Source organism: Amycolatopsis thermalba (assembly GCF_003385215.1).
In the GTDB taxonomy this organism is placed as follows: domain Bacteria; phylum Actinomycetota; class Actinomycetes; order Mycobacteriales; family Pseudonocardiaceae; genus Amycolatopsis_E; species Amycolatopsis_E thermalba.
Genome location: NZ_PQHW01000002.1, coordinates 112718 through 170388, shown reverse-complemented (window position 1 = coordinate 170388; position 57671 = coordinate 112718). Strand labels below are relative to the sequence as shown.

Below are 57671 nucleotides of genomic sequence, written 5' to 3'. Positions count from 1 at the left end.
CCCTCGACCGCAAGGGTGTGCGCGAGGGCGAGCATGAGCGCGGTGTCGGTCGCGGGGCGGATGGGATACCACCGCACGTCGAGCCGCGCCGGCAGGTCGGCGCGCAGCGGACTGATCAGGGCGACCTCGACGTCCCGGTCGGCGAGCTGAGCCAGGAAACCGGGGGTGTGGTGCCGGGTGACTCCGCCGGGCGTGACGAAGACGTTCTTCTCGGGCACTCCGCCGAAAGCCACGAGGAGTTCGGTGTTCGCCACGATCGTCGGCCAGCTCGAACCGTTGCGCAGGACGTCGGTGGCGGTGCCGACGATGTGCGGGAGCACCACCGCGCTGGTGCCGTAGCTGTAGGTGTTGCGAGAGGAGGTGAAACCACCGAAAGCGTTGAGGAACCGGTGCAACTGGCTCTGGGCGTGATGGAACCGGCCGGCGCTCGCCCAGCCGTAGGAGCCGCCGTAGATCGCCTCGTTGCCGTGTTCGGACCGCACCCGGAGGAGTTCCGCCGAGAGCAAATCGAGAGCCTCGTCCCAGCCGACTTCGACGAAGTCCTCGTGGCCGCGCTTCGGATCCGGGCCAGGCCCGCGCTCCAGCCACCCTCGTCGGATCGCCGGCGCCGCGATCCGGGTGGGGTCGGTCAAGGCGCTGGGCAGATTGCCGAGCAGAGGCGACGGCGCCGGATCCTCGGGGTGTGCGGAGACCTGGAGGTGACCGTTCTCATCGAGTCCGGCTGAGAAGGCGCCCCAGTGCGAGGTGCTCGGCCGCAAGCGCATACGTCTACAACTACCAGGAAGGATGGTGATCGATCGTACTGTGAGACGGTGAAGTCCGTGGGCAAGACGGGCTGACCACCGGGGCTCGGTGGCGATGGCAGGCAAGCAGCGGGGTTGCTCACGTCGTGCATGGCCGCCTCGCCGTGACGTTCGTGAACGGCAATCAAAGGGTGGCGATACGTGCTGCCCGGGCCGGCTCAGTTGCGTGAGACAGCCGACCCGAGCAGCGCGTCGGTGCTCCGGCTACGGGTTCGGGCCCGTTGCCGCGGGACGGTCGGGCTGGTTCGACCACTGCGACCACGAGCCGGGGTAGAGGGCCGCGTCGATCCCGGCGATGGCCAGCGCTGCGATCTCGTGCGCCGCGGTCACACCCGAACCGCAGTACACCCCCACCGGGCCTGCGGTGACGCCCAGGCCGCGGAAGCGGGCCGCGAGTTCGGCGGCCGGCCGGAACCGGCCGTCGGTGGCGAGGTTGTCACCGGTCGGCGCGCTGACAGCACCGGGAATGTGCCCGGCGCGCGGGTCGACGGGCTCCTGCTCGCCGCGGTAGCGCTCGCCGGCCCTGGCGTCGAGCAGCGTGCCCTCGGCCGGCAGGGCCGCAGTCTCGTCGATCGAGAGAACGGGCAGGTGACCGGGCTTGAGCACGACGTCGCCCGGCTCGGGCGTGCGGCCGAAACCGGTCTCCAGGGGCCTGTCGCCCCACGCGGCGAGTCCGCCGTCGAGGAGCCGGACGTCCGCGACACCCGCCCAGCGGAGCAGCCACCAGGCGCGGGCGGCGGCGAGGTTGCCGCTGTTGTCGTAGGCCACGACGGACGAGCCTTCGCGGACGCCCCAGCGACGTGCGGCCGCCTGGAAAGCTTCGATGTCCGGTAGCGGGTGGCGTCCCTCGGCGGGGGACGGCGGTGTGGCCAGCTCGGTGTCGAGGTCCACGTACACCGCGCCCGGCAGGTGCCCGTCGAGGTAGTGACGATGTCCGTTTGGATCGCCCAGCGCCCACCGCACGTCCAGCAGAACAGGTGGGGCAGACGAGTCGAGCTGCCGTTGCAGTTCATCGGCGCTGATGAGAACCGGCGGCCGGGGCAGGTCGATCTCGGATGGGTCAGCCGAACCCGGCGACTCACCACGCGCGGCGGCGAGCGCGAGGCGGCGCTGCATCGCGGCGTTGAGCGGGGCCGGAACTCCGTGCAACCGTCCGAGCAGGACGATTTCGCCGTTGAGGAAATCGCCCTCCACCGATCCGGCACCGCGGGCGAGGCTTTGCCGGGTCGAGCTGCCGGCGCGCGGACGCCCCGGGATCTCGGCGGGGTCCGCGGCCGAAGTGTCTATTTCGGATGCTTCGCGCAAATTGACCGGATCGATGCCTGCCGCGGCCAGCACCCGACGGCCCTCGGCGCGCAGCTCGCGGCCGAGCGATGCCGTGCGGTCGTCGGGACCGAAGAGAGCGTCGACGGCGTTGCCGAGGTTGGCGAGGAGTTTCCCCGCCTTCCAACGCAGCAGGTCCGGCACGAGCTGGGCGCCGAAGCCGGCGGTGCGCAGGTCGGCGGCGATGGTGTCGAGGCGCGGGTCGTCACCGGACGGGAACTGGCCGAGCCACAGGATGCCCGGCAGTTGGGCGCCCTGGGCGCTGACCTCGCCGGGTTCCAGATAGGTCGTCGGCATCCACAGGGACGCCCCGAACACCGTGGCGAAGCGGCGCAATGCCGCGCGTTCGTTCTCCAGGCCGTTCTGCAGCATCAGCACCGGCAGGTCGGCGGCCAGACCGGCGCCGGCCGGGAGCCACGACCACTCCTGGAGGACCTCCTCGGTGTTCTGGGTCTTGGTGGCCACGACCAGGACGTCATCCGGAGCGAGTTCGACCTCCTCAGCGTTGCCGGCGACCGGCACCGGGACGAGCTGCTCGCCCGTGGGCCGGAAGTACCGCAACCCGCGCTCGCGGATCTTGGCGCCGTGCTCGCCGCGCGCGATGAGCACGGCCGGAATGCCGGCGAGGTGGAGCTGAGCGGCGACGGTCGAGCCGACCGCGCCCGCTCCGATGATGACGTAGCGCATGGGCCCATGGTGCCGGACCGATGGTGGGTGGGGGGTGACGGTGCTGCGGCAGGGACGGTGCGGGGGCGACGGTCCGGGCGGATCGGGACGGCACTCGCCAGAGGGACGGCACTCGCCAGAGGGACGGCACTCGCCAGAGGGACGGCACTCGCCAGAGGGACGGCACTCGCCAGAGGGACGGCACTCGCCAGAGGGACGGCACTCGCCAGAGGGACGGCACTCGCCAGAGGGACGGCACTCGCCGGAGGGACGGCGCTCGTGGGAGGGAACGGTCCTGGTTAGAGGGGCCGGTGCTGGCCGGAAGGCAGTGCTGTCCGCAGGGGACGGTGTCGCAGGTGGGATGCCCCGTGCGGGCGCGGGTGCCAGCCACAGGTGCGGCACCCGGCTGCGGGTAGGGTGCCGGCCTCGGGTGGGTGCGGCCCGGGGGTGGGATGCCCAGTGCGAGTGCCAGGCGCAGGCGCAGGTGTCCGGCGCGGGCAGGGTCCAACCGCAGGCGCGGCCGCAGGCCGCGGGCGGGATCCAACCACGGGCGCGGCCGCAGGCCGCGCGCGGATCCAACCACAGGCGCGGCCGCAGGCCGCGGGCACGCATGCCGGGGGCGCCGGCCGCAGGTCCGGGTGCCGATCGAGTGCGGATGCGGCGTAACTAACCGTGACAATGCGGTACCAGCAGCACCACGCTCACCCGCCCGGGCGAAATCCTCGCCCTCAAACCCGGTGCAACAAGATCGTGACCTCTTGCGCTCAACCACGGCTCCCCGTGGGGCGTCTTTGCGCTTGTAGGGATCATCCGAACGCTGGGGGAACGTACAAGTGACCGTCAAGAAGCTGGTGCTGGCCGTCGCCGCCGTGGGCGCTGCTCTCGTGCTCACCGCCTGTGGGGGTGGTGCCCAGCAGGCCGCGGACGTGCAGCAGGTCGCCGTGACCACCGGCGCGCCCACCACAGCGCCCACCACCACCAGCACCGCCGCTCCCAGCACCACCACGCCGTCGACCAGCTCGGCCGCGCCCTCGACGACCAGCACCACCACGAAGCCCTCGACCAGTTCGAAGACCACCACCAAGAAGACCACCACCACCAAGGCTCAGGCCCCGGCGGGTGTGCCGTGCGCGGCCACCGTCGACGCCTGTGTCGACCTCTCCGCGAAGAAGGCCTGGCTCCTCAAGGACGGCGAGGTCGTCTACGGCCCCGTCCAGATCATGCCCGGCTCGGCCAGCGACCCGACGCCGGTCGGGACCTTCCGCGTCTCACACAAGGTCAAGGACTACCACAGCCGCGAGTTCGACGCCCCCATGCCGAACTCGGTCTTCTTCCAGCCCGGCATCGCCTTCCACCAGGGCAGCCTGTCCAAGTACTCGCACGGCTGCATCCACCTGTCGACCAGCGCCTCGCAGAAGTTCTTCAGCACCCTGGCGGCCGGGGACACCGTGCAGGTCGTCCGCTAGGACGCCACCTGCACGATCTCCCGCAGCTCAGCCAGCAGCTCACCGCGGCTGCCCGCCCCCAGGCGCTGCCGCATCCGCGCCATGTGGTGCTCGACCGTCTTCGCCGAGATGAACAAGCGATCACCGATCTGCTTGTACGTCAACCCGGCGACCACGAGCTCCGCGACCTGCCGCTCCCGCTCGCTCAGCCGCACCCCGCCCGTGTGCTCCACCGCTTCCCGGCCCGGCCGGCCCTGGAGCACACGGGCGCAGTCCAGCAGGGTCACCATCGCCTTGCGGTCGGACGTCCGGATCGCCGCCTGCTCGGCCAGCCGCGCGCCGTCCCAGCACAGGCCGACCCCGTGCAGGTCACGCGCCGCCGACTCGACCTCCGGCGCGTCGACCTCGCCGCCCAGCACCTTCAGCCAGCACCCCGCCGCCCGCGCGATCGTCGCGAAGTACGGGCCCTCCGACGCCGCCTCCGCCAAAGCCTCGGCGTGCGCGGCCGCCTCCTCCGGCTGCTCCGCGATCACCGCCGCGTGCAGACCGCTCCAGTGCAACGCGCTCGCCCACAACGGCGGGTCGCCCAGCCCGGCCAGCAGCTCCCGCGCCTGCCGCAGGTGCGGCGCCAGCCGGTCCCGCTCCCCGAGTCGCGCCGCCGCCACCTCGAACTCGCCGAACGGCAGGAACGTGAACAGGTCGACCGGGTGCCGGACCACCGCCTCGCGCGCCTGGATCCAGATCCGCCGCAACCCGGCCAGGTCGCTCGCCCGGCGCGCCAGCCCGACCCGCAACCCGACCGCGAACAACCAGTCCCGCGGCGACAACTGCTCCCCCGCCGACCGCAGCTGCGCGTTCGCGCCCTCCTCGTCGCCGCGCAGCATCGCGATCCACGCCAGCAGCAACCGGTGCCGCGGCACCAGCACGCCCGACGACACCGCCCGCTCCAGCAACGGCTCGGCGATCGCCGCCTCACCCGAGTGCAGCGCCACCAGCGCGCCCAGCGCCGCCGGGCTGTCCGGCAGCAGCACCCGGTCCGACACCGGCTCCAGCATCTCCGCCGAACGGATCAAAGTGGACAGTGCCACCGTCGGCTGATCCGTCACCGACTCCAGCACACCACGAGCCGCCGACGACACGGCACCGGCGAGCAGCGTCGGCGGACCGTCCACTGAGGACTTGTCCAGCAGCTTCTCCGCCTCCGCGAGCCGCCCGGACCCGGTCAGGCCGATCACCGCGAAACAGCGCGCGGCCGCGGTGTCCGACCACTGGAACAGCTCCGCGCTGCGGGCCAGCTGGCCCCGGTGCGCCAGTGCCGCGCCCGCGACCTGCGCCCCCTCCGCCCGGTCCGCCGCGTCGTCCGAGCCGATCACCTGGTCGGCCAGCTGCAGCGCCGTGTCGAAGTCCCCGGCTCGCGCGACCGCCTCGGCCCACCGGGTTCCCACCGCCGCGGTCGGCCGCCCGGCCCGCACCGCCGCCTCGTACAACCGCGCGGCCAGCGCCGGCTCCCCGGTCGCCTCACCGGCGGCCACCTCGAACGCCGTCGCCACGTCCGCCCCGGTCACACCGGCCCCGATCAGCGGCCGGACCAGGCTCAGCACCGGCCCGCTGCGGTCGAGCTGCCGCCGGATGAGCCGCAGCCGCAGGGCGATCCGCCGGTCGGCGGGCACCAGCTCCCGCAGGGCCCGCGCGGCGACCGGCAGCAGCCGCCCGTCCGGCCCCAGGTAGCCGGTCGCCCGCACCGCTTCGACCGTCGACGCGGGCAGCTTCAGCGCGGCGAGCAGGTCCGGATCGGCCCCGGCCTCGACCGCGAGCAGGTAGCACAGCGAATCCTCGCCGGCCTGGTCCAGCTCGTGCCGGAACGCCGCGACCAGCTCACCGTCGCCGCCGGCGAGCAGGCGCACGAACCCCGGCACGCCGCCGGTCTGCGCCAGCACGGAGTCGACGGCCAGCGGCCGCCCGGCCCTGGACAGGAACGTCTCCGTGCGCGGCCGGTCGAACGGCCGCAGCACCAGCTGCCCGGTCAGCCGGCCGAGCACCTGGTTCAGCGCGGCCGGCCGCGGGTGCGGGCGGGCCGCGATGACCAGCCCGGCCGACTCGTCGTCGAGCTGACGGGCCACTTCGGACAGTTCGGCGTCGGTCAGCAGGTGGGCGTCGTCGACCAGCCGCACGCCGGGCGCGCCGGCGAGGTGGTCGAGCACGGCGGTCTTGCCGTAGCCGCCGGGGGCCACGATCGCGAGGCGGACCGGCGCGAGCCGACCGGATTTGATCGCCGCGCAGACCCGCTCGGTGGGTTCGTCCAGCAGGATCACTCGTCGTCCTCGCTTCGGGAGCCGCCGCGGCGGGAGGGCGCGAACCGGCGGCGGGGCGGTTCGAGCGGGGTCAGTACGACGGGCGGCCGCGGCGGAACGGGTTCGTCGTCGTACACGTCTTCGGGTTCCAGGTCGGGAAAGCCGGTCACCTTCGGCACGAGCGCGGTCGACTCGACCGCTGCGCCTTCCCGCAGCCGCGCGACCAGCGCCGCTCCGCGCGCGACCGCGAAGGCCGGTTCCGGCTCGGCGACCACCCGGCAGCCGGTCAGCTCGCCGGCCAGCTCGGCCAGGAGCGGCACCGCCGCCGTGCCACCGACCAGCAGCACCGCGCTCAGCCGCTCGTACCGGCGCAGCGGGTCCAGCGTCGCGAGCAGGCCGGGCCGCGCCAGCCGGTCGAACTCGGCGCGCGTCACCCGCACCGGCCCGATCTCGGTCTCGGGCAGCGTCGAGAGCCGCTCCTTGGCCTCGGCGCACACCAGCCGCAACGCCGAGGGCGCCACGTCGCCGCACCGCTCGTGGACGTGGGCGAACAGCAGGTCGTCGAGCGCCTTCCCAGCCGCCGGCTCGGCCGGCTCGGCGTGCGTGACCAGGTCGAACGTCGCGGGTCCGCGCCGCAGCACGGCGAGGTCGGCGTGCTCGCCGCCGATCCGGCACACCGCGACGAGGGTCTGCGGGTCGATCCGCTCCCGCGCGAGGTGCCCCTCCGCGGCGGCGACCGGCGTCGGCAGCAGGATCGCGGGCGGTAGCCCGGCCGCGCCCAGCGCGTCGAGCAGCAGCTTGCGCCGGTAGGTGCCCCAGGACGGCGGGTGCGTGACCGCGATGCGCTCGGCCGGCTCGCCTTCGTCGGCGGCGACCTGGTCGACGACCCAGCCCGCGACGGCCGCGGTCAGCGCCTCTGACGTGTACAATTCGTCACCAAGCAGGAACGGAACGTCATCGCCGATGCGGCGCAGGAATCCCCGCGCCACCCGGTCCGGTTCCACGACCGAGCGCCGCAACGCCTCCGCGCCGACCGACACGGTCGCGTCCGGAGCGACGTGCACGACGGACTCCACCGGGGGCCCGGACACCGGCTCCGACCAGCGTTCGCCCACGTCACGGCACACGGCAGCGGCGATGCCGGTGCTGCCGATGTCGATGCCGAGAACGTGACGCATAGGGGTTGAATCCTCACTCACGGGGTCGCCCCTTCGTACCAAAGTCGCCCGTTGGGGTCACATCCCCTAATCCCCTAACCGCTGGCCCCGATGACCTCACCCAAGGTTGCGGACCTATCCCCGATGCCTCGGTAACGGAACGGTCACTAGGTTCGGCCGAGGCGTCCTGCGGTGCACCCTGGACGCCTTGTCCGGTTTCAAACCCCCCGAGATCCGCGGAGATATTCCTTGTCTCTCCCCGCCCAGAACCTGCACGAGTTCGTGCTCAACCTCCTGAACGACGAGGCTGCCCGGTCGGCGTTCGCCGCCGACCCGACCAGCGCGCTCGCCGCCGCCGGCTTGAGCGACGTCACGCCGCAGGACATCCAGGAAGTCGCCCCGCTGGTCGCCGACTACGCCCCCGCGCCGCTGGCCGACGCGCTGTCCGCGCTGCCGCTGGACGCCGACGTGACCGACCTGCAGGGCGCCATCGCCCAGCTGCAGGCCGTCGCGGACGCCGCTGACGCGCTGCCCGTCGCGACCCCCGAGCTGCCCCTGGACGTCCCGGCCCGCGCCGACCTGCCCGTCGAGACCCCGGCCCTGCCGGTCGACACCTCGGCCCTGCCGCTCGGCGAGGAGCTGCTCGGCGGCCCGACCGCCGACCTGGGCGACCTGCCGGTCGAGCTGCCCGAGCTGGGCGACCTGCCGCTGGGCGACCTGCCGCTGAACGTCCCCGCCCTCGACGGCCTCCCGCTGGACGCGCGCAACGACCTGCCCGTCGGCGACCTCCCCGTCGGCGACCTGCCGGTCAACACGCTGCCCGTCGAGGCGCCCGATCTGAGCAGCTCCGCGGTGTCGCTGCCCGAGGTCGAGGGCCTGCAGAACGCGGTGCCCGGCCTCCCGGTCGAGCTGCCCGCCCTGGGCGAGCTGCCGTCCCTGCCGACGGTGAGCACCGAGCGCGCCGACGTGCCGAGCGAGCTGACCGGCCTGCCGGTCGACGCGAGCGCTCTGCCGGTCGACGCGAGCGCTCTGCCGGTCGACGCGAGCGCTCTGCCGCTGGACGCGGGCGCCCTGCCGGTCGGCACCGAGGACGTCACCGGACTCGCCGCGGCCGTCGGCCTGACCGAGCTGCCGGAGACCGGCGGCCTGCCCGTCGACTTCGACACGCTGGGCTCGCTGCCGGTGGACGCGCCGTCGCTGGGCGACGAGCCGTTCACCGCGCCCGACCTGGACGTCCCGGGCGTGGGCCGCTTCGACACCACGAGCGCCGGCTCCGCCGACGGCTACGCCACCACCGTCTCCTACGAGGGTGACCTGGCCGAAGGCGCCGCCGCGGCCGCCGCCGCCGCGGAGGGCGCGGGCGTCGCCGGCACCGCCGGTACCCCGGCCGGTGCCTTCATCGGCAGCGCCGCGGGCAGCACCGAGGGCTTCACCGGCGGCTTCGCCGTCGAGAACAACGAGGGTGAGCTGCAGGGCGGTCTGACCGCCACCGAGGACGCCGTCCTCGCGGGCGCCCGCACCGACTCGGCCCTCGGCACCTACACCCTCGGCGTGGACGGCACCCCCGCCGACGCCCCGAGCCTCGACGGCCTGCCGAGCTTCGACGAGGCCGGTGACCTGGCCGGTTCGCTCGACTCGGACGTCCTCGGCCGCGCCGAGCCGGCCGCCGGCACGATCGCCGACTACATCTCGATCGGTGGTGACCTGGTCGGCGGCGGCGTCGCCCAGCACTCGGCCACCCTCGGCGAGTACCTGACCCTCGGCGGCGCGCAGGCCGGTGAGCTGGTCACCAACGGTGGCGCCCAGGCCGGCACGGCGATCTCCGACGCCGGCCACCAGGCCGCGGACCTCGCCAGCGACCTGCCTGCCGCCCCCGGCGTGCCGTCCGTGCTGCCCGCCGCCGTCCCGACCACGATCCCGGCCGAGGCGCCCGGTGATCTGCCGGTCCACTTCGGCGCCGAGCTGCCGCAGGGCCTGCCGCAGCTGCCGGTCGCGAACCCGCTGCCCGAGGTGACCAACCACGTCGAGCACGCGCTGACCACCGACCCGGTCAAGGAGATCGTGTCCGTGACCGACAGCCCGCTGGCCGACGCGATCGGCCCGCTGAACCACGCGCCGCTGCCCGAGGCCGCTGACCTCGACAACCTGCACGGCGATCTGCCCCTGGGTCACTGACCGGTAGCCGCAACGGCGCGGCTACCACTCACCGACGGAGCGGCGGGGTTCGTCTCAGAACGGACCCCGCCGCTTCACGTTTTGGTCACGACACGGCACACTCCTCCGCGTGCTTGCACCGCCCTGGCTCGACGTACTGGACGACACCGCCCACGTCTGCGCCACCCAACGGCGTCCGGATCTGGTCGATCGCATCCGCAGACGCAGAGCCCAGCTGCTCGACGAGCAGCTGCGGGTGGTCGTGATCGGCGAGTCCGGCCAGGGCAAGAGCCAGCTGGTGAACGCCCTGGTCAACGCGCCGGTGTGCGCGGTCGGCGAGGACGCGACGACCACCGTCCCGGCCGTCGTCACGCACGCCGAGACCCCCACCGCGGCCGTCGTCACGGCCGGTCCGCGGGCCATCGAAGGTCCCGCCCGGCAGCCGGTCCCGGTCGAGTCGGTCACCGGGCAGGCCAATCGGGAAGCGGTCGCCGTGAGCGGTCCACCGGTCGTGCGGGCCGAGGTCGGCCTGCCCCGCGCGCTGCTGTCCGGCGGCCTGGCGCTGGTCGACACACCGGCGCGGGCGGCCATGGAGACCGTCGACTCGGCGGACGCCGTGCTGATGGCCACCGACGCCACGAGCGAGCTGTCGGCGTCGGAGATCCAGCTGCTCGAACAGGTCGTCCGGCTGTGCCCGACCGTGCTCGTGGTGCTCACCAAGATCGATCTGGTCCCGGGCTGGCGGGCGGTGGCGCAGCGCAACCGCAACCGCCTCGACCAGCGCGGGCTGATGGCGTCGCTGGTCCCGGTTTCGGCGGCGCTGCGGCTGGCCGCGGCGAAAACCGGCGACCAGGCGCTCAACGCCGAGTCCGGGTTCGGCGAGCTGGTCAAGTGCCTGCACCAGGACCTCCCCGGCCAGGCGGACCTGCTGGCGCGCCGCTCGGTCGCCGCGCTGAGCACCACCACCGTCGAGGCCCTGCAGAACTCCCTGACCGAGGAGTACGCCGCGACGCAGCAGCCGGACAACGGCGACGCGGTCGCCCGCTGGCACGCCGCGGGACGACGTCTGGAGAGGCTGCAGCGGGACGCGAACCGGTGGCAGACGCTGCTGTCCGACGAGGTGTCCGACCTGATCTCGGACGTCGAGTTCGACCTGCGCGACCGGACCCGCAAGATCCTGGTCGAGGTCGACGAGTACTTCGAGACCGCGGACCCGGCGAAGACGTGGCCCGAGTTCGAGGAGTGGCTGCGGGATAACCTCACCACGGTCGCCGAGACGAACTCCGAATGGCTGCTCGACCGGTTCGAGTGGATCGCGCGCAAGATCGCGCGGCAGGTCGCTCCGCACCGCGAAGACGCGCTGCCCGACTCGCTGCCGCGCGAGGTGCCCGGTGACGCGGTCGGGGACCTGCGGATGCCGCGGGTCGAGCGGTTCAGCGTCGGGCAGAAGCTCTTCGTCGGCATGCGCGGGTCCTACAGCGGCCTGCTGATGTTCGGTCTCGCGACCACCATCGCCGGCCTGCCGCTGATCAACCCGATCTCGCTCGGCGCGGGCGCGGCCTTCGGCGCGAAGAGCGTGTTCGAGGAGCGCGGCAACCGGCTCAAGCGGCGCCAGCACGCCGCGAAGACCGCCGCGCACCGGTACGTGGACGACTTCTTCCTGCGCTACGGCAAGCACAGCAAGGACACCGCGCGGCAGATCCACCGCGCGCTGCGCGACCGGCTCAACGGGGTCGCCGACGAGCTGCGTGGCGAGATCACCGAAACCGCGAAGACGTTCAAGCAGGCCATCGACGACGACACCACCCGTCGCACGGTCCGGGCGAACGAGATCCGGCGGATGATGGACGAGCTGAACGTGCTGCGCCGCCGGGCCCAGGCGCTGGCCACGCCCGCGCAGCTGCCGACCCAGCGGGGGATCAGCGCGTGAGCCTGGCCGCGAGGACGCGCGGGGTCCTGCAGGAGGCGCTGGAGGTCTACCAGGACAGCCCGCGGGCGACGAGCTGGTTGCAGCGCCAGCTGACCCGGTTCGACGACCCGCTCCGGCTGGCGGTGGTGGGGCCGCGCGGCTCGGGCCGGTCGACGCTGGTCGCCGCGCTGGCCGGTGAGCCACCGCAGGGTGAGATGACGTGGTTCCGGACCTCGCCGGGCCGCTCACCGGACGAGCTGATGCTGATGGACACGCCGGCGATCGACGGCGGTGCGGCGCCGAGCACGATCGAGGGGATCTGCATGGACGCCGACGCGGTCCTCTACCTCGTGCGGCGCCCGTCCGAGGCCGATTTGTCGTTCCTGCACACGCTGCAGGACCACCCGGTCGCGCGAGCGGCGGCCGTGAACGCGCTGGTCGTGCTGTCGCGGGCGGACGAGCTGGGTGGCGGCCGGGTGGACGCCGTGATCTCGGCCCGGCAGGTCGCGCGCCGCTACCGGGTGGCGCCCGAGGTGGCCGGGCTGTGCCAGGACGTCGTGCCGGTGGCCGGGCTGCTGGCCGCGGCGGCGCGCACGCTGACCGAGCCGGAGTTCGCCGTGCTGCGCGCGCTCGCGGCCGTGCCACGGGAGGAGCTGGAGCCGCGGTTGCTGTCGGCGGACCGGTTCGCGGCGGCGGAGTTCCCGGCGCCGGTGGCCGCGTCCGACCGCGCCGCGTTGCTCGCCCGGTTCGGGATCTTCGGCGTGCGGCTGGCGTTGACGTTGATCCGCCGCGGCGCGGACACGTTGCCGGCGCTGGCCGGTCAGCTCGGGCCGCGCAGCGGCCTGGCCGACCTGCGCGAGGCGATCGACGGGTACTTCGTGGCGCGGCGGGACGCGCTCAAGGCGCGGTCGGCGTTGATCGGGCTGGAAGTGGTGCTGCGCATGGAACCGCGCCCGGCCGCGGCCGGGTTGGCGACCGAACTGGAACGGTTGCTGGCCGGTGCCCACGATTTCCGGGAGCTGCGGCTGGTGGCCGCGCTGCAAACCGGACGGACGTCTTTTTCGGCGGACCTGAAGGCGGAAGCCCTGCGGTTGATCGGTGCCGCGGGAACGTCGCGGACCGAGCGGCTGGGGGCGGAGCCGGTGCTGCTCGCCGTGCGGCGGTGGCGGGACCAGGCGGAGAACCCGGAGCTGAGCGCCGGGGAGCGTCGCGCCGCGGCAGTCGTGTTGCGCAGCTGCGAAGCGATGGCGAACGGGACGATTTGACGCCGTTCGTCACATGGCCGTGGGCTCGCCCGGGTCGACGAGCCCGGCCGGTTCAGTCCTCGGTGGAGTCGGCGGGCTTGAGGTAGGCGGTGCCGCCGGTCGGCATGCGACGGAAGAAATCCACCCGGGTGATCGGCTGACCGTAAGGCTGACGGCCGAGGCCGGGATTCGGGGAAACGATCCCGTTCTCCGGTCGGGGCACCATCGTTTCGCCGGGCCGGTTTTCGTGTCTCCGGCGAGGGTCCCACTGCACTGACATCAGTTTCCTTCCGACGCGTGTGTTCCGTCCGAAGAGGACAGTACTCCCCCGCGCGGGGTGGCACGAACCAAGGTCGCCTCCACCAGCGCGCCGAGTACAGCCGCACGTTCGGCACCGATTTCCGGCAGGGACTTCCCCGCCGGAGCCTGCGCAATCTCGACGACCAGATCGGCCGCTTCCCCGTCGAGCCAGTGCAATTCCGGTGGGTTGCCGGGACGCCCGGCGAGCACCCGGCCGGTGGCCTCCATCCGGGCGAGCCGCAGCAGCGGATCCAGCGCGTAGTGGCCGGCGGGCACCGGACGGGTGACCGGAGGCAGTTGTTCGGGTCCGGTCCCATCACACATCAAGGTGTGCAGGAGCCACTTGGCGTCGAATTCCAGCGCGTCCTCTTCGCCGAGCAGCCAGCGACCGATTTCGGTGGCGCGCTCACGGGCGCGGGACAGCAGGGAATCCGGGCCGAGTTCCGTGGTTTCCCCGCGCCGGGCGACGTCCTCGGCGAACTGGGCGAGACAGGTGTAGGCGTGGAACGCGGCCATGACCTGCTCCACCGGCCACCCGGCCGACGACCAGGACGGCCGGAAGACCCGCCCCTCCGCCACATCGGCGCCGAGGAAGTTCCGCGTGATCGCGAAGTCGAAGAGCTTGACGTGCGCGCCCTCGTGGATGATCGCCTCGGCCACCTCGTACACCGACGACGGCCGGTCGATCAGGATGAGCCCCGGGAACAGCCGCGACGACGCGGAGATCAGCCCGCCGGAGGTCGCGGGATCGAGGATCACGAGCAGGCCGACGTGCGCCAGCAGGTCGTCGGCCAGCGCCGGGCTGACCTCGCGGACCTTGCGCAGGCCGGCCACGACCGTGGCCAGGGCTTCGCCGTCGCCGGTCAGCAGCCGCGGCGGGCGGCAGCCGGGCAGGCTCTGCGTCTGGATCACCCGCATGGCTTCAGCCAGGCGCTCGTTGGCGTCGGCTCCGGTGGCGACCCGGATCGCGATCGGCCCCGCGGGTAGTTCGGTCGTGATGGGGCCGAGGTCGTCGTCGGTGTCGGTGTCGGTGAAGGGCAGCCGTCCGGCCAGCGCCTCACCGATCCGGAACCGGAACAGCGGGTTGTCCAGCTGCGCCACCGAGACCGGTGGGTGGCCCGGCGACAGAAGTTCGAGGCCCATTCGGTAGAGCGCGCGACGTTCCTCGATCACCGCGTGCGCGGGCGCCAGTGCCGCATGAACGGCCGTGGCATCCGGCCAGGCAGATCTGGAATGCATCCGTGCGTGCGGCTTCCACTAGGAGGGAACAGCCTTGGACCGCGCGAGAGTACAACTCGGGCGACCGGCCCCCACGCCGGGGGCGGCTGTCAGACAACAGACGGGCGCCGCCCCCTGGTTCCGCTCCTACACGCCGGAGCCGAGGAACGAAACGATCTGCACGAACCCCAGAACCGCCAGGACGAAGCCCGCCGTCAGGGTCATCACGATGACGGTCCGCCACCCGATGATGGTCACCCCGAGAGCCACCAAGAAAATCACAGCGAACAGAGATTCCGAGTTCATTGCGAACACCTCCTCACTGGCCGAGGTGGCAACCCGGCTGGTGGCCGGCCGCTCACCTGCTGTCGGCAGTTGTATGATCTCGTTGCTGTCGGTTGTCTGTCAAGTGACGACACTTGACAGACAACTTGCGTCTGGCATCAGTTTGGAGTTATGGTTCTCCGAGGCTCGGGGAACCCAAGAGCGCGAAGAGGTTGACGATGGATGACGAGAGCTGGGCTCTCTCACCGAACACGCGCAAGCCGCTGCCCGAACTGATCGAGGACAAGATCAGGTCGCTGATCAGGAGTGGCAAGTTCAAGGCGGGTGACCGGCTGCCCACCGAACCGGAACTGGCCCAGCGGATGGCGGTGGCGCGCAGTTCGCTCCGCACCGCCCTGCAACGGCTCCAGCTCCAGGGCGTGGTCGAGGTGATGCGGGGCCGCGGCTGGTACGTCCGGTCGACCGACGTGTCCGACCACGACGAGCCGCTGGTGTTCGACCGGCGCGTGAGCGACGCGGACCTGATGGAGGTCCGGATCGCGCTGGAGGCGACCGCGGCGAGCCTGGCCGCGACCCGGGCGACGGCGGGCGAGCTGGACGACATCGCGAAGCTGGCGAAGCTGCACCAGTCCGCGTCCATCGACGACAGGGACGAGCTGCTGCAGACCGACGAGGACTTCCACGCGGCGGTCGTGCGGGCGAGCCACAACGAGCTGCTCGACCAGCTGTACCGGTCGCTGGTTCCGCAGCTGCGCGGCTACCGGCGCAACAGCTACAGCAGCTCCGAGGTGCACGTCCGCTCCGCCAACGACCACCACCAGGTCACCTGGTTCCTCAAGCGCCGCGACGAGGGCGGCGCCCGCGCGGCGATGGCCACGCACCTGCTCGGTCTGTACAGCGACCTGGTCGCCCAGACCGGCGCTCCGCCGGACGAGCGGGCCACGCTCACGACGTACGCGCTGGAGGACGAGCCGCGCTGGCACCGGGAGTGAATTAAGCCTATCGGACGCTTTCGCTGCGACAGCCTCTCCGCCGATCATGGTTTCTCTCGAACCGGGCGGAGAGGCTGTGACAGCTGGGGAGAAACAGCGGCCTGGTCTGGATGCGCGCCCGAAACCCCGTCCTGGTGTCCTGCGTGTCGCGTTCGGTTTGGTGCTCGCCGGGGTCGCCGCGCTGCTGACGGTCGTGTCCTGGCAGTCGGGCCCCGGCTGGCCGACCGCCCTGCACGACGTGCTGGAGGCGGTGTTTCCGCTGGTCATCGTGGTGGGCGCGGGGATCGGCGGGTACGAGCTGTTCGTGCACCCGTGGCTGGTGAGCGAGATGGCGCGCATCTCCGGTCCGCGGATCGTCGAAGCACTGCTCCCCCAGCAGGTCATGGAGACCTTCCTGCACTCGATCTACGGCGACAACGAGGCCAACCGCGATGTGGTGACCGGCGTGCTGGGCGGGGAGGGGCTGCGTCCGCTCGGCGGGGACCTGACGATCAGCACCCACACCGGGGTGACGTTCGAGCTGAGCGCGGTGGACCACGAGATCTACCACCTGACTACCGCGGTGACGTACAGCTTCAAGAAGAACGTGCACGTCGACCGGTTCATCATCTTCGCGACGTGCAACGCGCTGCTGCGGGACTCGATCAGCGCCGGGTGCCAGCTGCCGCTGTTCGAGCTGTGGTTCGTGCCGGACAGCTCGCTGTTCGAAAGCTCGGTGGACGACATGTTGCCGTCCGTGCGCCTGCGGATCGAGTACCTCGACGGCGAGGGCAGGCACCGCGTGGCGTCCTCGAGCAGGCTTGAACTGCGCGAGGTGAAGTACCAGCAGTGGGCCGACTACCTGACGTTCTTCCGCACCAACATGGGCCCGCTCCCCCGGCAGAACACGCTCGACCACCTCGCCGACCTGCGCATCTTCGAGTGCGACCTGTCCGACATCGCCGGCGACGACCACACGGTGGCCGCGATCGAGCGCCTGTCGATGCGGGCGACCGCGCTGCAACGCATCGACGATGGTTATTGCTACTGGCAGGCGCCGTACCCGTGCTACGTCGAGCGGATCTCCATGTCGACCAAGGAGCTGGACCTCGACGGCGGGGACGCGTTCGAGTTCCGGGTGGTGCCGTTCACGTTCCGGTCGAACACGGCGTCGGCGCGGTGGCTGAAGCCGGAGGAGCTGAGCGACCTGGACGTGCGGTCCTGGCTGCTGCCGGGCCACGGGGTGGCGCTGCTGTGGCGGCCGGCGAAATGAGCCGCGGGGGAACGTCCTGTGCTCAGGCCGGTTTGCGTGCCTCCACCAGCACCCGCGAGGCGTGTGCGACGAACGGGCCCCGCTCGGTGATCTGGTCGTGCAGCTCGCGTAGCCGGTCGCGGTAGGTCTCGACCGTGAAGCCGGGCACCATCCACACCACCTTGCGGAGGAAGTAGATCACCGCGCCGACGTCGAAGAACTCCATCCGGAGCCGCTCGTGCCGCTGGTCCACGACCCGCAGGCCGGCGGCCTCCGCCGCGGCGCGTTCGTCGTCCGGGTGCCGCAGCCGGTGCGTTCGCCGGTCCAGGGGGCCCAGGAAGTACTCGACGAGTTCGAAGGCGCTGGCCGGTCCGACGTGCTGAGCGAAGTACGTGCCACCCGGCCGCAGGACCCGGCTGATCTCGTCCCACCACGGCGCCACCGGATGCCTGCTGGTGACGAGGTCGAAGACGGCTTCGGCGAACGGCAGCGGCGGCGACTCGCCCTGGGCGACGACGTGCACGCCACGGGGGCGGAGGAGCCCGGCGGCCTTGGCGAGGTTCGGCGGCCACGACTCGGTGGCCACCATCAGCGGCGGGAAGGTGGCCCGCGCCCCGGCCAGCACCTCGCCACCGCCGGTCTCCAGGTCCAGTGCCGCGTCGACACCGGCCAGCCGCTGCCCCAGCAGCCGCTGGTAGCCCCAGGACGGTCGTTGCTCGGTCGCCCGCCCGTCGAGCCAGGAGAAGTCCCAGCCCTCGACGGGCGCCGATTCCGCCTCGCGCACCAGTTCGGCGAAGGAGCGCACGGCACCGCCTTTCCGGTCGACTGTGGTCGGCCCAGCTGCCGATCGTCCCTTTCCTGGCAGACGGCCGGCAGACGGCGCGCGCGAGTTTCGCTCAGCCGAGGAACGACTCCGGAAGGTCGCCTCACGGGGCGGTTGCCGGGCGAGTGCGTCTGCCCCGCCCGGCATCCGCCCTGGTCAACGGCGCGGAAGCGGAGGGATTTGAACCCCCGGTCGGTTTCCCGACGCTCGCTTTCAAGGCGAGTGCATTCGGCCGCTCTGCCACGCTTCCCTGGGCCTCAGGGTAGCGGCTCAGCCGCCCAGGCCCTCGAGGTGTTCGTCGACCCGGGAGAAGACCCTGGCGAGCACCGCCTGCTCCTCGGGGGTCATCAGATCGATCAGGTGGGCCCGGACGCCCTCGACGTGCGTCGGCGCGGCTTCTTTCAGCAGGGCCTCTCCGCCGGGGGTCAGTTCGGCCACCACGCCGCGCTTGTCGTCCGGGTCGGGTGCCCGCCGGGCCAGGCCGGCGGCTTCCATGCGCGCTATCTGGTGCGACAGGCGGCTCTTCGTGGAACCGATCATGGCCGCCAGCTCCGACATCCGCATCCGCCGCTCCGGCGCCATCTCCAGGCACACGAGGACCTCGTAGTCGGTCAGCGACACGTCGTGCGCGGCCGCCAGTTCGCGGTGCAGCCGCTGGCGGAGCCGCAGCGTGGCGACGACGTACGCGCGCCACGCCGACATCTCCGGCTCGCTCAGCCAGCGCACCTCAGCCATGTACCGAACAGTAGCCCGGAACCGCGATTACCAACCAACGAGGGACGACGCTCCGGTTGAGGATTCGCCCGCGCAGGCGCATGCTTGAGGGCAACGGCGGATCGGTCACCGGTCCAGGGACGCACTACCCGGGTGCGGTCCATCGAGCCGTCCGCCGGGAGAGGGTCAGGTGGTTCAATGACGAGAAGTTCCTCGCGGTTGACTACCGGATACAGCTGTGGACCCACAGCCGGGATGCGGTGAACCCAGTCCGGCTGTGACTGTGAGCAGCAACGGGTTTCCATCTCGATGCGCCTCGACCATCGCTTGCGCACCACGGCGATTTCGAGCCTGCCTCAGTGCGGTCTCCGTGTCCGCACAGCAGAGCTCCTCGCCGGCCCGCGACGTGGTCAGCCGCTGATTACAATTGACAACCTCGGTAATCCTGGGTGCGGACTCGCGGAGTCCGCACCCAGGCTTGTGTGAGGGAGACGCGGTGAGGTTTGACGAAGGCGCCGGGCTGGACACGTCCGAGGTCGACGACCTCCGCGGCGGCGGTGGGGGCATCGGGAGCCGGGTCGCGCTCGGCGGCGGTGGGCTCGGCGTCGTCGGCGTGATCATCTACTTCGTGCTCTCCCAGATCGGCGGGGTCAGCCCGAGCGGCGTGGGCGGCCTGGGCGAACTCGGCTCCGGCGAGCAGGTCAGCAACGGCTCGCTGGCGCAGGAATGCCGCACCGGCGCGGACGCCAATTCCAATCACGACTGCGCGATCGTCGCCATCGTGAACTCCATCCAGGACTACTGGAGCGACCAGTTCGCCCGCTCCGGCCGCACGTACCGCGCCGCGCAGACGAACTTCTTCAGCGGCGGCGTGCGCACCGGGTGCGGCAGCGCGACCTCCGACGTCGGCCCGTTCTACTGCCCGGCCGACTCCGAGGTCTACATCGACCTGTCCTTCTACGACGAACTGCGCACCCGGTTCGGCGCGGAGGGCGGCACGTTCGCCGAGGCGTACGTGCTGGCGCACGAGTACGGCCACCACGTGCAGAACCAGCTCGGCACGTCCCGCCGGGTCGGCAACGAGACGGGGCCGACCTCGGGTTCGGTGCGGCTCGAACTGCAGGCCGACTGCTACGCCGGGGTGTGGGCCAACCACGCGACGACCACGCCGTCGTCGACCGGGCGGCCGCTGATCAGTGAGATCACGCAGGACGACATCGACCGCGCGCTGGACACCGCGTCCCGCATCGGCGACGACTACATCCAGTCCCACCTCGGCGGCGGGCAGGTGGACGAATCGCAGTTCTCGCACGGCACGTCGGCCCAGCGGGAGCGGTGGTTCACGACGGGGCTCCAGACCGGCGACCCGGCGCGGTGCGACACCTTCGGAACGAACAACCTCGGGTGACGCGCGTGGACCGTTCGTGCGGGGGTGAGTGGACCGTTCGTGCGGGAGCGAGCGGGACTTTCGTGCGGGAGTGAGTGGGACTTTCACGCGGTGGGCAGACCTTTTGCGGCGGGTGGGCCACTCGCGCGTCAGCGGGTGGGATTTTCGTGGACCGGCGAATGGGCATCTCGTAGTTCCGCGAACACGAATCTCGCGGTGTGAACCACCGCCGTGCCGGTGGGCCACTCGCGCGCGACCGAGTGGGCCACTCGCGCGTCAGCGAGTGGGACTTTCGTGGGAGACAAGCCGCCGCAGAGGAGAACGCTCGCGCTCGGCGGGTGCATGAGGGAATCGCCATCGAGGCAGGCCAGCGCAGGCGGGCAACGCGAGCAAGCAGCGCAGGGTGCAAGCAGCCCGGCAGGTGAGAGGTACTCCGGGTGGGCGCCGCCCGTGGAGTGGCGCCCACCCGAGAACCTCAAGCCACCGCCAGCTCCGCCGCCTTGGTCACCGCCGGGGTGCGGTGTGGCTTCACCGCCGCCGTGCCGGGCTTGACTCCGTTCACGGACTCCGTGCTCAGCGCGAACCTGCCCAGCGTCCACGCGACCGCGTCCGCGTTGCGGTCCAGCGCCACCCGGTCGACGTTCCCCAGGTTGTCGCACGCCTGGTGGTAGCACGGGTCGTACGCGACACCCGCCTGGCCGCCCCATTTCGCCGCCTGCTCCGGCGTCTTCACGCCCTCCGCGCCCGTGAACAGGCCACCTGCGGGGATCCCGACCGCGATGAACTCGCCGTAATCCGACCGGCCGTCGAAGTCCTTGCCCTCCGTCGGCACGCCGCGACCATTCAAATACCCAGCCAACTCGGCCTCGATCTGCGCCGAACCGTACGGGCCCGGGCCGGCGCCCACACCGTCGGAATTGTCGCCGTCATAAGCGAAGTACCCCGCGTTCGGCGAACCGATCATGTCGAAATTCAGGTACAACGCGATGTCCAGCTGCTGCTCGAAACTCAGCGAATCCACGTAGTACGTCGAGCCGACCAGCCCGAACTCCTCCGCGCTCCACCACCCGAACCGCACCGCGTTCTCCACCTTCGGCTTTCCGCCGAGCTGCAACGCGATCTCCAGCAATGCCGCCGAACCCGTGCCGTTGTCGTTGATGCCCGGCCCCTCCGGCACGCTGTCCAGGTGCGCGCCGGCCATCACGACGTTGTCCTTGCGACCGGTCTTCGTCTCGGCGATCACGTTGTAGGACGTGCGCTCCTCCCGGAACTCGCGCAGGTCCAGCGTCACCGTGGCACCGTTCAGCCCGGACAGCGCCTGCCCGTCCGCCTGGGAAATGCCACCCGTCGGGATGCGCGCGGCCGCCGGGTCACCGAGGGTGCCGTTCAGCGGACCGGCCACGTTGTTGTAGATGACCGCGCCGATCGCGCCCGCGTCCGCCGCGGCCGCCTGCTTCTGCGCGAACGGGCAGGCGCCGCGCGGCACCAGGACGATCTTGCCCGCGACACCGGCGTAATCCGACGCCTCACAACCGGGCGTGGCGTCCACCGGGACCACGGCCAGCGGCGCGGTGATCCCGCCCGCCGGCGTCGACGCCGAATACGTCATCACGGTGATCGGCACGTCGGCGCCGTTCACCGTCAGCTTTTCCGCGATCGTTTCCGTGTAGGTGAACGGGAACTCCTGCCGCGTCACCGAATACCCGGCGGCTTCCAGCTTGCCGGCGATGTACTCGGCGGACTCGGCGTGCCCGCCGGTTCCGGCGGCGCGGTTGCCGTCGTTGCGGTCGGCGATGCGTTGCAACGCGATCAGGTGCCGGTTGATGGCACCCACGTCGGTTTTCGCGACGAGCTGGTCGGGTAGCGGGGACGGGGCTGCGATCGCGGCCGGGGTGGCGGCCGTCGCGAATGCGGCGGTCAGCACCAGGGCGGCAAAGGGTCTCTTTGGCCGAAGTGACATGAGGAGTCACTGTTGTCCCGATTCGCGCCGAGGTCAATCGTGCATTCGGTGTACCCCGGCAATAGGGTCGGGCACATGCATGCGATCAAGCTCCGTGAACCCGGCGGCCCGGACAACCTCGAGTGGGCCGAGGTCCCCGATCCGCGGCCCGGCCCCGGTGAGGTGCTCCTCGACGTCGCCGCGAGCGCGGTGAACCGGGCCGATCTGCTGCAGCGCCAGGGCAACTACCCGCCGCCGCCCGGGGCGAGCGACATCCTCGGGCTCGAGTGCTCGGGCACGGTCGCCCAGCTGGGCGAGGGCGTCGACGGCTGGCAGGTCGGCGACGAGGTGTGCGCGCTGCTCGCCGGCGGCGGTTACGCCGAACGCGTCGTCGTGCCCGCCGGGCAGCTGCTGCCCGTCCCCGGTGAGGTCGACCTCATCACCAGCGCCGGCCTGCCCGAGGTCGCCTGCACCGTGTGGTCGAACGTGGTCATGCACGCGCACCTGGCCGAGGGCGAGGTGCTGCTCGTGCACGGCGGCGCCGGTGGCATCGGCACCCACGCGATCCAGGTCGGCAAGGCACTGGGCGCGACGGTCGCGGTCACCGCGGGCTCGGCCGACCGGCTGGACCGCTGCCGCCAGCTCGGCGCGGACCTCGCGATCGACTACAAGGAGCAGGACTTCGTCGAGGTGTTGCGCGACGAGACCGGCGGCGCCGACGTCATCCTCGACAACATGGGCGCGAAGTACCTGGACCGCAACGTCAGCGCCCTGAAGACCGGCGGCCGCCTGGTGATCATCGGGATGCAGGGCGGCGTCAAGGGCGAGCTGAACATCGGCAAGCTGATGGCCAAGCGCGCCAGCGTCGCCGGGACCACGCTGCGGGCGCGGCCGGTGGACGACAAGGCCCGGATCGTCGCCGACGTGCGGGAACGGCTGTGGCCGCTGGTCGCCGAGGGCACGGTCCGGCCGGTGATCGGTCAGGTCGTGCCGATGTCCGAGGCCGCCAAGGCGCACCAGGCCCTCGAGGAGGGCGGCGTGTTCGGCAAGGTACTGCTCTCGGTCCGCGGCTAGCTGTGCTGCCCGGGGAGGTTGTGAACGTGGGGACGCGTAGTTGATGATCTTGAAATGAGGGGGGACCTCCGCCGAACCCCGACACGTACGGAGCGGCGGATCATCAAGGTGCGGGTGCTGCGCCGGTGGGGGCCGGCGCGCATCGCTGCCTTGCTGGCGCCGCGCCACCGGCAACCAGCACCGCAAGGTCACCACCAGCGCCCGCTCCCCCGGCAAACCGCAGATCGGCTACAGCTGTCTGCACAACGCCGCGGACGATCACTCCCGGCTGCGCCCCTGTCGGCCGCAAACCAGCGGCAAAGTAGAGCGCTTCAACCGCACCCTGCTCGACGAATGGGCCTACGCCCGGCCCTACCACTCAGAAGACCAACGGCGCGCCGCCTTGCCACACTTTCTCCACGACTACAACCATCACCGACACCACCCCAGCATCGGCGGCCCATCCACCACCCGCGTACCCAACCTCAGACAGAACAGCTAGCGCAGCTCGTCCAGTACCCGCACCAGCTGGTTGACCTCGAAGACGTTGGAGTAGTGGGCGAGCGCTATCCGCACCGCGCCGCCTACCTCTCCGACGCCGAGCGCGGCGAACACGCCGCTGGTGCCGAGGTCGGCGAACGCGCACAGGCCCTGCGCGGCCAGGTACTCCGCGACCTCCGGCGCCTTCTTGCCCATGACCGTGAACGCCAGCGCGGGGATGCGACGCATCGCGTCGCCGATGACCATGACGTGCCGCAGCGCGCGCAGTTCCGTGCTGAGCTGGGCGAGCAGCCCGGCGTGGTACGACTTCGCCGAGCCGAGCGACGTCACCAGCCGCTCGCGGCGGGAGCCGGTGGCCGCGTCGTCCAGGCCGGCGAGGTAGTCGATGGACGCGATCAGCCCGGCCAGCAGCGGATACGCGTGCGGGCCCAGCTCCAGCCGGGCCGGGCCGCGGGCGCCCGGGTCGAGCGACGTGGACGGCAGTCGTTCCAGCAGGTCGGGGTCGCGGAAGACGAGCGCGCCGACGGCCGGGCCGCCCCAGGCCTGCGCGGACACCACGAGCACGTCCGCGCCGAGGGCGTTCATGTCGAGCGGCAGGAACGGCGCCGCGGCGGTGGCGTCGACGACCACCAGCGCGCCGACGCGCTTGGCGAACTCGGCGATCGTCGGCACGTCGGGCCGGGTGCCGACCGAGCCGGAGGCGGCGGTGACGGCGACGGCTTTCGTGCGGGCGTTGACCAGGTTCTCGTACTGCCAGGCCGGCAGCTCGCAGTTCTCGATGTCGATCTCGGCCCAGCGCACGACCGCGCCCACGCGTTTCGCGCCGTGTGTCCAGGGCGCGATGTTGGTCTGCTCGTCCAGGCGCGAGACCACCACCTCGTCGCCCAGGGTCCAGCGCTCCGAAAGCACGTCGACAAGTCGACGCAGCAGCACCGCCGCGCTCGAACCGAGCACGACACCGGCCGGATCGGCACCGACGAGATCGGCCACCGCCCGCCTGGCCGCGGTCACGATGCTCTCCGCGCGCTGGGACGCCGGGAACGCGCCACCCGGGCCGGAGACCGGGGCACGCATCGCCGTCGACACGGCCGAGGCCACCTGTTCGGGTACCAGCATTCCGGCAGGGCCGTCGAAGTGGATCCAGCCGTCACCCAGCGCGGGGAACAACCCACGAATTCGAGCGACGTCGAACGCCATGGACAACACCGTACGGAGGGGTAGTTTCGCAATGCGTCCGGGGTTGGGCTGTCGCCGACCGCGGGCGTGCGCGACCGCTAGGCTCGAACACAGCGGCGTTGCCGGACCAGCCAGGATGGAGCAATGACGGAACCGAGGTTTTCCGAGTCACCCTCGCCCGACGAGCAGCCGCACCGCGTGGTCGTGGTGGGGCCGGACGGCTCGCCGGTGGGGACGGCGCGAATCCCGAACAAGGACGACGAGCAGCAGGAATCGGTCGGTGACCTCGTCGAAGAGCCGGCGAAGGTCATGCGGATCGGCACGATGATCAAGCAGCTGCTGGAGGAGGTGCGGGCCGCGCCGCTGGACGACGCGAGCCGCGACCGGCTGCGCGAGATCCACCAGACGTCCGTGAAGGAGCTGGAGCAGGCGCTGGCGCCGGAGCTGCAGAGCGAGCTGGAGCGGCTGGTCAAGCCGTTCACCGACGGCACCACCCCGTCGGACGCCGAGCTGCGCATCGCCCAGGCTCAGCTCGTCGGCTGGCTGGAGGGCCTGTTCCACGGCATCCAGACGGCGCTGTTCGCGCAGCAGATGGCCGCGCGGGTGCAGCTGGAGCAGATGCGCCGCGGGCTGCCCGCCGGGCGCGGCGGCCAGGAGGGCCAGGCGCCGGGGATCAGCGGGACGGGTCAGTACCTGTGAGTGCCGGCGCGCGAGTGTGGGACTCGCGCGCCGGAACGCAGAACTCGGCGCGCTGAGCGTGGGACTCGCGCGCGGGAGCGTGGGACTCGCGTCAGCGGGCGCGGGGGCAGACCACCACGTCGTCGTTCGTGAGGGGCCGTGAGCAGTCGAACCGGGTGTCGATCAGGCCCGGTGGCAGCTCAGCGGCGTCGATCCACAGCGGCTGGATCACGACGTACGCCACGGACGGATCGGACAGGCAGGCGGCGTTCTCCGCGTAGCTCGCCGTGGCCCGCAGCGACGGCAGGTACGTGCCGCGCCGCAGGTAGGCCGGCGACGGGTAGCGGCACGGCGTCGGGTTGCCCATGAAGTAGGCGATGTCGCCGAAGGCCAGGTAGACCACCGGGGTGTCGGCGCCGATGCGGTCCCGGACGGCCAGCATCTCCTCGGTGAACTTGTGCTCGATCGCCACCCGGCCGGCGTTGGTGTAGTCGGCGTGGACGCCGTCGAACGAGTACGGCGTCGTCGGCAGGATGGGCACCGTCAGCGCGAGCACCCCGACCAGCACCGGCACCGACAGCAGCTGCCGCCCGCCGCGGCCGGGCTCGACCGCGCAGGCCAGCATCGCCACGACCACCAGGCCGGCGAGCAGCCCGTACGCGAGCGCGCCGTGGCCGGAGCGCCAGTCGAACGACGCGCCCAGGCACACCCGCGCGGCGAACAGGACCACGACCGTCGCCCCGACCAGCGTCCACGGCGGCCGCCCGTGCACCAGCGTCCAGCGCGCCGCGGCCAGCGCCCACAACCCGGCGGCCAACGGGACCCACGCGGCCAGGTGGTACTGGAACCACTGCCCCTGGATCACCGCCGCGCCCAGCACGAGGGCCAGCGCGAGCACCGTGAGGACCGGCCAGGCCCACCGCCGCCGCGACACCCGCACCAGCACCACCAGGCTCGCCGGCAGCAGCGCGACCAGCGGCACGAGCATGGCTTCGTTGGCCGCGAACTTCACCACCGCGCCGAAGTCCCGGACCGCACCCTCGTCGAGCAGCCACGCCTCGCGCAGCCAGCGCCATTCGCGCGGCGCGAGCAGGCTCAGCCCGAACAACGCGAACCCGGACACCACGGCGGTGACCCCGGCGACCAGGGCGCGCCGCCGGTCCAGCACGGCGATCACGCCGAGCGCGATCAACGCGGTCGGCAGGGTCGTGTACTTGACCAGCACCGCCAGCGCCAGCAGCAGCCCGCCGAGCACGCTGGACGTCCGCAGCGCGGCCCCGATCGCGGCCACGCCGAACAGGGCCGCGACCCACTCCGGCTGCAGGAAGTCCCAGTTCGGCGCCAGCGCCAGGGCCAGCCCGACCGCCGCGGCCACCGCGGACGCCTCCCCCGACGGCAGCCGCTGCCGCAGCCCGGCCCGCAGCCACCAGGCCGCACCGGCGACGAAGGCCAGCGCGACCAGCCGGATCAGCCCCTCACCGACGCCGACCGAACCGACGTCGAACACGCTCAGTCCCTCGGCCAACCAGCGGTAGGCCAGCGGCCGGTGCACGAACGTCCCGGTCGCGCCGAACGGGCTGACGTCCAACCCGCCCAGCACGTAGCGGACGTCGTGGCCGAGCCCGATCCAGGAGGCGGTCAGCGCCACCGGCAGCGCCGCGACCGCCGCCCACACCCATCCCCGGATCGGTTTGCGACGTGCCCGTTCGCGGACGGGATGGGTGGCCGTCATCTACTCGCCCGCTCTCTCGACGCGCACCGACAGCGCCTCCTCGAGCCGCGCCAGCCGCTCCTCGTACCTGGCCACCGCGGACAGCCGCGCCCGGACGCGCGCGTGCTCGGCGCGGACCTCCTCGACCGCCGAGACCGGCGCGCTGCCGTCGGTGACCGGGCGCTCCAGCCCGGCCAGCCTGCTGTCCAGCCCGGCCACGTGCGCGGCCAGGCGGCGCAGCTCGTCGTCGTGCCAGCGGTGGTGGCCGGCCAGCTCGTCGCAGCGGCCGGTCACCCCGTCCCGCAGCTCACGCAGCTCGCCGCGCAGCCCGTCCAGCTCCGCGTGCAGGTGGTCGAGCCGCGGCCCGAACCGCTCGTCGGTGACCTGCTCGATCCGCCACCGCAGCCGCTTCCACACCGGGAAGCCGGCGGCCTTGACCAGTTTCTTCGCGGCGTTCACGGCACCACCTCGATTCGGCCCGCGTCGCGCCACGAGCGCAGCAACGCGGATTCGGCGTGCAACCGGTGGTCCCCGGTCACCTTCACGTCCTCGCCCCAGGCGTGGGCGAACGAAGTCTGCTCCGGCTCGTCGACGATCGAGAACCCGGCCAGCCGGATCTTCGCCGCGGGGAACAGGGTCACGGCCAGGTACGCGGTCAGCGTGCCGGTGGTCGCCCAGGTCGCCGACGCGGTGTCCAGCCCGAGAGCCCGGCTCAGCGGCACCACGTAGGGGCGGTTCGGGATCGGCACGAAGCCCAGGTCGGCCGGCCACCAGTCCGGGATGTTCGCCGGCTCCCAGTGCATCCGCCCCGGCTCGGCCAGCAGGTACAGGCGCGAGGTGTAGTCGGCGAAGGTGTGCGGGCTGGCCACGACGCCCCGGTGCAGCACCACGACGTCGGTCCGGCGCCCGTAGCCCGGCTCGCCCCCGGGCTCGTCGAGCGCGAACGTGGTCATCCGCACGACCAGGTCGCTGTCGTCGATCGACGCGGCCCGCTCCCGCGACGGCGGCATCGGCGCGTTCCCGACCACGGTCAGGGTTTCCACGCGCCCGCCGCGGCCGTAGGCGGTCAGCAGGTCGCGGAGCGTGTCCCGCTCCGTCCCGACCGCGGCCGTCTCGGAGACGGTCTCGGCGAGGTACACGGCAATCACCCTTCGTCGTCGAGGCGACGACTCTAGCTACGTTCGCCGGAGTCGGCGACGCGGAGCCTCTTCACCTGGGAAGACCCGCTTGACCCCGTCGCCGAGGGCGGTTTCCACGGCCCGGATGTCCCGCACCAGCCGGCGCAGCCCGTCCGGCTCCAGCGAGGCGGCCTGATCCGATCCCCACATCGTGCGGTCCAGCGTCACGTGCCGCTCCACCACGCACGCCCCCAGCGCGACGGCGGCGATCGAGACCTGCAGGCCGCGCTCGTGCCCGGAGTAGCCCACCGGCACGCCGAAGCGCTCGGCGAGCGTGTGGATCGTGCGCAGGTTCGCCTCCTCCGGCGGGCACGGGTAGGTCGAGGTGGCGTGCAGCAGCACCAGCCGGTCGGTGCCCAGCAGCTCGACCGCCGCGTCGATCTCGGCCATCGTGGACATGCCGGTGGACAGGATCACCGGGCGGCCGGTGTCGCGCAGCGCGGTGAGCAGCTCGCGGTCGGTCACCGAGGCGGACGCGACCTTGTGGCACACCACGTCGAACTTCTCCAGGAAGTCCACGCTCGGCACGTCCCACGGCGAGGCGAACCAGGCGATGCCCTGCTCGGCGCAGTACCGGTCGATCTCCTGGTACTCGTCGAGCCCGAACTCGACCCGGTGCCGGTAGTCGAGGTAGGTCATCTCGCCCCACGGCGTCTCGCGGCGCGTGTCGCGCATGTCCGGCGGGGTCGCGATCTCCGGGGTCCGCTTCTGGAACTTCACCGCGTCCGCGCCCACCCGCGCCGCGATCTCGATCAGCCGCTTGGCGATGTCCACGTCGCCGTTGTGGTTGATCCCGATCTCCGCGACCGTGTAGACGGGCCGGCCGGGACCGACCTCGCGGTCCCCGATCCGCACGGCACTCACCGGTTGTTCCTCCGTTCGACGGCGTCCAGGACCAGGTCGGTCAGCTCGCGCACCGCACCCGCGCCTCCCGGCCGGGTCAGCACGAGCAGGGCGGCGCGGCGGACCTCCGGCAGCGCGTCGGCGACCGCGACCGGCCAGCCCACCAGGGCCATGCACTCCAGGTCGCGCAGGTCGTTGCCGACGTAGGCGACGCGCGCCGGGTCGAGCCGCTGCTCGGCGAGCCAGGTCTTGAGCACGGCGGCCTTGTCCCCCACCCCGTGCAGCACCGCCGCGCCGAGCTTGCGGGCCCGCGCGGCGACCACCGGGTTCTGCTCGACCGACAGGATCATCAGCGGGATCCCGGCCGCCTTGAGCCGCGCCGCGCCCGCCCCGTCGGAACGGCTGACCACGACCCCCTCGCTGCCGTCCTGCAGGACGATCGCGGTGTCGTCGGTGTGCACCCCGTCGAAGTCGGTGACCACGGCGTCCACGTCGATGCCGGTGTGCGGCGGCGGGTCGATGACGGCGGCCAGCGCGCGGGCGATCGCCAGGTCCTCCGGGGTGTCGATCTCCACGGCGTGCTCGGCGGGGGTCTCCACCAGGCCGATCCGGCCGAAGAAACGGTGGCCGGCGGTGCGGAAGCCGGGCACGCGCATGCCGTAGACGGCACCGGTCTCGCGGTACTCCGGCTCGCGGTCCTGCCGTCGCGGCCGGAACGAGGCGTCGTGGTTGACCGCCAGCGCGCCGCCCGTGGTGTCCCGGCGCCACAGGAACTCGTGCACCCGCACCGCGGTGAACGCGCAGTCCCAGCCGCCGTCGACGATCAGCGAGATCACGTTGTCCACGGTCTCCGGCGCGATGAACGGCGAGGTGCACTGCACCAGCAGCACCACGTCCGGTTCGCCGTCGGCCGTGTCGCGCATCTCGTCCAGCACGTGGCGGAGGACGGCCTCGGAGCTGACCGAGTCGCCGGACAGCTCCGGCGGGCGGGGCAGGACCGTGGCGCCACCGGCCCTGGCGACGGCGCTGATGTCGCCACTGTCCGTGCTCACCACGACCTGGTCGACGCGGGCCGCGGCGGCCAGCGACCGGATCGCCCTGGCGATCAGCGGGGCGTCGCCGACCTGCGCGAGGTTCTTGCCCGGTACGCCCTTGGAGCCGCCCCTGGCCGGGACGACCGCCAGCACGCGGGTCTTCGGGGTCTCAGGCACGGGGGCGAGGGTACGTGACGATCCTGTGCACGCTGCCGTCACGCGCGGTTGCACAGCGTGATTTCCGGCGATGATCAGCCAAACCGGACGTCTCCGCCCTGCCCGGAGTGCGTGTGTCCCGCTCGCTACGCTAGGTCCCGTGCAAGCCACCAGCACGGTCCAGCAGACCAGCGACGATCTCGCCCGCGCGGCTGAGCTTCCGCCGTTGTCGGACAGCCGCACGTTCGGGCGCGCGTTCGGCGACATCAAGGAAGGCCTCCGCCAGCGCGAACTGTGGAGCCACCTCGGCTGGCAGGACATCAAGCAGCGCTACCGCCGGTCGGTGATCGGGCCGTTCTGGATCACCATCAGCCAGGGCGTCATCGCGCTCGGCCTCGGCCTGCTGTACTCGCAGCTGTTCAACATGCACATCCAGACGTTCCTGCCCTACATCAGCGCGGGTTTCATCGTCTGGGCCTTCATCAGCGGCTGCCTGACCGAGGGCATGGAGACCTTCATCGCCAACGAGGGCCTGATCAAGCAGATCCGCGCGCCGTTGACCGTCTACGCGCTGCGCACGGTGTGGCGGCAGACGCTGATGTTCGCGCACAACCTGATCGTCATCGTGGTCGTGGTCGGCATCTTCTTCGGCAGCCTGAACCAGGACTACGCGCTGTCGCAGAACGGGTTGTGCACGCCGGACAACATCTGCCACCCCGGCCTGGGCTGGTACACGCTCACCGCGATCCCGGCGTTCTTCCTGCTGGCGTTCAACGGCGTCTGGGTCACGCTGCTGCTGGGCATCATCTCCACCCGCTACCGGGACATCCCGCAGGTGATCAACTCGCTGATCCAGCTGCTGTTCTACCTGACCCCGATCGTGTGGCCGATCGACCAGCTCAAGAGCGGCCAGCGCGAGGGCGTCAGCTGGGCCGAGCCGATCATCCACCTCAACCCCATCTACCACTTCGTCCAGATCCTGCGCGCGCCGCTGATCGGGCAGGCCGTCAGCCCGTGGAGCTGGGTCGCCGTGGGTGGCATCACGATCGTGGGCTGGCTGCTCGCGCTCGTCGCCATGCGCAACTACCGGTCCCGCGTCTCCTACTGGGTGTGAGAACGACCAATGGTCAGCATTGATGTGCAGAACGCGTACGTCGACTTCCCGATCTTCGACGCCAAGACGCGCTCGCTGAAGAAGAAGGTCCTCGGCAAGGTCGGCGGCAAGATCGGCACCGAATCGAAGGTGCCGATCATCGAGGCGCTGCAGGACATCACCCTGTCGCTGCGCGAGGGCGACCGCGTCGGGCTGGTCGGCCACAACGGCGCCGGCAAGTCGACCCTGCTGCGGCTGCTGTCGGGCATCTACGAGCCCACCCGCGGTCTCGCGCGGGTCGAGGGCAAGGTCGCGCCGGTGTTCGACCTGGGTGTCGGCATGGACCCGGAGATCTCCGGCTACGAGAACATCATGATCCGCGGCCTGTTCCTCGGCATGACGCGCAAGCAGATGGAGAAGCGGGTCGACGACATCGCCGAGTTCACCGAGCTGGGCGACTACCTGCAGATGCCGCTGCGCACCTACTCGACCGGTATGCGGGTGCGGCTCGCGCTGGGCGTGGTGACCACGATCGACCCGGAGATCCTGATCCTGGACGAGGGCATCGGCGCGGTCGACGCGGCGTTCCTCAACAAGGCGCGGGACCGGCTGGTGGATCTGGTGAACCGCTCCGGCATGTTGGTCTTCGCCTCGCACGCCGACGACCTACTCTTGGAGCTGTGCACGACGGCCATCTGGATGGACGAGGGCCGGATGAAGATGCGGGGCGGCCTGCGCGAAGTGCTCACCGCGTACAAGGGCCGGGACCCGTTCGAGAACATCAGCGCGGAAGCCGCGCAGCGGATCGACGCCGCGCCGGCGGTACAGGGCGGGGAGTGACATGAGCGGTCCGGAGCAGGCTCCGATGCGACCGGGCGGCGTGGCGGCGGTGGTCGTCACGCGGCACCGCCGTGAGCTGCTCGCGGACTCGTTGAAGATCATCGCCGCGCAGACCCGGCCGGTGGACCACCTGGTGGTCGTGGACAACGGTCCCGACCAGTCGGCGCGCGACGTCGTGGAGTCGTTCCCGGGGCAGTACACGTACCTGCCGTCGCACCACAACCTCGGTGGCGCGGGCGGGTTCGCGCTCGGGATGCTGCACGCGCTCGCGCTGGGCGCCGACTGGGTGTGGCTGGCCGACGACGACGGCCGCCCGGCGGACGAGACGGTGCTGGCGGTGCTCCTGGAGGAGGCCGAGAAGCGCGGGCTGGCCGAGGTTTCGCCGATGGTCACGAACATCAACGCGCCGGAGAAGCTGGCGTTCCCGCTGCGGCGCGGGCTGACGTGGAAGCGCTCCTCGGCCGAGCTGGGCACCGACTTCCTGCCCGGAATCGCGTCGCTGTTCAACGGTGCGTTGTTCCGGGCGTCCACTTTGGATGTGGTCGGCGTGCCGGACCTGCGGCTGTTCGTGCGCGGCGACGAGGTCGAGGTGCACCGGCGGCTGGTCCGCTCCGGTCTGCCGTTCGGCACGTCGCTGCGCGTGTCGTACCTGCACCCGGACGGCTCGGACGAGTTCAAGCCGATGCTCGGCGGGCGGTTCCACGCGCAGGACCCGGAGAACGAGGTCAAGCGCTACTACACCTACCGCAACCGCGGGTACCTGCTGTCCCAGCCCGGCATGCGGAAGATCGGGGCACTGGAGATCCTGCGGTTCGGGTTGTACTTCGTGGGCGTGAAGCGGGATCCCGCCGGGTTCGTGCAGTGGCTGAAGCTGGTGCGGCAGGGACAGCGGGAGCGGTTCTTCCGCTACTGAGCGCTTGCGCTGTCGGCGAACTTCGTTGCCGGCAAGATCGGTGGCTGGTGTGCTGGGTGCATGGCCGATGAGAAACCCGCGCTCGTCCTGCACCTCGCGACCGGTGGCGAGCCGCTGCTGTTCGCCCTGCCGCCCGAGGACGTCGACGAGCTGGAAAAGGACCTGCACCTGCACCTGGAACACGGCTCGGTGCAGACCGTGCGGACGAAGGAAGGCTCCCGGGTCACCGTGAACTTCGCGCACGTGGCCGTGGCCTACATCGACGATCTGCAGCGGAAGAACAAGGTGTTCGGGTTGCACTGAGCCGACCGACCAGCGCCCGACCGGCAGTCCGGCCTTGAGCGGCGGTCCCGGTTCGAGCGGCGATTCGCCCCGGGCGGCCGGCCGGGCAACGATCCCGCGCGGGCGGCGGCCCGGCTCGCGCGAGGGTTCGCCCGGGTGGTCGCCTCGGGCAACGGCCCAGGCCGGGCGGCGGCCCCCACGCGGAGCGGCGGTTCCCCGGGGATGGCCGCCTGCGTGGCTCATGCCTGGCGGATCACCCTCGTGACGAGGCTGCTCGGCACCGCCAGCCATCGTTGGGACAGCGGCCACGCCCAGGACGGTTGGTGAACGCCACCCAGGCCGGTCGCCAACTCGACGAAAAACCGGCCCTGCCGCCGAAGCAGCAGGGCCGGCTCGAAACCACGAAGCCTCAGAGCCGGTACAGGCGCTTCCAGTTCTCGCGGCTGGTCAGTTGCGGCAGGGCGCGCTTGTACTGCGCCTGCACCGCGTGGCCCTCCTTGCGCAGCCGGTTCAGGGTCTTCACCGCGCGCTTGCCCAGCTCGAACATCCGTTCCCGGTCGTACTTGCGCACCCGGACGCCCTCCTGGGACGCGTCGGTCACGACCGCCGTGTCGAAGAGCGCCACGTGCCACCAGTGGGCCTCGTCGTTGGGCACGGCTCCCAGCGCGAAACGGGAGCGGCCGCGCAGCCGGTCGACGATTCGCTTCACCAGGATCAGCCGCTGCAGCGCGGGCCGCGGCGCGGTGTTGATGATTCCGATGTCGTTCGACGCGATGCCGGGGACCTCCGTCGCGTCGTGGCGCTTCGTCTCCGGGTACTGGGCCCGGATCGCCCGGATCTCCTGCATCGCGGCGACACCGCCGTCCTCCAGGATCGACGGGCCCTCCAGGAAGTCCTCGACCGCCTTGATCAGCGTGTGCGTCAGCCCGTACTGCATCCCCAGCAGGTACCGCACCACCTGCGCCATCAGCGTCCGGCACACCACGTTCAGGTTGAAATCACTGTGCAGCGCCGCGGTGATGATCGAGTTGCGCAGGTTGAAGTACCGGTGCCACTCGTCCCAGTCCTTCCAGTGGAAGTCGGCGTGCCAGACGCCGGCGCCGGGCAGCGTGACCGTCGGGAAGCCGTGCGCCCGCGCGCGGTAGCTGTACTCCGCGTCGTCCCACTGGAAGAAGAACGGCATCGGGTACCTGACGGCCTTGACCACCTCGTACGGGATCAGGCACGACCACCAGCCGTTGTACCCCGCGTCCAGGCGCCGGTCCTGGCGGTTCGGCTTGCCGGTCTCCTCGTCCACGCCCAGCAGGTCCGCCGTGTGCAGGCTGTGCTCCACCGGCACACCCGGCTCCAGCGTGTTCAGCCGCGCGTACTCCGCTCCCACGTGCAGCTGGTGCGGGTGCAGCAGGTTCAGCATCTGCCCGCCGACGATGACCGGGTTCGCGGCCAGGTTCGAAAACGCCGTCATCCGGACCACCAGGTCCGGCTCCAGCAGCACGTCGTCGTCCATGAACAGGACGTTCGCGTGCTCGGTCTCGGTGTGCCCGGCCACCTCGTACAGACCGCGGGTGAAGCCGCCCGCGCCGCCCAGGTTCGGCTGGGTGATGTAGTGCAGCTTGTCGCCCAGATCGGCCGCGACCTGCGCGAACCCGTCCCGCGAGTCCACCCGGTCGGTGCCCTGGTCGGCGACGTAGATCGCGTCCAGCGTGTCCAGCGACTGCAGGTCACCGGCCAGCGCCCGCAGGTTCTTCAGGCAGTCGTCGGCGCGGTTCATCGTGCAGATGGTCACCGCGGTCGGCCGGATCTTCTCCGGTGGCTCGACGGTCCACCGCACCCGCTCGACGGTCAGCCGCTGCCCCGCCTGGGTCTCCAGGTCCAGCCACAGCGCGCCGCCGTCGTAGAACTTGTCGATCTTCACGTCGAACTCGACCGACGCCTGGTCGGCCCCCTCGACCTCGCGCGCCTCGATCGTGCGCGGCTCGCCCTCGATGTCGGACGCGCGCACCGCGAGCTGGCCGGCGCCGCTCACGACGGCCTCGACGCGGACCTGGCGCACCTTCGTCCAGCGCTGCCAGTAGCTGGCCGGGAACCGGCCGAAGTAGGTGTTGCCGGACACGCGCGCCGACGGCTCCAGCGTCACGCCGTCGCGGCCGCGGTTCACCACGCCCTCGAGCACCTCGGAGTAGAGGTCCTTGGACACGATGGGCGACGGCCCGGCGTAGAGCCCGCGCTGCGCGGTCAGGCGGCCCTGCGGAACGTGTTCGGCGAACGTGGTCTGGTCCTGCGCCGCCTGGGCTCCGTTGGTCTTCGCCTCAGCGGGGGCAGGCTGTCCCGCGGCAGTCTTGCCGGCCATCAGTTCTCAGTCCTCCAGGGGAATCCGACTCGCGACCGCCAAGTTACACGGGTCACCTGTGAACGAATCACGAGCCGGACTCCGGCGAAACATCGGTCACACCCGGTTCCCGGAACACAACCCACTTGAGCATCACGAAGTTGATGGCGGTCGCGGTGCCCTGCGAGATCACCCACGCGACGGTCGGCTTGAACGCGAACTCGCCGAGCACGTGCAGCATCAGCGCGTTCACGCCGACCGCGACGAAGAATGTGACGCCGTACAGCAGGACGAAGCTGCCGATCTGCCCCTTGCCGCCCTTGCGGCCGCCGGAGAACGTGAACTTCCGGTTAAGGAAAAATGCGGTCGTCGTACCGATGATGAAACTGATCGCGCGGGCGACCGTGTCCCACGGAGCGTAATCGAGACCCAGCGCTCGCAACCCGGTGTAGGTACCGAGATCGAGCACCGCGCAAAATCCGCCGATCAGCGCGAATCGCACCAACTGGCCGAGCAGGCCCGGCGTCGCCTTCGCGGTCACTGCCTGCTCCTGCGGTTCCGTAGACACCACTGCACTACCTCACCAGCGTGCGATTTCCAGGACCGGAAAAGTGTAGAAGCGCCTCGGTCAAAGCCGCCCCTCGGGGATGGTTACCCTGGTCCGGGTGAACACGACACCGCATACCGAGCGGCGGACACTCACCGGGTGGGGTCGCACCGCCCCGACCGTCGCAGACGTGCTGACCACACCGGACGTGGAGACGATCGCCCGCGCGGTGGCGCAGGCCGGCGAGCGCGGCGTGATCGCCCGCGGGCTCGGCCGCTCCTACGGGGACCCGGCGCAGAACGCCGGTGGACTCGTCATCGACATGACCGCCCTGAACACGATCCACTCGATCGACCCGGACACCGGCGAGGTCGACCTGGACGCCGGGGTGAGCCTCGACCAGCTGATGAAGGCCGCGCTGCCGCACGGCCTGTGGGTCCCGGTGCTGCCCGGAACGCGCCAGGTGACCATCGGTGGCGCGATCGCCAACGACATCCACGGCAAGAACCACCACAGCGCGGGCAGCTTCGGCAACCACGTGCTGTCGATGGACCTGGTCACCGCGGACGGCCGGATCCGCACGCTGACCCCGGAGGGCCCCGAGTCGGAGCTGTTCTGGGCGACGGTCGCGGGCATCGGCCTGACCGGCATCATCGTGCGCGCGAAGATCCGGATGAAGAAGACCGAGAGCGCCTACTTCATCGTCGACGCCGACCGCACGTCGAGCCTGGACGAGACGCTGGAGCTGTTCAGCAACGGCTCCGACCTCAACTACGACTACTCGATGTCGGTGCCGGACCTCATCAACTCCGACAGCCGTCTCGGCCGGGCCACGTTCTCCCGCGGCTCGCTGGCCAAGCTGGACCAGCTGCCGCCGAAGCTGCGGGCCGATCCGCTGAAGTTCGACGCGCCGCAGCTGATGACGCTGCCCGACGTCTTCCCCAACGGCCTGGGCAACAAGCTCACCTTCGGGATGCTGAACAACATCTGGCAGCGCACGGTGCCGAAGAAGGGCGCGCGCGGCAAGATCCAGAACCTGACGCAGTTCTACCACCCGCTGGACATGCTCAGCGAGTGGAACCGCGCCTACGGCTCCAAGGGTTTCCTGCAGTACCAGTTCTCCGTGCCGTTCGGCCGGGAGAACGAGCTGAAGGAGCTGTGCCGCAAGATCGCCGGGTCCGGGCACTACTCGTTCCTGAACGTGTTCAAGCGGATGGGCGAGGGCAACCGGGCGCCGCTGTCCTGGCCGTCGCCGGGCTGGATGCTGTCCGTGGACTTCCCGATCAAGGACGGCCTGGGCCGCTTCTGCACCGAACTCGACGAAGACGTCCTGGCGGCCGGTGGCCGGCTGTACACGGCGAAGGACTCGCGCACCACGCCGGAGACCTTCGCGAAGATGTACCCCCGGCTGGAGGAGTGGCGCAAGATCCGCCAGTCGGTCGACCCCGAGGGCGTGTTCGCGTCCGACATGAGCCGGAGGCTTGAACTGTGATCGACGCTGTTGGCAACCCCCAGTCCCTGCTGCTGCTCGGCGGCACCTCGGACATCGCGCTGGCCATCGCGCAGAAGTACCTCGCGGACGCGCCCGAACTGCGTGTCGTGCTCGCGGCGCGGGCGTCCGAGCGGCGCAAGCTGGCCGCGGAGAAGCTGCGCGCGGCCGGCGCCACGGTGTCCGAAGTGGACTTCGACGCGAAGGACACCGCGTCCCACCCGGCGGTGCTGGACCAGGCGTTCTCGGCCGGGGACATCGACGTGGCCGTGGTGGCGTTCGGCCTGCTCGGCGACAACGAGGAGGCGTGGCAGAACCACGCCACCGCGGTCGAGCTGGCGACGGTGAACTACACGGCGGCGGTGTCGGTCGGCGTGGCGCTGGCGGACAAGCTGAAGAAGCAGGGCCACGGCTCGGTGATCGCACTGTCCTCTGTGGCCGGTGAGCGCGTGCGGCGGTCGAACTTCGTGTACGGCTCGACCAAGGCCGGGTTCGACGGGTTCTACCTGGGCCTGGGCGAGGCGCTGGCGCCGTTCGGGGTCAAGGTGACGGTCGTGCGGCCGGGCCAGGTCAAGACGAAGATGACCGAGGGCCTGGGCAAGGCGCCGCTGGAGCAGACCGCCGAGCAGGTCGCCGAAATCGCCGTGGACGCGGCGCGCAAGGGCAAGGACCTGGTGTGGGCGCCCGCGCAGTTCCGCGCGGTGATGTCGATCCTGCGGCACGTGCCGCGGCCGATCTTCCGCAAGCTGCCGATCTGATCGTTTCCCACGGCAACGCCCCGGGCGCCGCGATGGCCCCCGGGGCGTTGCCGCGTTCAGGGTCGGCCTGGGCGGGCACCCGGCGCCCAGGCCGGTGATGCGTGCGCTCGCGCTGGCCGGGGTTCTATTGGCTCAGCCAGTACCCGTACGACGTGTAGTCCGGGTACGGGTTCAGCAGCGGGCGCGGCTGCTGGATCTCGATGTGCGCCGACGGGTCCGTGATCAGCTCCGCGGGGATCGTGAAGCTGTACGTCGACCACACGCCGTCCCGCTCGTCGCGGGTCCACACGCCCGCCTCCACGCCGTTGACCAGCACCCGCATGTCGAACACCGTGCCGTGCATCGCGGTGCGGGAGGTGATCGTCAGGGGGCGGCCGGGGACCAGGTTGTGCGCCGTGAACGCCTCGCCGCCCACGATGGGGCGGGCGCTGTCGATCACGTCGCCGACCCGGGCCAGCGTCGTCCACGGCTGCGTGCCCACCTGGGCCAGCACCGGCTCGTACCCGTGCTCGCCCTCGCTGCGCAGGTCGCCCACGTTCACGTAGTCCCGCAGCTCACCGGGCACCGCCTGCTCGTCACCGCTGCCGGCCAGCGACCAGTCCGCCTCGTAGACGTTCAGCCACCGGAACGGCACGATCAAGCGCCCGCCGAGGTCCGGCTGCGCCTGCACCTCGAAGCTCATCTCCACCGGCGTCCGCAGCACCCCGACGTTCTTCAGCAGCTCCATCGACGGCCCCGGGGCCGGGTCGTACACCGCGAAGTAGGCCGGCCGCTCCGCCGCGGGCAGGTGCTTCAGCGCCTCGTACAGCGAGCCCGTGCCGTTGTTCGACGGTGCCGCGAACCCGTTGGTGCCCAACCCGATCAGGTCCAGCACCCGGTGCTCACTGAAGTACGCGACCGCGCCGACGTCCTTCACCGCGACGATCGCCTCCGGCGGCAGGTTACCGCGCACCCACTGCGCCACCGACACGTCGGTGTCGCGGATCGCCGCCGTCGCCCGCCCGAAGCGGACCGACCAGCTCGGCAGCGTCGCCAGCGACAGCACCAGCACCACCACCAGCGCGCCGTGCAGCGAGATGCGCCGGGCCCGCTCGCGTGCGGCGATCCGGCTCAGCCCGTACACGCCGATCACCACGAACAGGACGAACACCGGCATGAACGGCTGCACGTACCGCAGCTCGTGCACCAGCGCGGTGTTCAAAGTGGACACCGAAACCAGGATCAGCACCAGGCCGGCCGCCAGCGCGTACAGCATCGGCCGCCACGCCGGCCGGGTCAGGAACACGTAGACCATCCCCGCCGCGAACACCAGTAGCGCGCCCGGGAACGCGAAGTCCTGCCCGTCGAACCCCAGGAAGATGCTCAGGAACCCGCGCACGTTCGCCATCGTGCGGTCGGTGAACTCGCCGAGCCAGAACACCGGCCGGTCGTGCAGGAACGACTTCGACTGGATGCCGTTCGCCGACGCGGTGCCGGTCGCGATCTTGTAGAACAGCAGCTGGGCCGCGCCGACCGCGATCGGCAGCAGTGTCCACAGCGCCCGCAGCACCGTCCGGCGCGGACGCGTCATGTGCCGGTGCGCCCACACCGTCCACAGTGCCGCGAACGCGAGCGCCACGGCCAGGATCAGGCCCTCGGTGCGCACGAGCGCCAGCAGGCCGCCCAGCACCGGCGTCCACCGGAACCGCGCCCACGGCTGCTCGGTCACGAACGCCAGCAGCGTCGCGACCACCAGCAGCATGACCAGGCCGACCTCCATGCCGCTGGCCGAACCCCACGCCAGCGGGCCGCTCAGCGCGACCAGGACACCCGACCACACACCGACCGAACGCGCCACCAGCTTCGTGCCCAGCACGGTCACCAGCCCGGCCGCCACCGCGAAGCACAGGATGCCGAAGCCGACCGCGAACGCCAGGAAGTACGTGCCGTGGACCCCCACCGCGTACGCGGCGCCGAGCACCAGCGCGTACAGCAGGCTGCTGGCCCCGGCGCTGATCTCGTCGCCGGTGTTGAACTGGAAGAAGTGCCCCAGGCCCAGCTGACGCCCGTACTGCAGGTGGATGTAGACGTCGTCGAGCGGCGCGATCAGCTTGCCCTGGTTCCAGGCCAGGCCACTCGCGACGAACACGACGCCGACCAGCGCGGCCAGCGCTCCGGTGAGCCAGAAGGCACGATCACCGGGCGGTACGCGGCGGGGCCGGTGAGTGGTGCGGTCGACCTCGTCCGAACGGTCCAGAACTCGTGTCACTTCACGCACACGCCCGGCCCGGGTTCCGTGGTTGCCTCATCGGGCCAGGCTATCCCGCGACTCGCGCCACTGGTCGAACAGCAGGTCCCGGTGCAGCTCGTGGTAACGCGCCAGGTCGAAGATGTGCACCGTCTTGGACCAGCGGCCGTCCGGGCCGGGGCGGAACCCGTCCGCGTCGGCGCGCTCGAAATCGCTGCCCAGGTAGTGGACGCCGACCGAACCGTCCATAGTGATCCCGGCCACCTCGCAGGAGTAGCCGAGGTACTCCGCGCGCGTGCTCACCTCGGCGACCCGGCCGCCCTCGGTCTCCAGCACCCCGGACCGCGGGCGGCCCGCGACGACCGCCGCCTGGCCGTTGGGCCAGCCGCCGTGCAGCGGGATCCCCTCGACCGGCCGCGCGAACCGCGCCGCGCGCCACCGCGTGAACAACAGGTCGTTCTGCCGTTCCGCGTAGTCGCGGAGATCACGCATGTCGACGGTCTTGTAGTACTCGTAGGAGTTCTCCTGCACGAAACCGTTGATCGTGGCCCATTCGTTATCCCATTCGGCATCCAGCACGCGCGCGGTGCCGTTGTCGAATGCCGCGTCGACCATCACGCGGTGGTCCCGGTAGCTGGCGTAGACCTGCACCGAGAAAACGCGTTCACACATCTCCACCGGAACCGCGCCGGCGAGTTCCTGGCGCGGGAACGGCGCCGGTCTCGCGTCGCTCACCTGCGGGAAGTGCACGTAGTTTTCGCCCGCCGCATACGAAACCGGGTAGGACACGCCGTCCACGACGGCGATCGTGCCGGTGCGGTACAGGGGGTAGGTCACGCCGGTGCCCCCTCTGCGTTTTCGGCCAACTGGTGTGTGCGGAGCAGTTTACGAGAAACTCACACATTCAGCTAATCGGTGGCGCAGATGAGTCCACGATCACCGCGAACGGTCCGACATCGCGGCGGGCGAACTCGGACGCGGTGAACAGTTCCGGCGCGAATTCGACCTCGTCCACGCGGATCGGCACGGCGCGCGGGAACGTGTCGGACACGACCGGCGCGAGCAGTTTCCCGTCGTCGGCGCGGCGCAGCACGAAGACGTTGGGCGCCTCGTGCGGGTTCGCCCGCAGCCGCGCGAGCAGGTCGGCCGAGTCCCGGGCGGTCGCCCAGGACCGGATCTCCTCGTTGCGCTGCGTGTAGCCGGCCAGCGGGTTCGCGTAGTGCGGCGTGGTCTGCTGGAAGCCCCAGTAGGGCTGGAACGACAGCAGCCGGTCGTGCGCCGAGAAGACGATGTTGCCGCTCGCCGGGCGTCCGGTCAGCTCGGCGATGGTGCTGATCAGCTCGGGCGTCCAGTACCCGTCGTGCTTCGGGTCGTGCCCGAAGCTGGCGGTCCAGCCGTCCGGGTAGTAGTCGGACTCGGCGGTGTCCACCGCGTCCTTCATGGACGTGCCGACGACCGTCTGGGACACCGAAACCGCGCCGAGCACGGCCAGCACGAACGCCACCGTCCGCACCGGGCGGACCCGGCCGATCAGCTTCGGCAGCACCCGCACCAGTTCGGCCAGCGCGAACACCCCGGCGACCGCGAGGACCACGTCGATGGTCACGATGAACCGGAACGACAGCAGCGTGGTGCGGACCAGCAGCGCGAGGTTCGACAACGCGAACCAGACGTAGACCAGCGCGGTCAGCACGAGCATCACGAACGCCACCGGGTCGCGGCGCGCGCGCAGCACCAGCCAGACCAGCCCGGCCAGGCACAGCAGGCCGAACGCGCTCGCCGAGGTGAACGGCATCGGGAAGTAGGCGCTGATCTCCGGCAGGAAGTGCGCGGCGACGTTCGGCTTGCCCAGCCCGCCGGCCAGGATGAACGGACCCCAGGTGATCAGGGCCAGCATCGCGGTGATCACGCCGACGACGACCAGGCGCAGCAGCAGTCGCTTGAGCACCGGCCCGACCGGCTGGCCCGCGCGGACGTCCAGCGCGAGCACGGCCAGCGCCAGCACCACCACGGCCAGCACGCCGAACGCGACGTGCAGCGTGTAGGTGACCGCAGAGAAGCCCAGGTAGACGCCGATCAGCACGAGCGTCCAGGCCGGTACCCGCTCACGGGAGCGCAGCGCGTGCCAGGCCAGCAGCATGATCGGCGGCAGCCAGGCGGTGGTCGGCCAGGCGTAGGGCTCCTCGGGGCCGAGCGCGACGAACCCGGCCAGCACCGTGGCGACCGACGCCAGCAGCGCCATCCGGCGCCGCGCGACCAGGCTCCACAGCACGAACGCGACCACCCCGGACACCGCGGCCCAGGTGATGGAGTACGGCTTGTAGGCGGCCCAGCCCTCCAGGCCGAGCAGGTTCGCGAAGCGCCCGCCCAGCCAGAACCAGCCGCCCGGGTAGTAGGCGGCCAGGCCGTGGTAGTTCACGTCGGCCAGCCCGGCCGTGTCGGTCAAGCGCTCCATGTACTGCAGGCGGAACGTGTTGTCCACGCTGGAGCCGCCGAGGAAGAACCGGGTGCCCTGCAGCGGGATCGCCAGCAGCAGGGTGGACAGCGCGGTCAGCGCCGCCCAGCTGCCGCCCAGGCGCACCCACAACGGCCAGCGGGCCGCGCCGCTGTAGACCAGCGACCCGAACAACACGACGACGATCACCGCGACGGCCAGGTTGACCAGCGCGTCCGGCACGTACGTGCCCGGGTCGACACCCAGCTTGTTCGAGCCGAACTGGAGCACCAGGCTGAGCACGACCGCCGCGACCGTGCCCAGCACGAGCTCGGCCAGGGTGCGGCCGAGTCCGAGCCGGGTCAACGGGCGGTGGGGTGCGGGTTCGATCGACGTGCCGCCGCCGGGCCGGGCCAACGTGGTCGTCACAGGTAGAACGTCATCCCGAGGGTGGCGACCCACAGCACGCCCAGGACCTGCAGGATGCGGTCCTTGAGCACGATCTCGTCGGGCGCGCCCGCGGTGCCGCCGTCCACGTCGACCGCGTACCGCAGCACGGCGATCACGAACGGCACCATGGAGATGACCGGCCACACCGACTGGTCGGCGCCCTCACGCAGCTCGAACGCCCACAGCGAGTACGACATGATCAGGATCGCCGCGGCGGTCGCCCACACGAAACGCAGGTAGCTGGCCGAGTACTTCTTCAGCGACGAGCGGATCTTCGCCCCGGTGCGCTCGAAGAGCATGATCTCGGCGTACCGCTTGCCCGCCACCATGAACAGCGAACCGAACGCGGTGACCAGCAGGAACCACTGCGACAGCGCGATGCCCGCGGCCACACCACCGGCGATCGAGCGCATCAGGAAGCCCGATCCGACGATCGCCAGGTCGATCACCGGCTGGTGCTTGAGACCGAAGCAGTAGCCCAGCTGGACCGCCTCGTACACCCCCAGCACGATGGCCAGTTCCGGGCTCGCCAGGAACGACAGCGCCAGGCCCGCGCCGAAGAACAGCACCGCGGCCGCGTACGCGACCGGCACCGGCACGATCCCGGCCGCGATCGGCCGGTTCCGCTTCGTCGGGTGCGCCTTGTCGGCCTCCACGTCGACCGCGTCGTTGATCAGGTACACCGACGACGCGACCAGGCTGAACGCCACGAACGCGATGACCGCGTCGAGCAGCACCGAGCCGTTGGTGATCTGGGCCGCGGTGAACGGCGCGACGAAGACCAGGACGTTCTTCGCCCACTGCTTCGGCCGCGCGGTCTTGGCGACGCCGACGACCATGTGCACCGGGCCGCGCTTGACCGCCGGAGCCGGCTCCGCCGTCTCCACCGTCTTCGCTTCGGCCGTTTCGCTGGTTTCGTCCACGATCTCGGCTTCCGCGGCGTTGTTCACTGATTTGGTCACGGGTGGTTCCCTACCCCTTTTTGCGGATTTTCCTGCGCAGCAGACCTCCGACCACACCACCGAGCGCGGCGCCGGCGAGCACATCGGTCGGGTAGTGGACCCCCAACACGAGCCGGGACGCCAACATCGGCGGGACGAGCGCGGGAACCAGGTTACGCCCGGTCAATCCCGAGTAGAGCACCGCCGCCGCCGTAGTGGACGTGGCGTGCGAGGACGGGAAGCTCAGCCGGCTCGGCGTGCCCACCAGGACCTCGACGCTCGGGTCCTGCGGGCGGGGCCGCCGGACCACGCGCTTCACCGCGATCGACGCGCCGTGCGCGCCGACCACACCGGCGGCCGCGACCAGCCAGTCCTTGCGGCGCTCGCGGTCCACCGCCGCGCCCACGAGACCGGCGGCGAACCACCCGATCGCGTGCTCACCGAAGTGGGACAGGCCACGCGCGGCCTTCACGGTCGCCGGGCGCTTGAGCACGCCCTGGACCTTGGCGAGCACCTGGATCTCGGCGGCGCGCTCCGGCTTCTTCTCAAGCATCGATGCTCCCGTCCAGGGGGGCGCCGTCGGTCAGGTGCGGGGCGATCTTGTTGTCGAACACCGACAGCGCCGAACCGATGGCCATGTGCATGTCCAGGTACTTGTAGGTGCCCAGGCGGCCGCCGAACAGCACGTTGCGCTCGCGCGCCTCGGCCTTCGCCAGCTCGCGGTAACGCTCGAGCTTCGCGCGGTCGTCCGGGGTGTTGATCGGGTAGTACGGCTCGTCGTCCTCGTTGGCGAAACGCGAGTACTCGCGGACGATGACCGTCTTGTCCTTCGGGTAGTCCCGCTCCGGGTGGAAGTGGCGGAACTCGTGGATCCGCGTGAACGGGACGTCCTCGTCGTTGTAGTTCATGACCGAGGTGCCCTGGTAGTCCCCGGTGGGGACGACCTCCTGCTCGAAGTCCAGCGTGCGCCAGCCCAGGCGGCCCTCGGAGTAGCCGAAGTAGTGGTCGAGCGGGCCGGTGTAGACGGTCGGCGTGCCCGCCGGGATGTGCTCGCGGACGTCGAAGTAGTCGGTGTTCAGGCGGACCTCGATCAGCTCGTGGTCGGCCATCCGCTCCAGCCACGCGGTGTAGCCGTCGACCGGCAGGCCCTCGTAGGTGTCGTTGAAGTACCGGTTGTCGAAGGTGTAGCGCACCGGCAGCCGGGTGATGTTGGCCGCGGGCAGCTCCTTCGGGTCGGTCTGCCACTGCTTCGCCGTGTAACCGCGGAAGAACGCCTCGTACAGGGGGCGGCCGATGAGCGAGATGGCCTTCTCTTCGAAGTTCTGCGCGTTGGCGGTGTCGATCTCGCTGGCCTGCTTGGCGATCAGCTCACGAGCCTCGTCCGGCGTGTGCGACTTGCCGAAGAACTGGTTGATCAACGCGAGGTTCATCGGCAGCGGGTAGACCTGGCCCTGGTACTTGCCGAACACCCGGTGCTGGTAGTTCGTGAACTCGGTGAACTGGTTGACGTAGTCCCAGACCCGCTTGTTCGAGGTGTGGAACAGGTGCGCGCCGTAGCGGTGCACCTCGATCCCGGTCTCCGGCTCGGCCTCGGAGTAGGCGTTGCCCCCCAGGTGGGAGCGCCGTTCCAGCACGAGCACGCGCTTGCCCAGCTGGCTCGCCGCCCGCTCGGCGACCGTCAGCCCGAAGAAGCCGGAGCCGACGACGACCAGGTCGTACCCGGCGAAATCGGCGTCGGTGACGTCAGTGTTGCTCGTGTGCTCGCTCACGGGAAGCGAGGGTACCGACGCTACTGAGGGCGACCGCACCCACATTCACTATTGCGCCTCGCGCAGGCCCGGCAGCACGTCGGCGACCACTTCCTCGAGCACCGACTCGCGCCCGGCGTACGGGCCGGACGAACGCGGCCAGTGCACGACGACGTCGGTGAAACCCAGCTCGGCGGCGCGGCCGGCCGCGTCGGTGAACGCCTGTGCGCTGACCAGGGAGAACACCGGCGCGGCGTCCAGGCTGAGGTAGCGGTGCACGTCCTCGCCGGCCCGGCCGGAGTCGGCCAGCACCTGGTCGAAGCGCCGCGACAGCTCGGTCACGCCGCGCCACCACTCGTCGAGCGTCTCGGCCCGGGGGCCGGTCGTCACCCAGCCGCCACCGTAAGTTGCGGCAACCTTCATCGCGCGCGGCCCGTTGGCCGCGATCAGGAACGGAATGCGCGGCCGCTGGACGCAACCGGGCAGGTTCCGCGCGCCGCGGGCGGCGTAGTACGTGCCGGTGTAGTCGAACCCGTCGGTGATGAGCAGGCCGTCCAGGGCCTCGACGAACTCGGCGAACCGGTCGGAACGCTGCCGCGGGGTGAGTTCCGCTTCGCCCAGCACGCCGGTGTCGTAGCCCAGGCCGCCCGCGCCGATGCCCAGGACGAGACGGCCGTCGGAGACGTCGTCGAGGGTGATCAGCTCGCGGGCGAACGGCACCGGGTGGCGGAAGTTGGGCGAGGCGACGAACGTGCCGAGGCGGATGGTGGAGGTGACCATGGCCGCGGCGGTCAGCGTGGGCACCGCGGAGAACCACGGGCCGTCGACCAGCGTTCGCCAGCCGAGGTGGTCGTAGGTCCAGGCGTGGTCGAAGCCGTACTCCTCGGCGGCCCGCCACTTCGGCTCGGCCGCCCACCACCGGTCCTCGGGAAGAATCACGATGCCAACGCGCACCGGCCCACGCTATCGGTCAGCACCGACAATCCGTCGCCCCGCACCCCAAGGGACAATGGGGGTGTGGAGAAACCCCTGCTGATCGCGTCGGATGTGGACGGCACCCTGCTCGACCCGATGGAACGGATGTCCCCCCGCACCGCCGCCGTGCTGCGCCGCGCCGCCGAGGCGGGGGTTCCGATCGTGCTCGCCACCGGCCGCCCGCCGCGCTGGATCCCGGCGGTGGCGCAGGCCGGCGGCCTGACCGGTTACGCGGTGTGCGCGAACGGCGCCGTGCTGTACGACATCGGCAACGACGAGGTGGTCAGCGTGCACGGCGCGCTGGAGCCGATGATGCTCCACGACGCCGTCGACGAGCTGACCAAGGCGCTGCCCGGCGCCGGGTTCGCCGCCGAACGGGTCGGGCGGCGCGCGCTCGACCCGGACGTGCAGCACCTGGTGATCGAGCACGGCTACCGCAACCCGTGGGGCGACGGTGAGGGCGTGCCGGTGTCGCGCGCCGAGATCGTCGGGCGGCCGGCGGTGAAACTGCTGGTCAGCCACCCGGACATGACCTCGGACGAGATGGCGCGCGCGGCCGGGGCGGTGCTCGACGAGTCGGTGGACATCACGTTCTCCGCCAGCGGCGGGCTGATCGAGATCGCCGCGCACGGCATCACGAAGGCGACCGGGCTGGCCGAGGTGGCCGAGCGGTTCGACGTGCCGGTCGAGCGGATCATCGCGTTCGGGGACATGCCCAACGACGTGGAGATGCTGAAGTGGGCCGGCCACGGCGTGGCGATGGCGAACGCGCACCCGGAGGTCCTGGCCGTGGCGGACGAGGTGACGAGCCCGAACAGCGAGGACGGCGTCGCGCAGGTGCTGGAGCGCTGGTTCTAGGGACAGGGCACGTAGGTCAGCCGCTGGTCGGACATCAGCTGGGTCAGCAGGCGCGACTCGCTGTCGGTGCGGAGGTACAACGTCAGCCAGCCCAGGCCGGTGCGCTGGAAGGTGGCCACCTCGTAGCGCTGCGCGTACTTCTCCGCTATCCCGCAGTCCTGCTCCGGTGAATACCAGGCCAGCGGCGCGGCGAGCACCGGCAGGCCGAAGATCGCGACCGGGGCGTAGGCGTCCGCCGGCTCGGATGCGGTGATGCCGGTGATGCCGGTGATCATCATCCGGGAGCCGGCGCGGTAGGCCAGCGCGGCGCTGCCGAACGTGTCGATGGTCGAGCCGGCCGGCAGGCGGTCACCCAGCCAGCGGCCGATCTCCGTGGTCTGCGCGAGCCGCTCGCGGTCGAGGTGCACCACCTGCTGCGCCGCGACCGCCACCGGCACGCTGACCGCGCACAGCGCGAGCGCGACCACCGGCACGACGCGCCGCTCAGCGAGGCTGCGGCGCGGCCGGGGCGACGGGCGGTCGTGACGCACGCCCAGCCTGGCGGACACCACCGCCGCCCCGACCGCGGCCAGCGCGCACAGCAGGAACCCGTACGGCAGGTGGGCCGACGCGGGCCACCCCGCCCTGGCGTGCCCGTAGTAGGTGGCCTCCCACGCCCACCACGGCACGAGGAACACCAGCGCGCCCAGCAGGTACCCGGCCGGGCCCCACCAGCTCGACCGGCGCCGCACCGCGGCGGTCACCAGCCAGGCCTCGCCGAGCAACGCGAGCACCGCACCGTCGGAGCGGGTCATCACGGCCAGCGCGGCGAGCACCCCGGCGACCAGCGGGTGGCCGGTGACCAGTGCCAGGCACACGGCCAGCACGAGCAGGACGAACAACGCCGTCTCGGTGCCGGCCAGACCGCGGGCGGCCAGGATGCTCGCGCCCGCGGTCAGCAGCGCGGCGACCACCCCGGCCCCACCGGCGAACCGCTTCGCCAGCAGGTACGCCAGCACCACGCAGCCCAGCGCGCACGCGATGCCGAGCCCGACCGCGCCGCCGACGATGTCCGCGCCGAACATCGCCCGCGGCAACGTGACCAGCACCAGCCACAGGAAGTTCGGCACGCCCTGGGTCCGCTCGCCGATCGTGTAGACCGCGCCGTAGCCCTCGGCCATGTTGCGGGCGTAGCGGAAGGTGACGAACGCGTCGTCCGGCACGGTGGCCACGACGAGCTGCAGGACCAGGGCGAACACCAGCGCGAGCAGCAGGATCCAGCCCCGCCGGGCGCGCTGGGTCGCCACCCGCGGCCACACCGCGGTGACCACCCCCGCCAGCGCCAGCCACGCGGCGACCAGGGCACCAGGCACTTCTCACCCTCCGTGACGCCGCTCCACCCTTGCCGTAAGTATCGTTCTCGCGCACGAATTGTTTCGTCTCCGAGACTTTTGGCGGACCCGTTGCCGACTCCCCTGAGCGCCTCCGGCGCCGCCGCGGTGATCGCGGTGTACCTGCTGGTGCTGTTCGCGCCCGGCCTGCTGATCGGCGCGCTCGCCGGTGCCCGCGGATGGCTGCTCGCCGGGCTGGCGCCGGTGCTGACCTACTTCGCGGCGGGGCTGGCCGGGCCGTGGTTCGCGCAGGCCGGGATCCCGTTCAACCTGCCGAGTTTCCTGGCGGCGGTGGCTGTGCTGGCCGGGATCGCGTGGGTGGCGGGGCGGGGGCGGGTCGCGGTCGAGGGTGTGTGGGACCGGCGTGGGCATGTCGCGGTCGGGTTGTGCCTGCTGGCCGGTGGGGCGGTCGGGGCGCGGACCGTGCTCACCGGGATCGGGCGGCTCAACGCCGTGCCGCAGGGCTACGACGCGGTGTACCACGGCAACGGCATCCGCTACCTCGCCGAGACCGGCGACGGCAGCCTGGTGGGCACCGGCACGGTCAACTGGTACCCCAACGGGTCGTTCTACCCGAACGCCTACCACCTGGTCGGCTCGCTCGTGTACCGGCTGACCGGCGCGGAGATCCCGGCGGTGCTGAACGCGAACACCGTGCTGCTGCCGGGGTTGCTGGCGTTGTCGCTGGTGGTGCTGGTGCGGTGGTTCCGGGGCCGGGCGGTGACGGCCGGGGCGGTGGCGCTGGTGTGCGTGGCGCCGGTGACGCTGCTGTACGAGGCGCTGAACTTCGGCCCGCTGCTGCCGTTCCTGCTGGGGATCGCGCTGACCCCGCTGGTCGCGGTCGTGCTCGACGGCTACCTGCGGCGGCCGGCGTTCGACACCGGGTTCCTGCTGGTCGCGGTGGCGGTCGGGCTGCTGACCATCCACTCGTCGACCCTGTTCGGCGGCCTGTTGTTCGCGTTGCCGCTGCTGGTGGCGCACCGACGGACGCTGTGGCGGCTGTGGCCGATCGCGGTGGCCGGGTTGCTGCTGGGGTGGCTGCAGCTGTTCGGGGCGATCGGGCTGGCCGCCGGGCCGCTGCCGTACAACGGCTGGCCGACGGCGGCGTCGACGAACACGGCGGTCGGGATGCTGCTGACCTTCGAGCACGTGGCGCCGCATCCGCAGCTGTGGTTGTCGGCGGCACTGCTGGTGGGGATCGTGCTGTGGCAACGGCTGGGCCCGCTGCGGTGGGTGGCGGCGACGGCGTTGCTGTTCGGGGTGTTCGCGGTGGCGGTGCTGTCGTCGGGGCATCCGCTGGTCAAGGCCGTGTCGCGGCCGTGGTGGAACGACCCGTACCGGTTCCTGGTGATGGCGGCGGTCCCCTGCTGCCTGCTGGCCGCGCACGGGCTGGCGGAGGTCCAGCGGTGGCTGCGGAACTTCGCGCCGCGCTGGGCGTGGGTGGCTGGAGTGGTGACGCTGGCGGGCTTCGCGGTGGCGACGAACGGCCTGTACTCGACGTCGAACGCGGCGATCGTGCGGCCGGGCTACCCGTCGACCGGCGACATCCCGCTCAACACCGGTGAGGCGCAGGCGATGCTGGAGCTGGGGCGGCTCGCCTCCCCCGGCGACTGGGCGGTGAACGACCGCTCCGACGGGACGGCCTGGACCTACGCGCTGAGCGGCGTGCGCACCACGGCGGGCCACTTCGACCCGGCCCTGCCGCCCGCGGACTACGTGCTGCTCGCGGGACACTTCCGGGAATACGCGACGAACGCCGCGGTGCGGGACGCGGTGGCGCGGTTGAACATCCGGTGGGTGATCCTCGGCCACGGCGGCTACCCGCGCACCGCGGTGCGGCCGGCGGGCCTGCTGGACCTGGACGGGCTGCCGTTCCTGCGCGTGGCCTACCGCAACGCGGACGCGGTGGTGTACCAGCTGGTGCGCTGAACGCGGAACTCAGGGCCTGGAACGTGGAACTCGCGGTCTCAAGCGTGGAACTCGCGGTCTCAAGCGTGGAACTCGCGGTCTCAAGCGTGGGACTCGCGCGGCTGAGCGTGGGACTCGCGGGTGGGGAGGGTGGCGGCCAGTGCGGTCAGCAGGTCGGCCACCGTGAACATCACCCGGGACACCAGGGCGAACGCCAGCGCCTGACCGGCCGAGAAACCGGCCGTGCCGAGCAGCGCCACCAGCACGGCCTCGCGCACACCGGCGCCGCTGGGCAGCAGGAACGCGAACGTGCCCGCGGTCATCGCGATCGCCATCGCGCCGACGCACGTCCAGAGGTTCAGCGAGGGCGCCAGCAGCCACAGGTGCAGCCCCTGCAGCGTCCAGGCCAGCACCGAGGCCGCGAACGCCCGCGCGATCGACGCGAACCCCAGCGGGCGGGGCAGCGGATCGCGGCGCAGCAGGCGCAGCGCCAGGCCGGTGCCCCACGCCAGGACCCGCGGGTGCAACGCCACCAGCCCGGCAGGCAGCAGCACCAGCAACCACACCGCGGGCCCGGCGACCGGCAGCGCCAGCGCGGACAACAGCAGCGCCGCGACCAGGCCGATGCCGAACTGCACCAGGGAACCGGTGAAGATCCGCGCCCGGGACACGCCCGCCTTGCGGCCCAGCTCCATCTGCAGCAGGTACGCCCACACCGAACCGGGCACGTACTTCCCCAGCTGCCCGACCAGGCAGATTCGCGCGCCGCGCCGGTAGCCGACCCGGTCGCCGAGGCCGTCGACCACCGTCTGCCAGCCGTAGGTCGACACCGTGATGCTCGCGACCAGCGCGGCCAGGCTGAGCACGGCCCACGGCCAGGCGATCGACCGCAGGGCCCGCCAGAACTCCGTCCAGTCGCCGGCCAGCACCCGCACCACGAACGCCGCGACGACCGCGAGCGCCACCCAGCGGGCGACGTCCAGGAGTCGTTTCACGAGGTCAGACGGTAACAGTGACGATCCTGGTGAATTCCGCGAGTAGGTCGTAGCCGTCCCACACCGGCGCGAACTGCAACGCCGAACCGAAGGGCACCAACCGGTCCACGCCGGGCAGTTTCCGCGCGAAATCGGTCAGCTCCGCGCGGGAAAAACCGAAATGAGTGATGGTCTGGTCGCGCCGGACGACTTTCGGTACCAGTTCGTCCAAACTGGACACCCTCGATTGGGTGACAACCCCCGCGCCGAGCCAATCGCGGACCACGTCGGGTGTTTCGAGGGTGGTCAGGGCCGGACCGTCGAAGGCGATCCGGGTCGCCACGCCGTCGGCCGCCACACCGTAGGCGCCGACCCGGTTCTGCACCGCCATCGCGGGCTCCGGCGCCGGCGCGATCGAGGCCAGCAACGACCGGAACTCCGCCGCGGGCGGGCCGCCGACCCAGTACACGCCGCGCGGGGACGCGCACGCGGCCTGGTCGAACCAGAACACGTCGTTGCGGAACCCCTCGACCGCCGCCCGGCGCTCGTCCGCCGACGCGCGCGCCCAGCCGGCCGCCGAGATCACCGCGAACGACGAGCGATCCGGGAACGTCAGGTCCCGCGCGTGCGGCGCCAGCTCGAACCTCCGCAACGCGCGCACCGTCGCGTCGCCGCCCCAGAGCACCCGCAGGTCCGCCGCCGCCGACAACGCCGCCGTCACCGCGTCGTCGCGGTCGTAGGTGACGATCCGCTGCGACGCGGCCACCACGGGGTCCACATCGGACAACGCGTCCAGCACCGCGGCCGAGGCGCCCGCGGACCGGGGCGACAGGCGCACGACGTTCCGGTTGCCCGCCAGCGCGGACAGCGCCCACGAGTACACGAAGATGGTGTCCACATTGGCCGGTGGCACGTGGAACACCAGGCCACGCGGCAACCGCAGCTCGTCCCCGTCCAGCCGGGCCAGCGCGCGCCGGATCTCGCCCCGCCGCAGGAAGAACCCCAGTGAGGCCAGCTCCGGGTACGCGCGAGCCACCGCCGGGGCGAGCAGCGCGCGGGCGAACCGGACCAGGAAGTCCACGACCCGCTCGTCCCCCACCTCCAGCGCGGGCGCCGAGCGCACCTCGTCCAGCAGGCGGTCCACCTCGACCGGCCCCGCGGCCGGGAAGAGCTGCCTCATGCGGCCCGCGCCTGGAACGTGTCCGAGCAGCCCCGCGCCTCCGCCTTCGGCAGCCGGCCGAGCACCGAGAACCGCTTGCCCGGCCGCTCGCCGTCGTCGATCCCGTGGCACACGCCGAGGTCCTCGGTCAGCAGCACGTGCCCCGGGTAGGACCGCGGCAGCGTGCTCACCACCTCGATCACGCCCGGCACCCCCACCGGCTGCTCGGCGAAGGTCACCGGATCGCGGATGATCACGTCGGCGAACTCCGGGCAGTACAGGCCGTCCCCGGCCGCGCCCTCGACGAACACCGTGCCGATCTGCTCGACCATCCCGTAGTAGTTGTGGATCCGCCGCAGCCCGGTGTCCTCGGCGAAGGCGCGGCGGAACGTCGCGTTGTCCACCGCCTGGTCGGCGAGCTTCTTCCAGCCGCCGGAGTGCAGCAGGATCCCGTTGGACAGGTCGAACCCGTGCTCGCGCGCCATCCGGTACAGGTACCGCCACACCATGAAGGTGAACCCGAAGACCAGGAACGGCTCGCCGCCGTGGCGCGCCAGGAACCCGCGCACCGCCTCGACGTCCGGCACGTCGTGCTCGTCGAGGACGTAGACGTGCTTGCGCCCGAAGTTCGCCATGCCCAGCACCCCGGCGCCGCGCGCGGAGAACGTGCGGCGGTCCTTGATCACGCCGATCGTGTCGACCACCAGCATCGGCAGCCGCTGCGGGCCCAGGACCGTCCGCAGCGTCTCCGCCAGGTGCTTCGTCTGCGCGGCCGCGGCTTCGCGGTCCAGGAAGATCCGCGACGGCTCGCCGGTGGTCCCCGACGACGTGAGCACCTTGAACACCGCCTCGTCCGGGATGCTCTTGAGCGCGTGCGTCTTGAACAACCGGACCGGCAGCCACGGCAGGTCGGCCACGCTGTCGAACGACGACCCGGCACCGAGCGCGGACAGGATCCGGTCGTACTCCGGGCAGCGCGCCCGGTGGTGCGCGGTGAGCGCGGTCAGCTCGGCGAGCAGGCTCATACCCGCTCCGCCAGCGCCTGGTAGTCGATCTTCCCGCTGGCCAGCAGCGGGATCGTGTCGATCGAGCGGACGTCGAACCCGGACGCGTGCAGGTGCAGCCGGTCGGACAGCGCGCGGGACGCGGCCTTGCACGTCTCCGCCGGAACGCCCTCGGCGAACAACACGACCTTGTCGTCGGCGGGCACCGCGGCCACGATGTCGATGCCCAGCCCGGTCGCGCGGGTGGCCGCCTCCAGGTCGTCGAGGCTGATCCGGTTGCCGAACACCTTGCCGATCCGCTTGAGCCGTCCGGTGACGAACAGGAACCCCTCCTCGTCGAGGTAACCGAGGTCACCGGTGGGCAGCACACCGCCGCACTCGTCGCCCAGCGCGAGCTGCTCGGCGGTCGAGGCGTAGCCCATCATCACGTTCGGCCCGCGGTAGACGATCTCGCCGCTGATCTTGGGGTGCGTGGTGTCGCCGCCGTCCGGGCGGCGGATGGCGAACTGCCCGCCGGGCAGCGCGGGCCCGACCGAGCCGATCTTCTCGGCGAGCCGCTCGGACGGCATGATCGCCATCCGCGGCGCGGCCTCGGTCTGGCCGTACATCACGAACATCCGCCCGCCGGCCGAGCGCATGAGCGTGTCGAACTCGGCGATCAGCTCGGGCCGCATCCGCCCGCCGGCCTGGGTCAGCGTGTGCACGCCGGGATTGGCGGACGGGTCGAACTTCAGCCGCCGCAGCATCTCGTAGTGGTAGGGCACCCCGGCGACCGACGTGCACTCGTGCGCGGCCACGGCGTCCCAGAACCCGCGGCCGAGGATGCCCTCCCGCTCGACGACGACGGTCGCGCCGCGGACCAGGTGCGAGTTGAGCACGGACAGGCCGTAGCTGTAGTGCAGCGGCAACGTGGTGGGGGCGACCTCGCGCTCGTCGATGCCGAGCACGTCGGCGATCGCGTGCGCGTTGGTCAGGATCGCGGTGCGGGACAACCGGACCAGCTTCGGGTTGCCGGTCGAACCGCTGGTCGGCAGCAGCACGGCGAGGTCGGGGTGCGGGCGGATACCACCGGGGTCGAGGCGCAGCCAGTGCCCGTCCGCGGTCCGGTACCCGGACGGCGGTTCCGCCGCGGGCGCGCCGAGCACGGCCGCCGGGCAGAACCGCTCGATCAGGCCGGCCAGCACCGGGACGAACACCTCCGGGTCGATCAGCGCCACCGCCCGCCCGGCCCGCACCGCCGCGACGTAGGTGAGCACGCTGTCCAGGTCGACGCCGGTGCGGGCGAACAACACGCCGTCCGGCAGCGCCGCGAGTTCCTCGGCCCGCCGCTCGACCTCGCCGGTCAGCGCCGCGCCGCCCAGTTCCGCGCCGGTTTCCGCGTCGACGAGCCGCGCGCCGGGAGCCAGCAGGGTCACAGCACCATCCCTCCGTCGACGCCGAGCACCTGACCGGTCACGTAGGACGCCTCGTCGCCGGCGAGGAACGCGATCGCGTTCGCGACCTCCTCGGCGCGGCCGCGGCGCCCCAGCGCGGTGTCCGGATCGGCGAGCCCGGCGGTCATCTCGGTGTCGATCACGCCCGGCGCCACGGCGTTGACCCGGATGCCGAACCGGCCCAGCTCCTTCGCCGCGCTCTTCGCGATGTTCGCGACCGCCGCCTTCGACGCCGCGTAGACCGTCTGACCGGCGGCGCCGCGCTCGCCGACGACCGAGGCCAGCACCACGATGGCGCCCGAGCGGGCGCGGGTCATCGCCCGCGCCGCCGCCTGCACCGTGTGGATCGTGCCCGCCACGTTCGTCGACAGGACCGCCTCGACGTCGCCGACCATGCCCAGCACGCCCTCGGCGTAGATCCCGGCGTCGCCGGGCAGCACGTCGAGCCGGCCGCGCTCCTTGGCGGCGGCGCGGACGACGGACGACACGGCCTTCGCGTCGGTGACGTCGAGGGCGACCCCGGTGACCTGCCCGGGGACCGACGCCGCGACCTCCTTCGCGCGTGCCTCGTCGCGTCCGGTGAGCACCACCGCCGCGCCGGCCGCGGCGAGCGCGCGCACGGTCGCCAGTCCGATGCCGCGGGTGCCGCCGGTGACCAGCGCGACCCGCCCGCGCAGGTCAGGCACCCGCCAGCTCCGCCACCAGCTTCCGCGCGACCTGGAAGCTGCTCAAGTCGATCACCTGGTCGGTCTCCAGCTCGATGTCGAACTCGTCCTCGATGGCGGCGACCAGGCTCATGTGGCCGACCGAGTCCCAGGCCTCGATCCCGCGGTAGGTCAGGGCGTCCACGTCGACGTCGCCGCCGAGGTCGAGCGCTTCGGTGAAAACCTTGCGCAGCCGGGTCTCGATGTCCACGTCTAGTCCTTCCGGTCGTTCCACGCCTGCACCAAAGTAGAGACGCCGCCGGGGAGCCGGTCCAGCAGCCCATCGGGTGGAATCGGCCCGGCCCCCTTGAGCCACGGCTCCAGCGCGGCGATCTGCCGCTCGTCGAGGCCGAGCCGGGTCAGGCCGACCACGTTCAGGCCGGTCACGCGCGCCGGGTTGCCGACGGCGACGGTGAACGCGCCGACCTCGCGGCGCACCGCGGATCCCATGCCCACCATGGCGCCCGGGCCGATCCGCACGTGCTGGTGCACGATCGCGCCCATGCCGAGGTTGGCGCGCGACCAGATCGCCGTGTGCCCGCCGAGCACGACGTTCGACGCGAGCGTGACGTGGTCGCCGATCTCGCAGTCGTGCGCGACGTGACTGCCGCGCAGGTAGTACCCGTTGTCACCCAGACGTGTGCTGCGCCGGGTGCCCTGGTGGACGCTCACGTACTCGCGGATCCGGTTGCCGCTGCCGATCCGCACCCCCGCGCCGACCGGTTCGTCCTCCCACGACACGGGATGCGGACCGGTGCGGTCCTCGGCCGGAGTGCCGATCGTGACGTGTGGACCGATCCAGTTGCCGTCCCCGATCACCAGCGGCCCGGCGAGCACGGCGTAGGGTCCGACGACGTTGCCGTCGCCGAGTTCGACTCCGGGCCCGAGTACCGCAGTCGGGTGGATGCGGTTTACCACGCGAGATCCATTCGTACAGTCTTACGGACGCCTGAGCCGATCACAGTAAAGGAACGCCGCGCCCATGATCCCCATCACCGCGGTCGACGTCCGCGACGCCGAATCC

Annotated in this window: 51 protein-coding genes, 1 tRNA gene and 1 pseudogene (2 of these 53 running past the window's edge); 19 read left to right on the top strand and 34 right to left on the bottom strand. The window is 71.5% G+C overall.

Features of this window, described 5'->3' with window-relative positions; all coding sequences use genetic code 11:
- Together D0D15_RS01820 and D0D15_RS37680 are read right to left on the bottom strand one after the other, a co-directional pair.
- Positions 1 to 764, bottom strand: partial view of a molybdopterin-dependent oxidoreductase gene (locus tag D0D15_RS01820; RefSeq protein WP_094003593.1) — the 5' portion only. The gene continues 1534 nt to the left of window position 1, outside the view; the window shows 764 of its 2298 coding nt (coding positions 1–764); its start codon is at positions 762 to 764; its stop codon lies beyond the left edge, outside the window.
- A 243-nt stretch (positions 765 to 1007) separates the two neighbouring features.
- Positions 1008 to 2813, bottom strand: a complete 1806-nt coding sequence (locus tag D0D15_RS37680; RefSeq protein WP_094003592.1) for a rhodanese-like domain-containing protein — start codon at positions 2811 to 2813, stop codon at positions 1008 to 1010.
- An 812-nt stretch (positions 2814 to 3625) separates the two neighbouring features.
- Here D0D15_RS37680 and D0D15_RS35785 point away from each other — a divergent pair.
- A complete protein-coding gene (locus tag D0D15_RS35785; protein ID WP_162830483.1) occupies positions 3626 to 4258 on the top strand; it encodes a L,D-transpeptidase in 633 nt (210 codons plus the stop codon).
- Here the strand turns inward: D0D15_RS35785 and D0D15_RS37505 are convergent.
- Both D0D15_RS37505 and D0D15_RS01795 read right to left on the bottom strand, forming a co-directional pair.
- A complete protein-coding gene (locus tag D0D15_RS37505; RefSeq protein ID WP_115944180.1) occupies positions 4255 to 6549 on the bottom strand; it encodes a helix-turn-helix transcriptional regulator in 2295 nt (764 codons plus the stop codon). The two genes, D0D15_RS35785 and D0D15_RS37505, sit on opposite strands and share 4 nt — an antisense overlap.
- Positions 6546 to 7706, bottom strand: a complete 1161-nt coding sequence (locus tag D0D15_RS01795) for an Hsp70 family protein (protein ID WP_094003590.1) — start codon at positions 7704 to 7706, stop codon at positions 6546 to 6548. Before D0D15_RS01795 ends, D0D15_RS37505 begins: the two co-directional genes overlap by 4 nt.
- Before the next feature lie 228 nt (positions 7707 to 7934).
- On the opposite strand from D0D15_RS01795, the gene D0D15_RS01790 reads away from it, so the two are divergent.
- From D0D15_RS01790 to D0D15_RS01780, 3 genes are all read left to right on the top strand, one after another.
- Positions 7935 to 9860 carry an IniB N-terminal domain-containing protein gene (locus D0D15_RS01790; protein WP_094003589.1) on the top strand — a complete coding sequence of 642 codons (1926 nt, stop codon included), beginning with the start codon at positions 7935 to 7937 and terminating at the stop codon, positions 9858 to 9860.
- Between the two features lie 109 nt (positions 9861 to 9969).
- Complete coding sequence (locus D0D15_RS01785) at positions 9970 to 11769, top strand: dynamin family protein (RefSeq protein WP_094003588.1); 1800 nt, start codon at positions 9970 to 9972, stop codon at positions 11767 to 11769.
- Entirely contained in the window at positions 11766 to 13013 is a 1248-nt protein-coding gene (locus D0D15_RS01780) for a GTPase domain-containing protein (protein ID WP_094003587.1), read from the top strand. Before D0D15_RS01785 ends, D0D15_RS01780 begins: the two co-directional genes overlap by 4 nt.
- A gap of 52 nt (positions 13014 to 13065) precedes the next feature.
- Here D0D15_RS01780 and D0D15_RS35780 read toward each other — a convergent pair whose 3' ends face one another.
- From D0D15_RS35780 to D0D15_RS37500, 3 genes are all read right to left on the bottom strand, one after another.
- Complete coding sequence (locus D0D15_RS35780; protein WP_143266138.1) at positions 13066 to 13272, bottom strand: hypothetical protein; 207 nt, start codon at positions 13270 to 13272, stop codon at positions 13066 to 13068.
- Positions 13272 to 14435, bottom strand: coding sequence for an aKG-HExxH-type peptide beta-hydroxylase (locus D0D15_RS01775; RefSeq protein WP_233157063.1), 1164 nt, complete (start codon positions 14433 to 14435; stop codon positions 13272 to 13274). Before D0D15_RS01775 ends, D0D15_RS35780 begins: the two co-directional genes overlap by 1 nt.
- Before the next feature lie 222 nt (positions 14436 to 14657).
- On the bottom strand, positions 14658 to 14780 hold the full coding sequence (locus D0D15_RS37500) for a hypothetical protein (RefSeq protein ID WP_255407831.1): 123 nt from the start codon (positions 14778 to 14780) through the stop codon (positions 14658 to 14660).
- A gap of 233 nt (positions 14781 to 15013) precedes the next feature.
- Here D0D15_RS37500 and D0D15_RS01770 point away from each other — a divergent pair, with 233 nt between their 5' ends.
- The gene (locus D0D15_RS01770) at positions 15014 to 15787 is read left to right on the top strand and encodes a FadR/GntR family transcriptional regulator (RefSeq protein WP_094003585.1); all 774 of its coding nucleotides are present in this window, start codon (positions 15014 to 15016) and stop codon (positions 15785 to 15787) included.
- 76 nt (positions 15788 to 15863) lie between these two features.
- On the top strand, positions 15864 to 17039 hold the full coding sequence (locus D0D15_RS01765) for a hypothetical protein (protein ID WP_233157062.1): 1176 nt from the start codon (positions 15864 to 15866) through the stop codon (positions 17037 to 17039).
- Positions 17040 to 17061: 22 nt separating this feature from the next.
- On the opposite strand, the gene D0D15_RS01760 is transcribed toward D0D15_RS01765, so the two are convergent.
- The 3 genes from D0D15_RS01760 to D0D15_RS01750 form a co-directional block, all read right to left on the bottom strand.
- Entirely contained in the window at positions 17062 to 17823 is a 762-nt protein-coding gene (locus D0D15_RS01760) for a methyltransferase domain-containing protein (protein ID WP_094003584.1), read from the bottom strand.
- 183 nt (positions 17824 to 18006) lie between these two features.
- Positions 18007 to 18091, bottom strand: a tRNA-Ser gene (locus tag D0D15_RS01755).
- A 20-nt stretch (positions 18092 to 18111) separates the two neighbouring features.
- Positions 18112 to 18576, bottom strand: coding sequence for a MarR family winged helix-turn-helix transcriptional regulator (locus D0D15_RS01750; protein WP_094003583.1), 465 nt, complete (start codon positions 18574 to 18576; stop codon positions 18112 to 18114).
- 475 nt (positions 18577 to 19051) lie between these two features.
- Between D0D15_RS01750 and ypfJ the strand changes: the two genes are divergently transcribed.
- Positions 19052 to 19963, top strand: coding sequence for a KPN_02809 family neutral zinc metallopeptidase (gene ypfJ, locus D0D15_RS01740; protein WP_094003581.1), 912 nt, complete (start codon positions 19052 to 19054; stop codon positions 19961 to 19963).
- 454 nt (positions 19964 to 20417) lie between these two features.
- On the opposite strand, the gene D0D15_RS01735 is transcribed toward ypfJ, so the two are convergent.
- Positions 20418 to 21902 carry a M28 family metallopeptidase gene (locus D0D15_RS01735; RefSeq protein WP_094003580.1) on the bottom strand — a complete coding sequence of 495 codons (1485 nt, stop codon included), beginning with the start codon at positions 21900 to 21902 and terminating at the stop codon, positions 20418 to 20420.
- A gap of 75 nt (positions 21903 to 21977) precedes the next feature.
- Between D0D15_RS01735 and D0D15_RS01730 the strand changes: the two genes are divergently transcribed.
- Both D0D15_RS01730 and D0D15_RS37990 read left to right on the top strand, forming a co-directional pair.
- A complete protein-coding gene (locus D0D15_RS01730; protein WP_094003579.1) occupies positions 21978 to 22955 on the top strand; it encodes an NAD(P)H-quinone oxidoreductase in 978 nt (325 codons plus the stop codon).
- Positions 22956 to 23214: 259 nt separating this feature from the next.
- Positions 23215 to 23436, top strand: a pseudogene (locus D0D15_RS37990) (integrase core domain-containing protein); the annotation flags it as partial.
- Here D0D15_RS37990 and D0D15_RS01720 read toward each other — a convergent pair.
- Positions 23433 to 24632 (bottom strand): cysteine desulfurase-like protein, encoded by a 1200-nt coding sequence (locus D0D15_RS01720; RefSeq protein ID WP_094003578.1) that lies wholly within the window; start codon positions 24630 to 24632, stop codon positions 23433 to 23435. The pseudogene D0D15_RS37990 and the gene D0D15_RS01720 sit on opposite strands and share 4 nt — an antisense overlap.
- A gap of 123 nt (positions 24633 to 24755) precedes the next feature.
- Here D0D15_RS01720 and D0D15_RS01715 point away from each other — a divergent pair, with 123 nt between their 5' ends.
- Entirely contained in the window at positions 24756 to 25310 is a 555-nt protein-coding gene (locus D0D15_RS01715) for a bacterial proteasome activator family protein (protein WP_094003577.1), read from the top strand.
- A 91-nt stretch (positions 25311 to 25401) separates the two neighbouring features.
- On the opposite strand, the gene D0D15_RS01710 is transcribed toward D0D15_RS01715, so the two are convergent.
- The 5 genes from D0D15_RS01710 to D0D15_RS01690 are packed head-to-tail and all read right to left on the bottom strand — an operon-like array spanning position 25402 to position 30232.
- Positions 25402 to 27021 carry a hypothetical protein gene (locus D0D15_RS01710; RefSeq protein WP_143266137.1) on the bottom strand — a complete coding sequence of 540 codons (1620 nt, stop codon included), beginning with the start codon at positions 27019 to 27021 and terminating at the stop codon, positions 25402 to 25404.
- Positions 27022 to 27459: a hypothetical protein gene (locus tag D0D15_RS01705; RefSeq protein ID WP_094003575.1), complete on the bottom strand. Its 438-nt coding sequence runs from the start codon at positions 27457 to 27459 to the stop codon at positions 27022 to 27024. It lies immediately after the preceding gene.
- Complete coding sequence (locus tag D0D15_RS01700) at positions 27456 to 28139, bottom strand: hypothetical protein (RefSeq protein ID WP_233157061.1); 684 nt, start codon at positions 28137 to 28139, stop codon at positions 27456 to 27458. The genes D0D15_RS01705 and D0D15_RS01700 overlap by 4 nt, the downstream gene beginning before the upstream one ends.
- 36 nt (positions 28140 to 28175) lie before the next feature.
- Complete coding sequence (locus D0D15_RS01695) at positions 28176 to 29042, bottom strand: N-acetylneuraminate synthase family protein (protein ID WP_094003574.1); 867 nt, start codon at positions 29040 to 29042, stop codon at positions 28176 to 28178.
- Complete coding sequence (locus tag D0D15_RS01690; protein ID WP_244214926.1) at positions 29039 to 30232, bottom strand: acylneuraminate cytidylyltransferase; 1194 nt, start codon at positions 30230 to 30232, stop codon at positions 29039 to 29041. The genes D0D15_RS01695 and D0D15_RS01690 overlap by 4 nt, the downstream gene beginning before the upstream one ends.
- Before the next feature lie 139 nt (positions 30233 to 30371).
- Between D0D15_RS01690 and wzm the strand changes: the two genes are divergently transcribed.
- From wzm to D0D15_RS01670, 4 genes are read left to right on the top strand one after another with little or no spacing between them, the layout of a single operon-like run.
- Positions 30372 to 31325: a galactan export ABC transporter permease subunit Wzm/RfbD gene (gene wzm, locus D0D15_RS01685; protein WP_115944178.1), complete on the top strand. Its 954-nt coding sequence runs from the start codon at positions 30372 to 30374 to the stop codon at positions 31323 to 31325.
- Positions 31326 to 31334: 9 nt separating this feature from the next.
- On the top strand, positions 31335 to 32144 hold the full coding sequence (gene wzt, locus D0D15_RS01680) for a galactan export ABC transporter ATP-binding subunit Wzt/RfbE (RefSeq protein WP_094003561.1): 810 nt from the start codon (positions 31335 to 31337) through the stop codon (positions 32142 to 32144).
- 1 nt (position 32145) lies between these two features.
- Entirely contained in the window at positions 32146 to 33057 is a 912-nt protein-coding gene (gene glfT1, locus D0D15_RS01675) for a galactofuranosyltransferase GlfT1 (protein WP_094003560.1), read from the top strand.
- Between the two features lie 60 nt (positions 33058 to 33117).
- The gene (locus D0D15_RS01670; RefSeq protein ID WP_094003559.1) at positions 33118 to 33360 is read left to right on the top strand and encodes a hypothetical protein; all 243 of its coding nucleotides are present in this window, start codon (positions 33118 to 33120) and stop codon (positions 33358 to 33360) included.
- Positions 33361 to 33748: 388 nt separating this feature from the next.
- On the opposite strand, the gene D0D15_RS01665 is transcribed toward D0D15_RS01670, so the two are convergent.
- Both D0D15_RS01665 and D0D15_RS01660 read right to left on the bottom strand, forming a co-directional pair.
- A complete protein-coding gene (locus D0D15_RS01665; RefSeq protein ID WP_094003558.1) occupies positions 33749 to 35689 on the bottom strand; it encodes a glycosyltransferase in 1941 nt (646 codons plus the stop codon).
- 67 nt (positions 35690 to 35756) lie between these two features.
- A complete protein-coding gene (locus tag D0D15_RS01660) occupies positions 35757 to 36239 on the bottom strand; it encodes a GtrA family protein (RefSeq protein WP_167481436.1) in 483 nt (160 codons plus the stop codon).
- A gap of 76 nt (positions 36240 to 36315) precedes the next feature.
- On the opposite strand from D0D15_RS01660, the gene dprE1 reads away from it, so the two are divergent.
- On the top strand, positions 36316 to 37707 hold the full coding sequence (gene dprE1 / locus D0D15_RS01655) for a decaprenylphosphoryl-beta-D-ribose oxidase (RefSeq protein ID WP_094003556.1): 1392 nt from the start codon (positions 36316 to 36318) through the stop codon (positions 37705 to 37707).
- Entirely contained in the window at positions 37704 to 38462 is a 759-nt protein-coding gene (dprE2, locus tag D0D15_RS01650; RefSeq protein ID WP_094003555.1) for a decaprenylphospho-beta-D-erythro-pentofuranosid-2-ulose 2-reductase, read from the top strand. The genes dprE1 and dprE2 overlap by 4 nt, the downstream gene beginning before the upstream one ends.
- Before the next feature lie 124 nt (positions 38463 to 38586).
- Here the strand turns inward: dprE2 and D0D15_RS01645 are convergent, their stop codons facing one another.
- From D0D15_RS01645 to D0D15_RS01615, 7 genes are all read right to left on the bottom strand, one after another.
- Positions 38587 to 40710, bottom strand: coding sequence for a hypothetical protein (locus D0D15_RS01645; protein ID WP_094003554.1), 2124 nt, complete (start codon positions 40708 to 40710; stop codon positions 38587 to 38589).
- Between the two features lie 36 nt (positions 40711 to 40746).
- Positions 40747 to 41526, bottom strand: coding sequence for a hypothetical protein (locus D0D15_RS01640; RefSeq protein WP_094003553.1), 780 nt, complete (start codon positions 41524 to 41526; stop codon positions 40747 to 40749).
- A gap of 67 nt (positions 41527 to 41593) precedes the next feature.
- Complete coding sequence (locus D0D15_RS01635; RefSeq protein ID WP_115944177.1) at positions 41594 to 43552, bottom strand: arabinofuranosyltransferase; 1959 nt, start codon at positions 43550 to 43552, stop codon at positions 41594 to 41596.
- Positions 43549 to 44535, bottom strand: a complete 987-nt coding sequence (locus D0D15_RS01630; protein WP_369806746.1) for a decaprenyl-phosphate phosphoribosyltransferase — start codon at positions 44533 to 44535, stop codon at positions 43549 to 43551. The genes D0D15_RS01635 and D0D15_RS01630 overlap by 4 nt, the downstream gene beginning before the upstream one ends.
- Before the next feature lie 10 nt (positions 44536 to 44545).
- Positions 44546 to 45067 (bottom strand): phosphatase PAP2 family protein, encoded by a 522-nt coding sequence (locus D0D15_RS01625; RefSeq protein ID WP_094003551.1) that lies wholly within the window; start codon positions 45065 to 45067, stop codon positions 44546 to 44548.
- Complete coding sequence (glf, locus tag D0D15_RS01620) at positions 45060 to 46328, bottom strand: UDP-galactopyranose mutase (RefSeq protein ID WP_094003550.1); 1269 nt, start codon at positions 46326 to 46328, stop codon at positions 45060 to 45062. The genes D0D15_RS01625 and glf overlap by 8 nt, the downstream gene beginning before the upstream one ends.
- Before the next feature lie 3 nt (positions 46329 to 46331).
- Complete coding sequence (locus tag D0D15_RS01615; RefSeq protein WP_094003549.1) at positions 46332 to 47216, bottom strand: LLM class flavin-dependent oxidoreductase; 885 nt, start codon at positions 47214 to 47216, stop codon at positions 46332 to 46334.
- Between the two features lie 63 nt (positions 47217 to 47279).
- Here D0D15_RS01615 and D0D15_RS01610 point away from each other — a divergent pair, with 63 nt between their 5' ends.
- Entirely contained in the window at positions 47280 to 48095 is an 816-nt protein-coding gene (locus D0D15_RS01610) for an HAD family hydrolase (protein WP_094003548.1), read from the top strand.
- On the opposite strand, the gene D0D15_RS01605 is transcribed toward D0D15_RS01610, so the two are convergent.
- Entirely contained in the window at positions 48092 to 49447 is a 1356-nt protein-coding gene (locus D0D15_RS01605; RefSeq protein WP_115944176.1) for a glycosyltransferase family protein, read from the bottom strand. The genes D0D15_RS01610 and D0D15_RS01605 overlap by 4 nt on opposite strands.
- Positions 49448 to 49537: 90 nt before the next feature.
- Here D0D15_RS01605 and D0D15_RS01600 point away from each other — a divergent pair, with 90 nt between their 5' ends.
- Positions 49538 to 51394 carry a DUF6541 family protein gene (locus D0D15_RS01600; protein ID WP_244214925.1) on the top strand — a complete coding sequence of 619 codons (1857 nt, stop codon included), beginning with the start codon at positions 49538 to 49540 and terminating at the stop codon, positions 51392 to 51394.
- A gap of 80 nt (positions 51395 to 51474) precedes the next feature.
- On the opposite strand, the gene D0D15_RS01595 is transcribed toward D0D15_RS01600, so the two are convergent.
- From D0D15_RS01595 to D0D15_RS01565, 7 genes are read right to left on the bottom strand one after another with little or no spacing between them, the layout of a single operon-like run.
- Positions 51475 to 52368, bottom strand: coding sequence for a lysylphosphatidylglycerol synthase transmembrane domain-containing protein (locus tag D0D15_RS01595; RefSeq protein WP_233157053.1), 894 nt, complete (start codon positions 52366 to 52368; stop codon positions 51475 to 51477).
- A gap of 4 nt (positions 52369 to 52372) precedes the next feature.
- On the bottom strand, positions 52373 to 53527 hold the full coding sequence (locus D0D15_RS01590) for an acyl-CoA reductase (RefSeq protein WP_094003545.1): 1155 nt from the start codon (positions 53525 to 53527) through the stop codon (positions 52373 to 52375).
- Positions 53524 to 54531: a LuxE/PaaK family acyltransferase gene (locus D0D15_RS01585; protein ID WP_094003544.1), complete on the bottom strand. Its 1008-nt coding sequence runs from the start codon at positions 54529 to 54531 to the stop codon at positions 53524 to 53526. Before D0D15_RS01585 ends, D0D15_RS01590 begins: the two co-directional genes overlap by 4 nt.
- Positions 54528 to 55925, bottom strand: coding sequence for an AMP-binding protein (locus D0D15_RS01580; RefSeq protein ID WP_115944175.1), 1398 nt, complete (start codon positions 55923 to 55925; stop codon positions 54528 to 54530). The genes D0D15_RS01585 and D0D15_RS01580 overlap by 4 nt, the downstream gene beginning before the upstream one ends.
- Positions 55922 to 56629, bottom strand: coding sequence for an SDR family NAD(P)-dependent oxidoreductase (locus tag D0D15_RS01575; RefSeq protein ID WP_115944174.1), 708 nt, complete (start codon positions 56627 to 56629; stop codon positions 55922 to 55924). Before D0D15_RS01575 ends, D0D15_RS01580 begins: the two co-directional genes overlap by 4 nt.
- On the bottom strand, positions 56622 to 56858 hold the full coding sequence (locus tag D0D15_RS01570; RefSeq protein ID WP_094003541.1) for an acyl carrier protein: 237 nt from the start codon (positions 56856 to 56858) through the stop codon (positions 56622 to 56624). The genes D0D15_RS01575 and D0D15_RS01570 overlap by 8 nt, the downstream gene beginning before the upstream one ends.
- A 2-nt stretch (positions 56859 to 56860) precedes the next feature.
- Positions 56861 to 57565, bottom strand: coding sequence for an acyl-ACP--UDP-N-acetylglucosamine O-acyltransferase family protein (locus D0D15_RS01565; RefSeq protein WP_094003540.1), 705 nt, complete (start codon positions 57563 to 57565; stop codon positions 56861 to 56863).
- Positions 57566 to 57629: 64 nt separating this feature from the next.
- On the opposite strand from D0D15_RS01565, the gene D0D15_RS01560 reads away from it, so the two are divergent.
- On the top strand, positions 57630 to 57671 hold the 5' end (the start) of the coding sequence (locus D0D15_RS01560) for a DegT/DnrJ/EryC1/StrS family aminotransferase (RefSeq protein WP_094003539.1). 1065 nt of this gene lie beyond the right edge of the window; 42 of the gene's 1107 nt are visible here — the first part of the coding sequence; the start codon lies at positions 57630 to 57632; its stop codon lies off the right edge, out of view.

Bases quoted from the DNA above. Each gene is read 5' to 3' on its own strand.
- D0D15_RS37680 (WP_094003592.1), bottom strand. From the start codon at position 2,813: ATGCGCTACGTCATCATCGGAGCGGGCGCGGTCGGCTCGACCGTCGCC.
- D0D15_RS01795 (WP_094003590.1), bottom strand. From the start codon at position 7,706: ATGCGTCACGTTCTCGGCATCGACATCGGCAGCACCGGCATCGCCGCT.
- D0D15_RS35780 (WP_143266138.1), bottom strand. From the start codon at position 13,272: ATGTCAGTGCAGTGGGACCCTCGCCGGAGACACGAAAACCGGCCCGGC.
- D0D15_RS01775 (WP_233157063.1), bottom strand. From the start codon at position 14,435: ATGGGCCTCGAACTTCTGTCGCCGGGCCACCCACCGGTCTCGGTGGCG.
- D0D15_RS01770 (WP_094003585.1), top strand. From the start codon at position 15,014: ATGGATGACGAGAGCTGGGCTCTCTCACCGAACACGCGCAAGCCGCTG.
- D0D15_RS01750 (WP_094003583.1), bottom strand. From the start codon at position 18,576: ATGGCTGAGGTGCGCTGGCTGAGCGAGCCGGAGATGTCGGCGTGGCGC.
- D0D15_RS01735 (WP_094003580.1), bottom strand. From the start codon at position 21,902: ATGTCACTTCGGCCAAAGAGACCCTTTGCCGCCCTGGTGCTGACCGCC.
- D0D15_RS01730 (WP_094003579.1), top strand. From the start codon at position 21,978: ATGCATGCGATCAAGCTCCGTGAACCCGGCGGCCCGGACAACCTCGAG.
- D0D15_RS01720 (WP_094003578.1), bottom strand. From the start codon at position 24,632: ATGGCGTTCGACGTCGCTCGAATTCGTGGGTTGTTCCCCGCGCTGGGT.
- D0D15_RS01715 (WP_094003577.1), top strand. From the start codon at position 24,756: ATGACGGAACCGAGGTTTTCCGAGTCACCCTCGCCCGACGAGCAGCCG.
- D0D15_RS01710 (WP_143266137.1), bottom strand. From the start codon at position 27,021: ATGACGGCCACCCATCCCGTCCGCGAACGGGCACGTCGCAAACCGATC.
- wzt (WP_094003561.1), top strand. From the start codon at position 31,335: ATGGTCAGCATTGATGTGCAGAACGCGTACGTCGACTTCCCGATCTTC.
- glfT1 (WP_094003560.1), top strand. From the start codon at position 32,146: ATGAGCGGTCCGGAGCAGGCTCCGATGCGACCGGGCGGCGTGGCGGCG.
- D0D15_RS01670 (WP_094003559.1), top strand. From the start codon at position 33,118: ATGGCCGATGAGAAACCCGCGCTCGTCCTGCACCTCGCGACCGGTGGC.
- D0D15_RS01665 (WP_094003558.1), bottom strand. From the start codon at position 35,689: ATGGCCGGCAAGACTGCCGCGGGACAGCCTGCCCCCGCTGAGGCGAAG.
- dprE1 (WP_094003556.1), top strand. From the start codon at position 36,316: ATGGTTACCCTGGTCCGGGTGAACACGACACCGCATACCGAGCGGCGG.
- D0D15_RS01625 (WP_094003551.1), bottom strand. From the start codon at position 45,067: ATGCTTGAGAAGAAGCCGGAGCGCGCCGCCGAGATCCAGGTGCTCGCC.
- glf (WP_094003550.1), bottom strand. From the start codon at position 46,328: ATGTGGGTGCGGTCGCCCTCAGTAGCGTCGGTACCCTCGCTTCCCGTG.
- D0D15_RS01590 (WP_094003545.1), bottom strand. From the start codon at position 53,527: ATGAGGCAGCTCTTCCCGGCCGCGGGGCCGGTCGAGGTGGACCGCCTG.
- D0D15_RS01585 (WP_094003544.1), bottom strand. From the start codon at position 54,531: ATGAGCCTGCTCGCCGAGCTGACCGCGCTCACCGCGCACCACCGGGCG.